The sequence below is a fragment of the Nonomuraea sp. NPDC049709 genome (assembly GCF_040674815.1).
GTDB lineage: Bacteria > Actinomycetota > Actinomycetes > Streptosporangiales > Streptosporangiaceae > Nonomuraea.
The window spans coordinates 1-57,671 of record NZ_JBFANM010000006.1 but is presented as its reverse complement, the minus strand read 5'-3'; the positions used below and the strand labels follow the sequence as shown (position 1 = coordinate 57,671).

Sequence of the window (57,671 nt, the reverse complement as noted above, 5' to 3'; positions counted from 1 at the left end):
AGAGGATCGCGTTGTCGTCGAGGGTGGACAGGCCGCCGATGCCCGTCCGCTCGATGTACGCCGCCTCCCCGGGATCCAGCGAGCGCGTTCCGACCAACGCCACCTGATCCGGGCGCACTGCGGGTGAGGGCGTCAGGCCGGGCGGGCCCTCGCCCAGGAGGGCGCGCAGGATCATGCCGTGGAAGGCCCCGGACGGTGACGTGGCCGGGGAGTTCAGGTCGCCGTGGGCGTCGAACCACACGAGGTTGAGGCGATCGCCGTGCCGGCGCAGCGCGGCCGCGACCGGTTCGAGCTCCACGCCGCAGTCGCCGCCGACGGTGACGACGAAGCCGTCCTCCGGCAGCGCCCGCCGGACCCGCTCGGCGGTCTCGGCGAGGGTGTCGCCGGTCTCCACCCGCACGTGCCGCGCTCCGGGAACCATCGCGGCCAGCCGGGCCGCGCCTTCGACCAGCCTGGGCGCCGTGGGCGACAGCGATCCCTGCCATTGCGGGATTTCGACGACAGTCCGCATCCTGTCCTCCTTCACGTGGGGTTTTCTGGTGGCCGGGCGACAGTGTGGCGTGGTGCAATTGGCAACGTCCACTTAGTATTCATGAGCTGATCTATAAGGTTTCCTTGATGTTGGATCCCACGAGGCTGCGCCTGCTGCGCGAGTTCGCCGAGCACGGCACGATGACGGCCGTGGCCGAGGTCTGCGGCCTGACCTCGTCCGCCGTCTCGCAGCAGCTCGCCACCCTGGAGCGCGAGGCCGGGGTCCGGCTGTTCGAGCGGGCCGGGCGCCGGGTCCGCCTGACGGCGGAGGGGCGGCGCCTCGTCGGGCACGCGCACAATGTCCTGAACGCCCTGGACGCCGCCGAGGAGGATCTCCGCTCGGCCTCGACCCCGCGCGGTCCCGTACGCGTGGCCTGCTTCGCCACCGCCGCGGTCCACCGCCTGCTGCCCGCGATGGCCACCGTCCGGGCCCGGCACCCCGACCTCCACGTGATCATGCACGAACTCGAGCCGCGCGAGGCGATCGAGGCGCTCCGCGAGGGCCGCTGCGACCTCGGGATCGCCTTCACCTACAGCCTCATCCCCGAGGACCCGCCCCCCGGGGTCACCCGGCTGCGCCTGGGCGTCGAGCCCCTCCTGATCGCCCTGCCCGCCGGCCACCCGGCCGCCGCCGGCGAGGTGGACCTGCGCTCGCTGCGCGGGGAGCCGTGGATAGCGGGCTCCTGGAGCACCGCCGACCACGAGATGCTCGACCGCGCCTGCGCGCTGGCGGGCTTCCACCCGAACGTCGTGCACACGGCCGACGACTACGCGCTCGTCCTGCGCATGGTCCGCGAGGGCCTGGGCGCCAGCCTGGTGCCCGAGCTGGTGGCCACGGTGGTCGGCGTACCCGACGGCGTCGTGCTCCGCCCGATCTCCACGATCGAGATCACCCGCACCACGCACGCGCTGCTCCGCACCGAGACCCCGGCCATCAACGCCGTGCTCGCCCTGCTCAGGAGCCCGGGGACCGGCATGAGCGGTCGGCGGCCCGACCTAGAGTCGGAAGGAGACGAGAGGAGAGGGCAAGGTGGACCTGCGTGAGCTCGGATCGTTCCTGAAGTCCCGCAGAGACCGGCTGCGCCCGGAGGCGGTCGGCCTGCCGCCCGGCACCCGGCGGCGGGTGCCCGGCCTGCGCCGCGACGAGGTGGCGCAGCTGGCCTGCGTGTCCGCCGACTACTACACCGAGCTGGAGCAGGGCCGCGGGCAGTCCCCCTCGGAGCCGGTCCTGCGCGGGCTGGCCGGCGCCCTGCGCCTGGATCCGGACGAGACCGTCCACCTGTTCCTCCTGGCGGGCCGGCCGGCGCCGTTCGGCGCGGAGCCGATCCAGATGCAGTCCGCGCTGCGCCAGCTCATGGACCGCCTGCAGGACACCCCCGCCATGGTGATCACCGACATGCACGAGGTGGTCATGCAGAACCACGCCGCGCAGGTCCTCGTCGGGCCGCAGGCGGGGCTGACCGGGGTCCGGGCCAGCTTCCTCCACCACTGGTTCACCGTCCCGGCCACCCGCGACCTCTACCCGGCCGAGGACCACGACTACCACTCCCGGCTGCTCGTCTCCGACCTGCGCGCCGCGGTCGCCCGCCGCGGCCCCGGCGACCGGGCCGGCGCCGACCTCGTCGACCACCTGCTGGCCACCAGCGCCGAGTTCGCCGAGCTGTGGCGGGCGCAGGAGGTCAAGGTGCGCCACGAGGAGTACAAGCGGATCGTCAACCCGGCGCTCGGCATCCTCAAGGTCACCTGCAACAGCATCGTCACGGCCGACGCCGCCCAGCGGCTGCTGTGGTTCGTCCCCGACGACCCCGCGGTCATGCCGGCGCTGCGCACCCTCGACCCCGCCGGCGTCTGGCGCGACACCCCGGGCCCGGCCTTCGGCCTCTTCGCAAGCTGGGGTTGATCACCCCAGGCTGCGCACTTTTCCCGCCGGGCGGTCGGGGGGCAGGCTGGAAGGAGGCGGTGCGGGGGCACTCTCCGAGCCTCCGTACGAGCTCAGCCAACGAGGAGACCGTCATGCGAGTCGCACTGGCCACCGGGGTGAACGCCCCGCTTTCCCTTACCGAGCGCGAGGTCCCGGAGCCGGGTCCGGGCGAGGTCCTGATCAAGATCACCGCCTGCGGCGTGTGCTTCACCGACCTGAACCTCGTGCGCGGGCACTACCCGTTCGCCCGCTTCCCGGTCGTACCCGGCCACGAGATCACCGGAACGGTCGCCGCGCTCGGCAGCGGTGTGTCCGGCCTGTCCGTGGGCGACCCGGTCGGGGCCCAGTTCCTGTACGACTCGTGCGGCCACTGCGACTACTGCGTGTCCGGCGACCAGATTCTCTGCCCGTCCAAGCGCATCACCGGCATCGTGGCCGACGGCGGGTACGCCGAGTACGGCCTGTTCAAGGGCGGCTACGTGACCCCGCTGCCGGCCGGGCTCGACCCGGTGGCCGCGGCGCCGCTGATGTGCGCGGGGCTGACCGCGTTCAACGGCCTGCGGCAGGCCGGCGCCACCCCGAGCTCCAGGGTGGCGGTCATCGGCAGCGGCGGCATCGGCGCGCTCGCCATCCGGTACGCGCTGGCCATGGGCGCGCGGGTCGCGGTGATCGGCAGGTCCGCCGACGGCGCGGCCGCCGCCAAGGAGCTCGGCGCCGAGCTGTACGTGGCCACCCGCGACACCGACCCGGCCGCGGCGCTCAAGGCGTGGGACGGCGGCGCGAACGTCATCCTGAACGCCGCCCCGTCCAACGCGGCCGCCGCCGCGACCCTCGGCGGGCTCGCCCCCGACGGGACGCTGGTGCTCTGCGGCTACGACAACACGCCGCTCACCCTGCAGGCCCAGCCGATGGTGCTCAACCGGCTGCGGGTCATGGCCTCGCCGTCCGGCTCGCCGCACGACCTGCGCGACACGCTGGCCTTCTCGGCGCAGCACGGCATCCTGCCCGCGGTCACCCCGATCACGCTCGACCAGGCTCCCGAGACGCTGGAGGCCATGGCCGCCGGCTCCGGTGGCGGCCGCCGCGTCATCGCCTTCCACTGACCCGGCCGGGTCGTCGCCTTCCACCGACCCGGCCGCGTCATCGCCTTCCACCGACCCGGCCGCGGCCCGCCGGCTCCGGCCGGCTTCCCGCCGCCTGTCATCCTGATCTCCGGGAGTACCTCATGAGCGAGACCATCCTCATCACCGGCGCGAGCTCCGGCTTCGGCGCCCTCTCCGCACGCGCCCTGGCCCGCGCCGGCCACACCGTGTACGCGGCCATGCGCGACACCGACGGCCGCAACGCCGCCCGCGTCGCCGAGGTCCGCGACTACGCCGAGGAGCACGACGTGGACCTGCGGGTCGTCGAGCTGGACGTGCTGTCGCAGGAGTCCGTCGACACGGCGGTCGCGGCCGTCCTGGCCGAGGCGGACGCCATCGACGTGGTCGTGCACAACGCCGGGCACATGGTGCTCGGGCCGGCCGAGGCGTTCACGCCGGAGGAGCTCGCCGCCGTCTACGACACGAACGTGCTCGGCAGCCAGCGGCTCAACCGGGCGGTCCTGCCGCACATGCGCCGCCGGGAGCGCGGCCTGCTGCTGTGGGTCGGCTCCAGCTCCACCAGGGGCGGCACACCGCCGTACCTCGCCCCGTATTTCGCCGCCAAGGCGGCGGCCGACGCGCTGGCCGTGTCGTACGCCGCCGAGCTGGCCCGCTTCGGCATCGAGACGACCATCGTCGTCCCCGGCGCCTTCACCTCGGGCACCAACCACTTCGCCAACGCCGGCCACCCGGCCGAGCAGAGCGTGCTCCCGGCCTACGACGAGCGGTACGGCGCGCTGATGGAGCAGGTCGCCAAGCGCCTGGCCGCCCTGCAGCCGCCCGATGCCGACGTGTCCCTGGTGGCCGACGCCATCGTCCAGGTCGTCGGCGCCCCGCACGGGCAGCGCCCCTTCCGGGTGCACGTCGATCCGGCCGACGACGGCTCGGCGGAGGTCAGCGAGGTCGCCGACCGCATCCGCACCCGTTTCCTGACCCGCATCGGGCTCGCCGACCTGCTCACCCCGCACTCCACCGCCTGACCACCTTCAGGCGGACGCGGCGAGCCTCCGGGACGGCACGCCCGCTCCGCTCAGTGAGCGGCTTCGTACTGCTCCACGACGGTGGCGGCGATGCGGCCGCGCTCGCTCACCGGCAGACCCTGAGCCTTGGCCCAGCGCCTGATCTCAGTGGACTTCTCACGGCTGACGGCCCGGGTGGAACCGGCGCCCGCACGCCTGCCGCGAGGTCCCCTGTCGGCACGGACCGCGCGAGCCTTGGTGATAAAGGGCGCGAGGGCCTTCTCCAACTTCTCCCTGTTCGAGCCCGACAGATCGATCTCGTAGCTCGTGCCGTCGAGCGCGAACCGTGTGGTCCCCTCGGCGTCACTGCCGTCGATGTCATCGATAAAGGACTCAACAATACGCTTCGCCATAAGGGTGCTCCAATTACGTAACGGTTGCAGGTACTGTAGCCTTCTTCAGCACATTATGCATCTCCAGGGGGTGCCGTTCCAGCTCAAAGGAACGGCTCGCGCCAACCTTGAACAACGCGGTCTTTCGCCCATGTGGCGCAGTTCTCGTGGTTCTCGGGCCCGGCATTCATCGACGGCGGCTCAGCCCCTGACCTGGCCGGTGGACATCCCGGCCGCCCAGGCGGGGCGGAGGCGTGTGTCCGGGCCCGTACGAGATACCGCCCCCCTTCCTACCAGTGATAAGCCGTCGACACACGGCGACCGCACCATGGAACCGGCACCCCCGGAGCGGCGTGGGGGGTCGCCGTATCTCCAGCCCCACGGCGCACCCCTGTGAACGTGCCCCAATCAGCCCTCACCCGCGACGATCCACCGGCTCACCTGGCACTCCCGGCATTGCCGCCGCACGGGCGCCCGTCCCTGGTGTCAATAGCTATGATTCGCCATGTTGAAGTTCAATTCAAAGTATGGCCCGTCGCATCCGGTCATTGGCCGAGAGCGTGCGACCGGTGCGATTAGAAGCAAGATCCTTTGGCGACATGGTGTGCGGCGTCCCCGACGCACACGAGGTTCTGAACCGTTCTGGCTTCCCCGGGCGCGTTACGCCGCAAAGCCCCGGCGGCATTGGGAACGAGGGCTCGGGCGGTCTGAAGGGTTGGGGTTCTGGAAACGCACACCGCCGGGATTTGAGCTGATCGGCGGTAAATTCCGCTCGCATGCTCCGGAGGACGTTCTCGTTATCTGTCGCGGATCCGGCAGACGGGGGCCAGGGCCACTCCCAGGGCGGCTCGGTGCAGCGGGTCGAGGCGGGTCCGCGTCTCGGCGGCGCGGCGGGCGACGGCGAGGGTCTCCTCCGCGCCGCGGCCAGCTTTGGACTTCGCCAGATAATCCATTACGGGACGAGTTGGTAGCCTGGGGGCATGACTGCTATGGCACCCTCGCGCACCGAGCCCGACCTGTCCTTCCTGCTCGACCGCACCAGCCATGTGCTGCGCTCCCAGATGGCGGCGGCCCTGGCCGAGATCGGGCTGACCGCGCGCATGCACTGCGTGCTGGTCCACGCGCTGGAGGAGGAGCGCACCCAGATCCAGCTCGCCGAGCTCGGCGACATGGACAAGACCACGATGGTGGTGACCATGGACGCCCTGGAGAGGGCCGGCCTGGCGGAGCGGCGCCCGTCCAGCACGGACCGGCGGGCCCGCATCGTGGCGGTGACCGAGAAGGGCGCCGAGGTCGCGCGGCAGAGCCAGGAGATCGTGGACGGCGTGCACGCGGCAGCGCTGGGCTCCCTGCCGGACGACGAGCGGGAAGTCCTGCTGCGTGCGATGAACCGGCTGGTCACCGGCCATCTGGCCACCCTGCCCGAGGCGCCGCAGACGGTCCGGCGGGCCCGGGAGCGTACAAAGTAGGTCCGATAGGGATCGTCTGCAACGGAACCATCTGCTACGGTCTCTCCTGTTGATCCCTTGAGACAGGAGTGGACCATGTCGTTCACATCACGTCGCACGGCGCTCGTCGTGCTGTCGACCTCCGCGTTGATGACCATCCTGGACGGCAGCATCGTCACCGTCGCGATGCCCGCCATCCAGCGTGACCTGGGCTTCTCTCCCGCCGGTCTGAGCTGGGTGGTCAACGCCTACCTGATCGCGTTCGGCGGGTTGCTGCTCCTGGCCGGCCGGCTCGGCGACCTTCTGGGGCGCAAGGCCATGTTCCTGGCCGGGAACGCGGTGTTCACCGCCGCCTCCCTGCTGGCCGGGGCGGCGGGCAGCCAGGAGGTGCTGATCGCCGCCCGGTTCCTGCAGGGCGTGGGCAGCGCGATGGCCTCGGCCGTCGTGCTCGGGATCCTGGTGACCCTCTTCACCGAACCACGCGAGCGCGCCAAGGCGATCGCGGTGTTCAGCTTCACCGGCGCCGCGGGGGCGTCGATCGGGCAGGTCGTCGGCGGTGTGCTGACCGATGTGCTCGACTGGCACTGGATCTTCTTCATCAACCTGCCGATCGGCCTGGCCACGATCGCGGTGGCCCTCCCGGCGCTGCCGGCCGACCGCGGGCTCGGGCTCCGCGCCGGGGCTGACGTGGTCGGTGCGCTGCTCGTCACGGCGGGCCTGATGCTGGGCATCTACACCGTGGTCAAGGTGGAGGAGCACGGGTGGCTGGCGGCGCACACCCTGGGGCTCGGCGCGGTGTCGGTGGCGCTGCTCGCCGCGTTCGTCGTCCGCCAGGCCACCGCGAAGAACCCGCTGATGCCCCTGCGCGTGCTGCGCTCCCGCAGCGTCGCCGGGGCGAACGCGGTCCAGGTCCTCGCGCTGTCGGCGATGTTCTCCTTCCAGATCATCGTCGCCCTCTACATGCAGAAGGTCCTCGGGTACGGCGCCCTGGACACCGGGCTGGCGATGCTCCCGGCGGCGGTGGCGATCGGCACGATCTCGCTCTTCGTCTCGGCCCGGCTGAGCGCCCGCTTCGGCGCCCGCGCCGTGCTGCTGGGCGGGCTGGTGCTGCTGTTCGCCGCGATGGCCTGGCTGACCCGGATCCCGGTGCAGGCGAGCTACGTGACCGACCTGCTCCCGGTGATGGTGCTGATCGCGGGCGGCGGCCTGGTGCTCCCTGCGCTGACCGCGCTCGGCATGTCCGGCGCCCGGGAGGACGACGCGGGGCTGGCCTCCGGCCTGTTCAACACCACCCAGCAGATCGGCATGGCCCTGGGCGTCGCCGTCCTGTCCACGCTGGCGGCCTCCCGTACCGAGACGCTGCGGACCGGCGGCGCGGCCGACGCGGCTGCGCTGACCGGCGGGTACCACCTCGCCTTCGGCACCTCCGCCGGGCTGCTCGTCGCGGCCTTCGCGGTCGCCCTGATCGTGCTGCGCCGGCCGAAGCCCGAGCCGGGCGGATCCCCGGCCCGGTCGCGGATCCAGCACCCGACCACCGTCTGAACAGGAGCTGATCGAGATGTCCGAATACGGACCTGGGCAAGGACCGGGCGCGCGCCCGCTCACCGAGGACGAACTGCTGGAGATCCTGGGCAAGCAGCCCTTCGGCGTCCTGGCCACGCTCAAGCGCGACGGCCGGCCGCACCTGGCCTCCATGGTCGTCAACTGGAACGCCGGGGAGCGGGTCATCCGGATCTCGTCGGCGGAGGGCCGCGTCAAGGTAGGCCATCTGCGCCGCGACCCGCGGGCGACCGTGCACCTGCAGGGCGACAGCGTCCTGTCCTACGCCGTGGCCGAGGGCGAGGCGGAGGTGTCGGCGGTGACGACGGTGCCCGGCGACGCGACCGGCCGCGAGCTGCTGGAGATGTCGGGGGGCTTCGCGGACCCGGCGGACGAGGCGGCGTTCCTCGAGGAGATGGTCAGGGGCCGGCGGCTGGTGATCCGGGTGAAGGTGTCGCGGATGTACGGGGTGGCCCTGGACCTCGCCCCGGAGGGCTGAGCGGTGCTCCCACGACGGTGACGTCGCCCCTCTCGTCGAGCAGCCCTCTGCCACCCAGGGGGCTGCTCAGCCGGGCCAGGTGCCGGGCCAGGCCGTCGAACGCCTCCGAAGCGGAGATCTGCGGCAGCCGGGCCACCCCATCGGGCAACGACACCGCCGTGGCCGCCGGCGCTGGTGCGTCCAGGGGCGTGCCGGGTCTCACGCGTGCGATGTGCCCGCCGGCCGGCTTCACGGCCACCGCCGGAAGCGTCTGTACCAGCCGGATCGGACGAGGCGCCCGGCCTTCCGCCGGCGAACCTGGGTTCACCGGCTGTGGCATCCCCGATTCGGCTTGACTGGCGATCTTAGATGCACCAGATTATTCGCGACTTTTCGGACCGTTCCTAGGAATCCTCATGAAGCGAACCATCGTCGGTGTCGCCGTGGTCGCGGGCGTGGTGCAGCTCACCGCCACCCCCGCGCAGGCGGCACTCGCAAGCGACCCGGTCAAGGCGCTCCAGTCGGAGTTAGCGCGCGGCAGGGCCGTCAACGTTCAGTCCACGGCGAAGGTGACGTACTCGCGTGACCAGGTCGCCGGCTCCGAGCTGGACGGCACCATCGGGTTCGGCCCCCGGGGCGCGGTCGCGTCCGACGTGGGCCAGACGCTGACGTACAGCGAGGCCCTGCTCCGCGGCATGATGCGCTCCCGCCCGAAGGAGACCGAGGACCTGCAGGAGGGGCCCATCCGGGTGATCTCCTCGGGCACGTCGAGCTACGTCTCCGGTCCGGTGGTCGACGACGCCCTGCCGCAGGGCACGAGCTGGGTGCGCTACGGCGGCGTGACCCTGCCGGCGAGCAATCTGCTGGTGGAGACGCTGGAGCCGGCCACCCTCAAGACACTCCTGGCCGGCCGCTCCTCCTGGCGCGACGGGGTGCTCAAGGGCTCCGTCAAGGCCTCCAAGCTCGCGGCCGCGTCCCCCGCGTTCGCCGCACGCTACGGCACGCGGTACAAGAAGGGCCACGACGGCACGATCTCCTACACCCTCTGGTTCGGCGCCAAGGGCCTGGTCGAGCGGGTGTCCGCCAAGGGCGCGCTGCCCGTGGACAAGGGCTCCGTCAGGATCGAGTCGACCACCCGGTTCTCGGACTGGGGCCGCGAGGTCACCGTCCTCCTGCCGCTGCGCGGCGACGTGATCGACCGGACGCAGGTCGCCGACGACGTGCCCGACCAGGTCCCCGGGATCTGGAACTAGCGGAACGGGCCCTGGCGTAGGGTCTGGGGTGCGGCGCCAGGGCGCCCGGCGGTCGGGAAGGAGTGACGGGGATGGGCCTGGAGGTCGAGAGCCGGCCGTCGGATTCTCCGTACGTCGAGCGGGTGTGGCGCAGCCGCAGCGAGCACGTCGACCAGATGACGTCGGTCGCCGCCGCCGGCTGGGACCTGGTCTTCTGGGAGCATCGCGGCCAGGTGAGCGTGGCCGTCCACGGGCCGGAGACGAAGGCCGCCACGGCGCCGGTCCCCGAGGACGCGACGTTCTTCGGGATCACCTTCTCGCTCGGCACCACGATGCCGCACCTCCCCGTCAGCCGGCTCGTGAACGACACGGCGGAGATCCCCGACGCGACGCGGAGATCGTTCTGGCTGAAGGGCTCGTCCTGGGACGTGCCCGGCTACGACGACGCCGAGGCGTTCGTCCGGCGGATGGCGCGGGAGGAGGTGCTGGTCCGCGACCCGATCGTGGCCGCGGTGCTGGGCGAGGCGCCGCCTGACGTGTCCGAGCGCACCGTGCAGCGGCGCTTCCTGGCGGCGACCGGCCTCACCCAGGGCGCCATCCGGCAGATCGACCGGGCCAGGCAGGCGGCGGTGCTGATCCAGGAGGGCGTGCCGGTCCACGACGTGATCCACCGGCTCGGCTACTTCGACCAGCCGCACCTGGCGCGGTCGCTGTCCCGTTTCGTCGGCCGGACCGCCACGCAGCTCAGCGACCGGGCGGCGCCGATGCCGCTGTCGCTGCTGTACAAGACCTGAGCGCCGGACCGCCGGGGCACGCGATCAGCGGGACGTCGCCCGCCTGATCGCCTGCCGCGCGTCCGAAAGGGATCCCCGCCTGCGCCGACAGGCGCGGCGAGCGAGCCCGTGAACCGTGCGGATCTCAGGTGCGCGGGCGGATGACGTCGGGGCGCAGGGCGTCCAGCAGCGGCCAGGTCAGAGCCGCCATCTCGGCCGGAGTGCGCGGGCAGCCGCGCTGGAGCCAGTCCGCCGCCACCCCGATGAGCGCCCCCGCCATGAACGCGGAGGGCACGTCGTGCGGGATGTCCAGCGGCGCCCCGGCGCGCTCCGGGAGCTCGCTGCCGACGACGGCATGGTGGACGCGGTCGTGGATGGCCACGGTGCTGCGGCGGCGGATGTGGTCGGCCACGCGGGCGCTGCCCTGCGGCCCGAGGAGGGCGCGGTAGAGGCCGGCGTGCTCGGCGAGGCTGGCGAAGAAGTCCTCCAGTGACCGGGTCGCCTCCGGCCCCGGGTCCGGGGAGTCGGGGCCGGGTCCGGGCAGGGACGCCATCAGGTTGTCGATCATCGCGGTGCAGGCCGCCTCGGCCAGCTCGTGGACATCGCGGTAGTGGTCGTAGAAGGTCGAGCGGCTCACGCCGGCGCGCTCGGCGACGTCCGCCACGCTGACCCGGGACAGGTCCTGCTCCTCGACGAGCTTGAGCAGCGCGCGGGCCAGGGACGCCTGGGTCCGGCGCACCCGCCGGTCGCCGGAGGGGAGATTGCTGCTTTTCGTGGTGCCCACGCCTTTCACCCTACCGTCACTCTACATGTGCAGGTTTTCCTACATCTGTAGGGTAATCTGATCCCACGCGACGACGAAAGGACCACGTCATATGCGGATATGCGCAGACAGGGCCGCCGCCGCCCCTCACCGGAGCGACGCCCCGTGACCTCGCCCGGGAGCATCGTGATCGCCGGGGCTTCGGCCGCCGGGCTGAGCACCGCGGAGGCGCTGCGCCGGCACGGCTACGAGGGCCGGCTGACGCTCCTGGACGCCGGGCCGCATCTGCCCTACGACCGGCCGCCGCTGTCGAAGCAGGTCCTGGCCGGCGCCTGGGAGCCGGCGCGGACCCGGCTCCGTACGCAGGCGCAGCTGGAGGCGCTGAACGCCGACCTCGTGCTGTGCGAGCCCGCCGCCTCCCTGGACGCGGCGGCCCGTGCCGTCACCACCGCCTCCGGCCGCGTCCTGCGGGCCGACGCCGTCGTCATCGCCACCGGCCTGGAGCCCAGGACGCTTCCCGGGCAGGACGGGCTGGCCGGGGTGCACGTGCTGCGGGGCCTGGACGACGCGCTCACGCTGCGCACCCACCTGACCGCCGCCGAGCGGCTCGTGGTCGTGGGCGAGGGCGTGCTGGGCGCGGAGATCGCCGCCACCGCCCGGACCATGGGCCTGGACGTCACGCTCGCCGGGATGGGCCACACCCTGCTGGGCGACCAGCTCGGCGAGGTGGTCGGCGCCCTGCTCGGCAACGTGCACGGCGAGCGCGGCGTGCGGCTGCGGCTCGGCGTCGCGGTCGACGGGCTGACCGGAGCAGGTGGACGGGTCACGGGGGCACGCCTGGCCACCGGCGAGCTCCTGCCCGCCGACGCCGTCGTGGTGGCCATCGGCTCCCGGCCGGCCACCGGCTGGCTGGCGGGCAGCGGGCTCACCCTGGGCGACGGGGTGGAGTGCGACTCGCGCTGCCGCGCCGCCGAGGGTGTCTACGCCGTCGGGGACGTCGCATCGTGGCAGCACGAGGGGCTGGGCAGGCGGCTGCGGCTGGAGAACCGGACCAACGCCACCGAGCAGGCCCAGGTCGTGGCGGCCAACCTGCTCGGCGCCGACCGTCCGTACACGCCGATCCCCTATTTCTGGACAGACCAGTACGACATCAAGATCCAGGCCCACGGCCTCCCGTCACCCGCGGCCGAGGTGGGCATCGCCGAGGGCGACCCGGCGCAGGGCCGCTTCGCCGCCCTCTACCGCGAGGGCGGCCGGGTCACCGGCGTGCTCGGCTGGAACATGCCCAAACAGGCCCGCCTCCTGCGGCAACAGGCCCTCGGCAACCAGCCGCTCACGCCCGCGTGACGCTGCGCCCAGGCGAGCAACCATCCACGAAGAGGAGATGCGCATGAGCGTCAACGAAGAGGTTCTGAGCTACCCGATCCCCAGCGACGCGGCGCTGGACCCGCCCCAGGAGTGGGCCGAATTGCGCGGCAAGTGCCCGGTGGCCCACGTGACGCTGCCCAGCGGCGACCGGGCGCGGCTGCTGACCCGCTACGACGACGTCAAGCAGGTGCTGGCCGACCCGCGCTTCACCCGCCAGCTCACCGCCCCCGACGCGGCCCGGCTGTCGGCCGACGGCGGCGGGGTGTTCAACAGCGACGTCGCGCAGATCATCCCCGACAGCGGGGAGGAGCACCTGCGCTGGCGGCGCCTGGTCGGCAAGTGGTTCACCGCCAAGCGCATGGCCGCCCTGCGGCCCACGATGGCGCAGATCGCCGACGACCTCATCGACGAGATGGTGGCGCGGGGAGCGCCGGGCGACCTCAAGGCGAGCCTGGGCTTCCCGCTGCCGGTGTACGTGATCTGCGACATGCTCGGCGTGCCGGCCGAGGACCGGGACCGGTTCTCGTACTGGTCGGACACGCTGCTCAACCTCACCCGTTACACCAAGGAGGAGATCGAGGCCGCCCAGGCCGCGTTCTTCCAGTACATGTCCGACCACGTCGCCGCCAAGCGGGAGCAGCCGGGCGAGGACCTGCTCAGCGAGCTGATCGCGGCCGGCGGCCCCGAGGACGGCGGGCTGACCGACCTGCAGATCCTGGTCACCGGCATGGCCCTGCTGGTCGCCGGGCACGAGACCACCGCGAACATGATCGGCAAGATGGTCTCCATGCTGCTGGCCGACCGCGGCCGCTGGGAGGCGCTGCTGGCCGACCCCAAGCTCATCCGCACGGCGGTGGAGGAGACGCTGCGCCTCGACGCCAACTCCGGCTTCGGCCTGCCGCGCTACCTGCCCGTGGAGGCCGAGATCGCCGACACCGTGCTGCCCAAGGGCACCACCGTGATCTGCAGCATGGCCGCCGCCAACCGCGACGACAGCGCCTTCGAGGCCGCCGACCGGATGGACCTGACCCGCAGCCCGAACGCGCACCTGGCCTTCGGCTCCGGCGCCCACTCCTGCCTCGGCCAGTCGCTGGCCCGCACCGAGCTGCAGGTCGTGCTCGAGGTGCTGCTGCGCCGGCTGCCCACGCTGGAGCTGGCCGTGCCGGTGGCGGAGCTGGAGCGGGTGGAGGGCCTGGCCGTCGGCGGCCTGCGCACCGTCCCGGTCAGCTGGTGACCCGGACCGACAGAGAGGAGCTCAGCATGAAAGTGACCGTGGACGAGGACAAGTGCTGCGGCGCGGGTCAGTGCGTGCTGCTCGCGCCGGAGGTGTTCGACCAGCGCGAGGACGACGGCATCGTCATCCTGCTGGAGGCGGAGCCGGGCGAGGACCAGCACGCCCTGGTCCGCGAGGCCGCGGCCGTCTGCCCGGCCGCCGCCATCGAGGTGAGCGAGTAGTCCCGACCGCGTAGGGCCGGTGCCGGATGTCCGGCACCGGCCCTTTCGCGTCCGGGGCCCCGACTGAAAGTTTCACTCCTGGAAATCTCGCCTGTTATGTCCTGACCGGCGACGACGCCGATTCCGCCGGAACGGATCACAGGCGCCTTGTTGACGATTGGAAAGCGCTTTCCTAGATTCACACGTGTTCACCATCTTGCCAGCCGTTCACATATGTGGACGGCACCGATACCTCTGAAGGAGGAGCACCACCATGCGCACATCACGACGTATCCTCACGCTGGCCACGGGCCTGGCCGCGGCGGCCGCCGGGCTGACCGTGACCGTACCGCCCGCCTCGGCCGACACCCCGCTGGTCGGCTGGGCCACCCAGGGCGGCGGCACCACCGGCGGCGGCAGCGCGCCCACCACCACGGTGAGCTCCTCCTCCGCCCTCTCAAGCGCCCTGTCGTCCGGCTCGGCGGCCGTGATCCGGGTCTCCGGCACGATCTCCTGCTCCGGCATGCTCAGGGTGGCCTCGAACAAGACCGTCATCGGCAACTCGGGCGCGACCATCTCCGGCTGCGGCTTCAACGTCTCCCAGGCGTCGAACGTGATCATCCGCAACCTCACGTTCCGCGGCTGGAACGACGACGGCATCAACGTCCAGTACTCGACCCGGGTGTGGATCGACCACAACTCCTTCAGCAACGGCTACGACGGCGCCCTGGACATCAAGCGCGCCAGCGACTACGTCACGGTCTCCTGGAACAAGTTCTCCAGCCACGACAAGACGATGCTGCTGGGCCATAGCGACGGCAACGGCTCCGAGGACCGCAACCATCTGCGGGTGACCTACCACCACAACTGGTTCGACGGCACCAACCAGCGCCACCCGCGCGTGCGCTTCGGCAACCCCGTGCACGTGTACAACAACTTCTACGGCAACGTGGGCAGCTACGGCGTCGCCTCCACCCAGGAGGCCGGCGTGCTGGTCGAGGGCAACTACTTCGAGAACACCGAGGACCCCTTCCACCGCGGTGAGGGCAGTTCCCCGGCCGGCAGCCTGGTGGCCCGCAACAACCACTTCGTCAACTCGGGCAGCGGTGACCAGGGCGGCAGCGTCCGCTCGATCCCGTACTCGTACTCGCTCGACAGCGCCTCCAGCGTCAAGTCCATCGTGACCGGCGGCGCCGGAGCGGGCCGCATCTCCATCTGACGCGGCACCGCAGAGGCCGTGAGCGCGGTCCGCCTCCCGCGCTCACGGCCCTCTCCCTGTTTGAGTCGCTTGACTTAAATGGATGACCTGACTTCAATGTCGTCCAGCCACCGCGCAGAGGGAGAACGAATCGTGACCGAGGCACCCGAGTACCCCTTCCGCAACCCCAGCGCGCTGGAACCGCCTCCGGAGTGGGCCGAGCTCCGGGAGGGCTGCCCGGTGGCGACGATCCGGCTGGCCAGCGGCGACGAGGCGCTGCTGCTCACCCGGTACGACGACGTGCGGCAGGTCCTGTCCGACCCGCGCTTCACCCGCCAGCTCGACGCCGAGGACGCCGCGCGGGTGACCGCCAACGAGTCCGGCGGCGTGTTCGGCAGCGGCGGCAGCAGCATGAGCGGCGACGAGCACCGGGCGTGGCGGCAGCTCGTGGGCAAGGCGTTCACCGCCAAGCGGGTCACCGCGATGCAGCCCAGGATCCAGGCCATGGCCGAGCACCTGGTCGAGGAGATGGTCGCCCAGGGAGCGCCGGCCGACCTGGTGAGCGCGGTCGGCTTCCCGCTGCCGGTGTGGGCGATCTGCGACCTGCTCGGGGTGCCCGACTCCGACCGCGACAGGTTCGCGTACTGGTCGGACACCATGCTCAGCATGACGAAGTTCGGCCAGGAGGAGATCGACGCCGCGCAGGCCGAGTTCGACGCGTACCTGGTCGCGCTGACCGAGGCCAAGCAGGCCGAGCCGGGCGACGACCTGGTCAGCGAGCTGCTGTCGATGGTGGCGGGGCTGGACGGGCGGCTGACCGAGCAGCTGGTGCTGGGCACGGCCAAGGGGCTGCTGGTGGCCGGGCACGAGACCACCGCGAACATGATCGGGAAGATGGTCTCCATGCTGCTGGCCGACCGCGGCCGCTGGGAGGCGCTGCTGGCCGACCCGAAACTCGTCCGCCCGGCGGTGGAGGAGGTCCTGCGCTTCGACGCCAACCCCGGCTTCGGCATGCCGCGCTACCTCAGCGAGGAGGTCGAGGTGGCGGGCGAGCCGCTGCCGAAGGGCACCACCGTGATCTGCAGCATGGCCGCGGCCAACCGGGACGAGCGGCAGTTCGAGCGGGCCGGCGAGATGCGGCTGGACCGCTCGCCGAACCCGCACGTGGCCTTCGGCGTGGGCCCGCATTCGTGCATCGGGCAGTCGCTGGCCCGTACCGAGCTGCAGACCGTGCTCAAGGTGCTGCTCGACCGGCTGCCCACGCTGGAGCTGGCCGTCCCGGTCGCCGAGCTCAGGCGCCGCGAGGGCCTGGTCGTCGGCGGCCTGGAGCGCGTGCCGGTGCGGTGGTGACGGTGGCCGGCCGGACCGAGCGGGCCCAGGAGACCCGCGAGGCCATCCTCGACGCCGCCGAGCGGCTGTTCGCCGAGCACGGGGTCGGCGAAGTGTCCAACCGGCAGATCGGCGAGGCGGCCGGGCAGGCGAACAACTTCGCCGTCGGCTACCACTTCGGCACCAAGGCCGACCTGGTACGCGCCATCGTGCGCCGCTACACCACCGAGACCGAGCAGCGGCGGCTGCGCATGCTGGCGGAGATGGGCGACGCGACCGACCTGCGCGCGTGGGTCTCCTGCCTCGTCCGCCCCGCCACCGACCACCTCGACGCGCTGGGCGTGCCGAGCTGGCGGGCCCGGTGCCTGGCCCAGGTCAACACCGTCCCGGCACTGCGCCAGATCGTCATCGACGAGTCCGTGGCGACGCCCTCGATGCGGCGCTCCCTGGAAGGCATGTTCCGGCTGCTGCCTGGCCTGCCGGAGGAGGTGCACGCCGAGCGGAGCGACATGAGCCGCCTGCTCGTCGTGCACATCCTGGCCGAGCGCGAGCGGGCCCTGCAGGAGGGCGGCCCCACGGCGCGTACGAGCTGGGAGGCCACCGCCCTCGGCCTCATCGATGCCCTGGCCGGCCTCTGGCTGGCTCCTGTCACCACGAGATCGGAGACCTGATGCGCGGCCGCCGGCGGCACGGCCATGGCGGTCGCGTTCGACCTGGCCGACGAGGGGTCGGTGCGGGCGCTGTTCGAGCGGGCGGTGGCTCCCCGCGCGGCTGAGTCCCAGCGCGCCTTCCCCAGGAGGCGGGCGGCGCGGCGGAGCATGGAAGGATGTCGTCCGGCACCTCCGGCACCCGCCTGCCCGTCCTCAGCCTGGCGCTGACCTCGGGCGCCGTCGACGGCTTCACCTTCCTCGCCCTGGGCCAGGTCTTCACCTCCAACATGACCGGCAATCTGGTCCTGCTCGGCCTGTCGGCGGGGCACGGCCGCCTGTCCGAGGCGGTGGGCTCGCTGGTGGCGCTGGTCGCCTTCATCTGCGGCCTGGTCGTCGCCTTCCGGTTCATCGGCCCGGCCACGGGCTGGGCCGCCCGTACCAAGCTGGCCGTGGGCGCGGAGCTGTGCCTGCTGGCCGTGCTGGCGGCCGGCTGGGTGGCGTCCTGGCCGCAGCTGCCGCTGGTCGCGATCGCCGCCGTGGCCATGGGCGGGCAGAGCGCGGTGACCCACCGGCTGCGTACGTTCGTCGGCTCGACCACGTTCATCACCGGCGCGCTGACCGTCGCCATCTCCCGTCACCTCGCCCCCGGCACCGGCCCGCCGCACCTGTTCGAGCTGGCGGCCGTGCTGCTCACCCTGGCGCTCGGCGCGGCCGCCGCCGCGTTGTGCGTGCACCTGCTGCCCGTGGCGGCTCCCCTGGTGGCGGTGCTGGGCGCGGCGGTCACCGTGGTCTCCAGCCTGTTCGTCAGAGGCCGATGAGCGTCCACATCCGGACGTCACCGTGCGGTGAGCAGGCACGGGCGGGGAAGGGGGAGCATGCTGCCCCCATGGATGCCGAACGGGAACGACTAGCGCAGTCGGCCGCTCCGGACGCGCCCTGGCGCCGGTGGGGGCCGTACCTGAGTGAGCGGCAGTGGGGGACGGTCCGCGAGGACTACAGCGTGACGGGCGAGGCGTGGGACTACTTCCCGCACGACCACGCCCGCTCGCGGGCCTACCGGTGGGGCGAGGACGGCCTCGGCGGCGTCAGCGACGACAAGCAGCGGCTCTGCCTGTCGCCGGCGCTGTGGAACGGCCGGGACCCGATCCTCAAGGAGCGTCCGTTCGGGCTCACGAACGGCGAGGGCAACCACGGCGAGGACGTGAAGGACTACTACTTCTACCTCGACAGCACCCCGACCCACTCGTACATGCGATACCTCTACAAATACCCACAGGCCGCCTTCCCCTACAACGACCTGGTCGCCACCAACGCCGCCAGGGGCGGGCACAACTACGAGTACGAGCTGCTCGACACGGGCGTCTTCGCGGGCGATCGCTATTTCGACGTCTTCGTCGAGTACGCCAAGGCCGCCCCCGACGACCTGCTCATGCTCGTCACCGTGGCCAACCGGGGCCCGGAGGCGGCCACGCTGCATGTCCTGCCGACCTTGTGGTTCCGCAACACCTGGTCGTGGGGCGGCGGCACGGCGAAGCCGGCGATGCGGGCCACCGGGCCCGGCGTGGTCCAGGCCGACCACCGGGAGCTGGGGACGTACCGGCTCCACTGCGCGGCGGACGTCCCGCTGCTGTTCACCGAGAACGAGACGAACAAGGAGCGCCTGTTCGGCGGCCGCAACGCCACCCCGTACGTCAAGGACGGCATCGGCCGTCACGTCGTGAACGGCGAGGGCGGCGCGGTGAACCCGGACCGGGCCGGGACCAAGGCCGCCGCGCACCACACGCTGACGGCGCCGGCCGGCGGGGAGGCGACCGTACGCGTCCGGCTCGCGGCAGGGGACGTGCCGGACCCGCTCGGGCCCGGCTTCGACGAGGTGATCGCGGCGCGGCGGGCCGAGGCGGAAGCCTTCTACGCCGCGCTCGCCCCGCGGGACACCGGCCAGGACGCGGCGCTGGTGCTCCGGCAGGCGCTGTCCGGCCTGCTGTGGAGCAAGCAGTACTACTGCTTCGACGTCGAGACCTGGCTGGCCGAGCACGGCGCCGACCCGTGGAACCGCACCGGGCAGCGCAACCACGCCTGGTACGACCTGAGTGCCGACGACATCCTGGTCATGCCGGACAAGTGGGAATATCCGTGGTTCGCCGCCTGGGATCAGGCCTTCCACGCGGTCGCGCTCGCCATGGTGGACGTCGACCTGGCCAAGCACCAGGTCGAGGTGCTGCTCGGCGACAGATACCTGCACGCGAGCGGCCAGGTGCCGGCGTACGAGTGGGCGTTCGGCGACGTCAACCCGCCCGTGCAGGCGTGGGCCGCGCGCTTCATCAACAGCATGGACCGCCGGCTCGACGGCCACAGCGACCCCGACTTCCTGGAGCGGGTGTTCCAGAAGCTGCTGCTGAACTTCACCTGGTGGGTCAACCGCAAGGACCCCGACGGCCGCAACGTGTTCCAGGGCGGCTTCCTCGGCCTGGACAACATCGGCGTGTTCGACCGCAGCGCCGCGCTGCCCACCGGCGGGTCGCTCGACCAGGCCGACGGCACCGCGTGGATGGCGTTCTACACGCAGACGATGTTGCAGATGGCCGCCGAGCTGTCCGACCGGGCGCCCGCGTACGAGGATCTCGCCGTGCGCTTCGCCCAGCACTTCCTGCGCATCTCCGCCTCGACCGACCGGATCGGCGAGGTGAAGGAGGAGATGTGGGACGAGGCGGACGGGTTCTTCTACGACGTGCTGCGGCTGCCGGACGGCGAGGCCACCCGGCTCAGGGTGCGCTCCCTGGTGGGGCTGCTGCCGCTGTGCGCCACCACCGTCTTCACGCCGCGGCCCGACGAGCGGGACGCCCGGCTGTACAACCGGATCAGGGAGTTCGCCCGCAGGCATCCGTCGGTGGCCGAGGGCATGTCGGCCGCCGACCGGCCGGGGGTGGGCGGGCAGCGGATGCTGTCCCTGCTGGACGAGCGGAAGCTGCGGCGGGTGCTGGCCCGGATGCTCGACGAGAAGGAGTTCCTGAGCCCGTACGGGATCCGGTCGCTGTCGCGCCACCACGCCGAGCATCCGTACTCGTTCCGGGTGGCGGGGCGCGAGTACCGCGTGGCGTACCTGCCGGCCGAGTCCGACAGCCGGATGTTCGGCGGCAACTCCAACTGGCGGGGGCCGGTGTGGTTCCCGGTCAACGCGCTGATCATCCGGGCGCTGCTGCACCTGTACGCCTTCTACGGCGACGACTTCACCGTCGAGTGCCCGACGGGCTCGGGCAACCGGATGACGCTGTACGAGGTCGGCCAGGAGATCTCCGACCGGCTCGTCCGGCTGTTCCTGCGCGGCCCCGACGGGCGGCGGCCGGTGTACGGAGGGCAGCGGATCTTCCAGGAGGACCCGCACTGGCGCGACCTCATCCAGTTCCACGAGTACTTCCACGGCGACGACGGCGCCGGGCTGGGCGCCGGGCACCAGACCGGGTGGACCGCGCTCGTGGCCGTCCTCATGATCATCTACGGCCGGCTCTCCCCCGCCGACTTCCGGCCCGAGGAGCACCTCGGCTGAGCATCCCCGGCCCCGGCGGACGATCCTCCGGGGCCGGGGACGACATTTACTGCCGCCTTTACACCGACGGATTCGCCTTTTTCGACATTGGCACCGCTTCGGCGTGTGGTTCCCGGCCTGGTCACCCTCGTCGGAAGGAGTCGGCCCCGGAGCGCACCGCGATCCAGATCGGGCCGCACCGAGCCGGGCGATCTGGCCGCCAACTTTCCTCCGTTACCAACCAGCCTGTTATCCAGGCGTCTCTCTGCGTCACATCCGCGCGTCTCCCTTTAGGATCGCGATATGCGTTGCATCCGTGTCCAATTTCGGACATGCTCAAATTGGCGGTCGTTACGTCCATAACTACGGCAGAAACTTCTCGGGGCCTTTCTCCGTTCAGCGGTTAGGAAAAACGGCAACTGTGAGGAAATGTGCGCGTCACTTCATCCTTCACGTCCCTTTTCGCGCTGACCGTGACCGCTGCTGTGGTGCTTTTCCCGACGGCCGCGCAGGCCGGCCTGCCCCGCCGGGCGCCGTCCGACGTCAAGCCGGTCCGCGTCGTCATCCTGGTCGACGAGTCGGGCAGCCTGAGCGGCCAGGACGTCGCCCGTGAGCGGGCCGCCGCGCAGCTCATCGCCCTCAGCGAGCTCTCGCCGCAGTCGCAGGTGTCCGTGGTGGGCTTCGGCAGCTCCAACGGTCCCGGCCAGTCGGCCGTGGACATCGTCTGCCCGCTGACGGGGGTGGAGACGGCACAGGACCGCGAGTCGCTGAGCCGGTGCGTGGAGCGGCTGCACCGCCGCGGCACCGAGGAGGGCAACGACACCGACCACGCCGCCGCCCTCGAGCAGGCGCTCGACATCATGAACAAGCCCGACGACCAGCAGCGCGCGAAGATCGTGTTCCTGCTGACCGACGGCGTCCTCGACGTCGGGAACAGCCCGCAGTACGGCGCCGACGCCCAGGCCCGCAACCGCAACGCCCAGGCGCAGATCGGCAGCGGCCTGAAGGACGCCGAGCGGGCGCGGGTGCAGATCTGGCCGCTCGGCTTCGGCTCCGCCGACAAGACCAGCCTCGACGCCTTCGCCACCGGCGGCTGGCGGCAGCCCTGCGGCGGCCAGGAGTCGGCCACCCCGCGGGCGCGGGTGGTCGCGAACTCCGCCGACGTCGAGCGCTCCCTGCTGGAGGCGTTCGCCTACGCCAGGTGCGCGGGCATCGAGGAGTCGGTGACCGATTCACTCGACGCGGGCGCCACTGTCGATCTTCATGTCAACATCCCGATCATCGCGACCGACGGCTCGATCGTGGTGGTCAAGCGCGACCGGCGCATCCAGGTCACCTACTTCGACCCGGCCGGCGCGCAGGTGCCCAAGCAGGGCGAGCAGAACGACTCGACCTTCCAGGCCGCCGGCGAGTCCGGCCCGGTGGAGTCGCTGCGCATCCGCAACCCGCTGCCTGGCAAGTGGCGCATCCAGCTCAAGTCGCCGCCGGGCGTCCAGCGCCAGGACGTCAGCGCGACCGTCGTCTGGCAGGGCGCGCTGCGCGCCTCGATCTCCCTGAGCAACCCCCGCCCGCGCCCCGGCGAGCAGGTGGCCGTGCGGCTGCGGCTCCAGACCAGGACGGGCACGATCACCGACCCGGCGGCGCTGGAGGGGCTGCGCTTCACCGCCAGGATGTCCGGCGAGGGCTTCCAGGAGCTCCCGATCGACCTGAGTGACACGGGCGACGGCGCGGACCGGGGCGAGGGCGACGGCGAGTTCTCCGGCCAGGTCGCCATCCCCGCCTCGGCCACCGGCGCGCTGTCCTTCCTGGGCAGGGTGACCGGGCCCGGCGTGGCCGGTGACGAGCGCCCCTACGCGACCCGCGTCGCCGGGCCCGCCGACCGGCTCCGCGCACAGGTGCAGCTGGACGCGGCCACGGTGGAGCCGGGCGCGGAGGTCTCCGGCGCCGTACGCGTGACCAACGACGCCGGGCCGGCCCAGCTGGGGCTGCGGCTCGTCGACGTCCCGGGCACGGTGAGCCTGTCGGCCCAGCAGCTCCAGGCGCCGGCGGGGGCCTCCGAGCACGCCTTCGCGCTCCGGATCGGCGCGGGCGCGCCCGAGGGCCGGATCGGCGGCGTGGTCCAGGTCGTGGACGCGACCGGGCAGGTGGTGGCCGAGGAGTTCGTGGACGTGGACGTGCGGCCGCCCACCCCGCTGTGGCAGCGGCTGCTCCAGGCCCTGCTGATCCTGCTCGCGATCGTGGCGGTGGCGCTGCCGTTCCTGCTGGTCAGGAGGCGGGCGCGGCGCCGGGCGGCCGACCCCAGCGAGCTGACGCTGCACCTGTTCGACCGGCCCGGCGAGCCGTACATCAGCCGGCTGCAGGCGCCGCTCGGCGAGGGCCCCGAGTTCACCTTCGAGGTCAGTGGCGGCCGCCTGGTCCGCACGTACGGCACCGGCTACACCGTACGCCGGGGCGCCGGCCAGGCCGTCCTGGTCCGCGACCCGTCCGGGCAGGAGCTGGACCCGCTGCTCCCCGGGCGGCCGATCGCCCTGCCGGGCGGCCTGTACCTCGGCGTGGACGACGGGCGGGCGCGCGGCGCGGCCGCCGAGCAACCCGCGTACGGCGGGCGGGAGCCGTACCAGAGCAGGACCCACAGACCGATGCCGGGCGACGACCTGTTGTGAGGAGCGCATGAGGATCTTCGATCCGATGATGTTCGTAGGGCTCGGCGGCACCGGTTGCCGCGTGGGCGTGGAGCTGGAGCGCTGGCTGCGTGACGAGCTGTGCGGTCCCGACGGCATGGACCTGATCAGGAACTTCAGCTGGCAGAACTACCAGCCGTACGAGCTGCCCTCCTGCCTGCAGTTCGTCTACGTGGACCTCAACGAGGCCGAGCTCAACCGCACGCGTCGCCGGGTGGTGCCGACGGAGAAGGAGTTCCCGGCGGCGAGCCGGACCGCCCACCTGATCCACGACGTGGTGCCGAAGTTCGACTCCTACCCGGAGGTGGCCCGCAGCCTGCGGGCCACGCTGGGTGACCACGTCAAGGACTGGCTGCCGCCACGCGAGCAGGAACCGCTGGTCGCGCCGCTCATGCGGGGCGCCGGGCAGCTGCCCACGGTGGCCAGGGCGGCGCTGTTCGAGCGGATGCGCCACGGCATCGGGCCGGTGGTGCAGGGCATCGACGACGCCATCGGCGCGATCAGCAACTCCGGCAGCGAGCTGGCCGCGCTGGGCGGCCGGTTGCGGCGCAGCTGCGACGTCTTCGTGGCCTTCTCGGTGGCGGGCGGCACCGGCAGCGGCATCTTCTACGACTACCTGCATCTGATCGGCGACGCCTTCGCCCGCAACGGCATCCGGGCGCGGATCTACCCGCTGGTCGTCATGCCGTCGGCGTTCGCCGAGGGCAAGGGCGGCGGCCGCCGCGCCCGGCTGAACGCCGGCTCCAGCCTGCTCGACCTGTTCCGGCTGGTCGACGACCAGAACGCGCCGGCCGCGGGCACGCAGGTCGACGAGCAGGGCATCGTCGGCGAGCTCGGCGTGCGCTACCCGGCCAGGGGCGAGGTCCGCCTGGCCACCGGCACCGTACAGACCGCGTTCCTGTTCACGATGCCGCCCGGCGTCGAGCGGGACGACCTGCACCGCTCGATCGCCTCGCTGATCGTCTCGCTGGCCGGCACCCAGCCGCGCACCTCGGGCGAGGCGGCCGGCGGCATGGAGGATCGCGGGGAGTCCTCGTTCGCCGACGACTTCATCAACCGGGCCGTGGAGCGCGAGGTTGCGGCGGCCTCCGGGATCGGCAACCGGGGCGTCTCGACGGCGTTCGTGTCGTCCATGACCGTGCCCGTGGAGGAGCTGGCCGACCTGGTCAGCTCGCGGCTGCTGGCCCGCGCGGTGACGCAGCTCGAAGCCGTGCCGCCGGGCGCCGCCGAGAGCAACGTCGACGAGATCCGGCGCATGTTCACCACCACCAACCTCGAACCGCTCAACACCCGCGAGCCGCTGCCGCTGCCCGAGGCCCGCACCGCGACCGGCGCGGCCGACATCCTGAAGTCGCTGGCCAATCGGATGCGCGCGATGGAGGACAACCTCGCCTCGCTGGAGCGGCAGCTCACCCGCAGCGTGCCGGCCATGGCGCAGGAGATGGACGTGCGGCGCGGCGCGCTCGAAGGGCTCGGCCAGGTGGACCCGTTCCGGCTGCGGCGGGTGGTGGTCGGCCTGCCGGGCGACGTGCACGAGGCCGACCGGCTGGGCTTCGCCGGGCTGCTCGACCACCGCAGGGCGCAGCCGCGCAAGCCGTACGACAACATGAACGAGGCTCCCCCGCAGCCCCGGCCGATGCGTGACCGGGTGTTCCGCAAGGTGCAGTGGGCCGACCCCGCCGTCCAGGCGTCGCTGGCCGACCAGGAGGCCTGGTACCTGTGGCGCAGCCAGTCGCTCTGGCACAGGGCGTGGGCCGACCAGATGCCCCGCTGGGAGCCGCGCCGCAAGCAGCTCATCCGCGAGGTGCGCGAGTTCACCCAGGTCTTCGCCGAGCACGCCGAGGCCGACCCCGAGCGGTTCGCGCGCCGGGCGGGCGAGCTCTACGAGACCCGCGTGGGCGTCTACCACCTGCTGCCGCCCACCGGGGCGGACGCCTTCTACGACGCGGTCGTGCGCCGCTTCGTCGACGTCTTCGTCGCCCGGCAGCTGCTCCGCCCGACCGACAGGGAGGCCGGCGTGGTCAACGCGCTGGTCGGCCCGGACGGCTGGCGGCACGCGTACGACCTGGCCTGGCGCACGGGCAAGCCGGCCGAGGCGCTCAACTGGGTGCGGGAGCGGCTCAAGCTGGAGGTGAAGAAGCTCTTCAAGGACCAGGACGAGGCCGCCGCGCTGGGCGAGCGGCCGCTGCTGCCCTCGCTGGCCGACATCCTGGCCCAGTCTGCCTCTGGGGGCGCCTCGGGCGGCGACGACCCGCACGTGCGGCAGTTCCAGCTCAAGCTGGCCGACCTGGTGCCGGGCGGCTTCACCCCCGACGGCACGGGCGACCTGAAGGTGCTGGTCTCCTACCCGGCGCCGGCCAAGGACCCCGACCTGGAGCGCTTCCTGAAGGACCGGATCGACCTGCCGGGCGTGCCCGACTTCCGCAACATCGACGCGGACTCGGTGACCGTCGTGCAGCTGCGCACCTCGATGAGCGTCACCCAGGTCCGCGAGCTGCGCGAGGTGCTGGCCAGCTGGGCCGACGCGCTGCACGGCGAGCGGCCGCAGGACCACCTGAAGTGGCGCCAGCGGCTCGGCTACGACTTCGGCTACCTGGCCACGACCGAGGAGCACCGGGTCCGCATCCTGCACCGGCTGCTCTGCCTGCTGTGGAACGGGCGGGTCAGCGTGGTGGAGGGCGAGCCGAGCTCGCCGTCGCGGATCCGGATCGACGTCGAGGGCGGCTCGATGACGCTACCGCTGACCGGGTACGGCAAGGCGTCCTCGTGGCCGAGCATGCTGCGCGCCTACGAGCAGTGGGTGATCGGCGGCGACGAGGAGTTCCGCAGCCTGGTCAGCGAGCAGCTGATGAACGCCACCCCGGCGGGCCTGGCGGGCACCCTCAGCGTGCCGGACCCGCTCTACCACCAGGTCACCTGCATGGCCGCCGACCAGCTCGGCCTGCTGGAGATCATGGCGCCCAAGCTGCCCTCCGGCGCGCGCAACCGGGCCGACCAGCTCGTCGCCTTCTGGGCGCACACCCTGCCCGCCGCGCTGGACCTGCCCTTCGAGCGGGTCGCCGAGGCGGTCGCCTACAACCTGCGCGACCTGGACGCGCTCGTCGGGGAGTGACCATGGTCGTGGTGCTCGACCTGCGCGAGGGTGAGCCGGCCCGGCTCGGCCCCCGGGTGCTGGTGGTGGCCGACACCGAGCGCCTGGCGAACGGGCAGCAGGCCCTGCAGCAGGTGTTCAGCTCGCGCCTGGTCAGGTCGGTGCTCGTGGTCGCGCTGGGGCCGGAGCTGCGCCTGCCCCCGGCGCTCGACGGGGAGAGCCGCAGGGTGCTGTGGGTGGGCGACCCCTGCGGCATCCTCTGGGACGCCGACACCGGCGAGGCCGCGCACGGGCCGGGGGTGAGCTCGGAGTCCATCCTGATCGACCTGCTCAGCCAGCCGGAGGTCTTCGACGAGGTGGTCAACAGCCTGGGCGACATCCCGTACGGCACCGCCTCGCCCGGCTGGCGCATCGTGGCCGGCCGGATCGACCCCGAGGTGCTCGCCCAGGCCTTCCAGGAGGTGGCCGAGCGCTTCGACGGGCCCGTCCAGCAGGACACCGCCACCTTCAGCTCGCCGCTGGCCACCGCGCTGCCGGTGCTCAGCGGCACCGTGGACCTGCCCGCCGACCTCCTCGACGCGCTGATCGAGGACGGCCCGCTGGACCGGCTGCACCGCCGGGCCGCCGAGCAGCTCGACCGGGCCGCCCGCGCCCTGGACGACCTGGGCTACTTCCACGCCGCCCCGGTCCGGAACACGATCGCCGACGAGGTGATCGCGGCGGGCAAGGCGCTGGCCGAGTTCCGCGACACCGTGGCGCGGCTGTTCTCCGAGATCGACCACGCCGACGAGGACACCGCCGAGACGCTGGCCGCGAACGGGGTCAAGTTCGCCACCCCCGCGCTCATGGGGCACGCCGAGATCGTCGGCGAGCTGCGCGCCGACGTCGAGGCGGCCCTGGCCGAGCGCAAGAGCCTGGCGCGGCTGGCCTCGCGGCTGCGCCTGCTGGCCGACCACAGCGCGCCCATCGGCAGCGCCGCCTTCGTCGGCGACCTCTGGCGGATCTGCCCCGACGAGCTGCTCAACGCGCTGCACGCGCCCGCCGAGTTCCCTCCCGGGCTGCTCGACCGCTTCGTCTTCTGGCGGCGCTCGCGGGCGTGGTGGCGCGAACAGCTCTCGCTCGGCCCGGCCAGGACCGCGCTCGACGAGCTGCGCGCGCGGCTGGAACGGGTCGCGGCCAGCGAGTGGACGCTCGGCGCGGCGCGCACGCACACCTCCGACGCCGCCCGCACGCTGGCGGCCGCGCTGGGCGAGGTCTGCGCGCAGGTGGCCGGCACGCTTCGGGACTGGAGCAGGGCCGAGGCCGGCCAGGCCGCCGCCGCCCCGGCGCTGGACGAGGAGGTCACCGTACGCCTGCGCGACCGCGGCGGCCAGCTGCGCGAGGTCATCACCGGCGACCTGCTCGACGCGGTGACGGGCTGGCTGGAGCCCGGCTGGGTCTCCCTCGAGCACGGCGGCTACCGGGACGTTCAGACGGGGCTGGAACGCCGGGTGGACGAGACGCTCCGGCAGTACCGCTACCACCTGGCCCACCGGGGCGTGCAGGAACAGCCCGACTTCGGCACCGGCGACACCGGCCGCCAGGAGCTCGTGGACGCGGTGTGGCGGCAGTCCCAGCAGGTCGTGCGGGCTCTGAGCGCCCAGGCGGGCGGGCAGATGTTGCAGCTGTGCGGCGACCGGGACCTGTCGGTGCTGCTGCGGCAGGCGTACGCGGTCCGGTTCGCGCCCAGGGCCGTACGGGGACAGGGCAACCCGCCCGGCGTGGTGTGGACCCGGTCGGGACAGTACGCCGGGACCCTGCGCCTGGTGCCGCTTCGCCCCGGAACGGTGGAGGAGAACTGGAGTGGGGATGGAACCTGAGCCGCTGACCTTCACCTCCCCCGAGGGCGACCCGGTGACCTGGGAGGTGGAGGCGGAGCCGTGGCACGACCCCTTCGAGCGCCGGCTGACCCTCGTCGTGCAGGGCACCAGGCTCGTGCAGCGGCGGGTCCCCCGCGCCGAGGGCCGCGACCGCGAATACCTCTACGACCTCCTGGAGAACGAGGCCCGCATGGGCGCCCGGCTGCTCACCCGGCTGAGCCGGGCCTACCCCGTCGAGCTGCCCCGGCTGATGGGCTACAGCCTCGACGAGGAGGAGCCGTTCGTGCTGCTGTCCGACCGGCGGGGCGAGCCGGTCACCCGCAGGTCCGGCGCGCTGCTGATCGCCGAGCAGCGGGCCCTGCAGGCGAGCCTCTTCCGCGCGGTGCGCATCCTGTCGGCCTGCGGGATCGTGCACCGGCGCATCGAGCCGGAGACCGTGCGCTGGGACGGCTCCCACGTGCAGCTCACCGACCTCAGCCGGGCCACGCTGATCGGCAGCCGGCGGCTGCGGCTGGGCGAGGCGCCCTACGCCTGCCCGGCGCAGCGCACGGGCACGGGCCTGGCCGCCACCGCCGACGACCTGTGGAGCGCGGGCATGGTGATCTACCGTACGGTCACCGGCCGCGACATCGCCGACCTGCCCGACCTCACCGCCGCCCCGGCGCTGCAGCCCATCCACGACGTGTTCTCCGGCGAGCCCCCGTCGGCGCGGGAGGTGCTGGCCCGGCTGCGCGTGCCGGACCCCATGCAGGCCGTCCCCGTCGAGCAGGACCTCGGGCTGGAGGAGGGGCGCGCCGCCTTCGACCGGGCGCGGGAGGCCAGGACCGAGGCGGTCCCCGCGGGATCCGCCACCGAGGAGCCCGCGACCCGGGTCCATCCGGTGCCCGAGCCGCCGGAGGAGGCGCCGCGCCCCTGGTGGACCCGCTGGCTCCCGCTGGCCGTGCTGCTCGTCCTGCTCGTCGTCCTCTGGTTGGTGACCCGGTGATCCTCTGCCCGATCTGCCTGCACGAGTTCGCCTGGAGCGAGGACGAGCTCTACGAACGCACCCCGGCCGGTCAGTACCGGCCGCTGTCCCTGGACGACGTGACCGGGGCCCGCCGCGAGGACCTCCTGCGTGCCGCCCACGTGCGCTGCCCGGCCCCGGTGGCCGACGCGAGCCAGGAGCACCACCTGCCCTACACCTACGTACGGCACGGGCGGCCGCTGGTGATCGGCCTGGTCGGCGGGCCGGAGACGGGCAAGACGCACCTGCTGGCCGCCATGATCGGGGCCATCGAGCAGGGCGGGCTGCGGCCGTACGGGCTGACCACGGACGCGGTGGACATCGAGCGGCACGCCGAGTACGTCGACACGTACGTGCATCCGCTGATGGTGGAGCGGGTCGCCCTGTCGCGCACCACCCACCGGGCCACCGCCGAACCGGCCGACGCGCTGCTGGTCAACGACGGGCGGCACACCACCGCGGTGGCCTTCTTCGACATCGCCGGCGAGCTGCTGCGCAGCAGCACGCACGAGGCGACCAGGTTCGTGCCGGCCGTCGGCGGGCTGCTCTTCGTGATCGACGCCGACACCCGGCCGGCCAGGATGGGCGACGAGTCCTTCCGCGCCGTGCTCGACCGGCTGCCCAAGACCGGCGGGCGGCTGGACATCCCCGCCGCCATCGCGGTCACCAAGAGCGACGCCGTGCGCTTCCAGGCGCCGGTCGACACGTGGCTGTACGGCGAGCCCGACCGGCTGGACCCGGAGGCGGTGCTGGAGGAGAGCCGCGACGTCTACGCCTTCCTGCACCGGCGGGGGGCGCAGGCGTGGCTGAGCCCGTACGACAAGTGCCGCAAGTGCACCCTGCACTTCGTCTCGGCGACGGGCGCCACCGCCGCCGAGGGGCGCTTCCGGCGGGGGGTCCGGCCCCGGCGGGTCCTGGCGCCCCTGATCTCGCTCTTCGCCATGACCGGCGTGCTGCGCGGCTATCCGGAGGTGGGGCTGTGATGGGACGTTACGCCAGCGTCGACTGGATCCAGTTCGAGTGGGACGAGCGGCGTACCGGTCTCGGGCCCGTGCGCTCCTCGCTGGAGGACACCCGGGGCTGGTACCACCAGCTCGGGCCCTGGCTCGACCCCGGGCCGGCGGCGGGGGTGAGCGTCTGCCGGCTCCTGGTGGACGGGCGGGTGGTGGTGCTCGCGCGGACCCGGACCGGGGGTTCGGACAGCAGGCGGACCATCCGCGTCCAGGCGTACCTGGGCGGCTCCGCCGACCGGTCCCCCGCGATGCCGAACGTGCGCCAGGCGCTCGCCCTGGCCCCCGGCTGGGCCGAGCAGCTGCCCGCCGACGACCAGCCGCTCGACCTGGCCCGGCTGCTCGATTCCTACACCCGGTCCAGCACGGCCCTCGACCGGCGGGCGCGGGCCGGGGCCGGGACGCTCGCGCCGATCGTCGCGGAGGCGCTGCGCCGGCCCGGGAAGGAGCTGTCCGTGGCGTCCCGCGGGGACGCCGTCGCGCAGCTCTGGGGGCTGGTGGACATCCTGGACCTGGTGCTGGGGCGGCATCCGGAGACGTTCTCCACGTATGAGAGCGACGACCTGACGCAGGGGGCGGAGGTCATCTTCCTGCAGCAGTGGCCGGGGCCGTCGTCGCGGGCCTCGCACCGGGCGCGGGTGGACCTGCGGGCGCCGTACCAGGAGGACGAGTACGGGGAGATCGCGGCGCGGGTGGTGGACGCGTACGCGCGGGACGAGCTGGTGGAGCTGGTCAGGCGGCTGAGGTTCACGGACAGTACGCCGCCGGAGGAGCGGATCCGGCTCCTCGCGAGCACCCCGCCCGAGCCCGTGGGCTGGGCCGCCGCGCCGTCGGAGGATTCCTGGGCCCCGCGCCCGCCGGCCCGCGCGTCCGGCCAGGCCGGGCAGCCGTCGGTGGCGGGCGAGGCCGGGCAGCCGTCGGTGGCGCGCGCAGCGGGCGAGGCCGGGCAGGCGCCCGCCCCGGCCCCGCGCGCCGCGTCCGCCTCGCCGTATCCGGCGGCCCAGGCGTCGCAACCCGGGCCACCGCAGCCGCAGGAACCGCGGGCTCAGGCCGCGCGGACCCTGGCGGCCCGGGCGCAGGCGCAGTCGGGGGCCGGGGCGGGGCAAGCCGAACGAGGGCGTGCGCCCGGCGGGCGGGAGCCGCAGGCGGGGCGCCGGGAGCCGCGCGCCGGGGATCGAGAGCCGCGGGCCGGGGCGGCGCAGTCCTTCCCGCAGGAGAGCGGGCAGGGGGAGCCGCTCGCCGGCACGCCGGCCGCGCACGCGCAGGCGGCCGCTCCGGGTGCGCGGGCCGGGGGCGGTCCGCAGGGCGAGGGGGCCGCGCGGACCTACGCGATGCGGGACGTCTTCGAGGAGTTCCGGGCCGACCTGGCCGCCGCGACCAGCGCCAAGGAGGTGCAGGAGATCCTCAAGGACGTGCGGGCCTGGGCGGCCACGCGCCAGCCGTCCGAGGTGCGCTCCCGGCTGCCGGCCCTGGTCCCCGAGCTGGAGCGGGTGCTGCCGGACAGCCAGATCAACCCGGTCCTGCGCGACCTGCTGGACCCGGACGCCGCCCCCGCCACCCGGGACCGGTCCGGCCGGCTCGACCGCCGTTGGCTCGTCCTCGTCGTGGCGCTGTCGCTCATCATCGTCCTCCAGGTCGTCACGCTCATCCTCCGATGAGCCCCAGGCGGCGCCCGGCGGCGGCGAAGGCGGTGACGATCCGGTCGAGCTGGGCGTCCGTGTGCAGGGCCGTGGCGCTGACCCGGATCAGCGCCCGCCCGGCGGGCACGCTCGGCGGCACCATGGCCGTGGCGAAGACGCCCTCGTCGAACAGCTCGCGCCACAGGCGGCAGCACAGCAGGATGTCCCCGACGTGCACCGGGATGATGGTGGTCTCCGACGTGCCGGTCTCGAACCCGAGCCCCGACAGGTCCGCGCGGAGCCGGGCGGCGGCCACCAGCGCCCGGTGGCGGCGCTCCGGCTCGGTCTCGATGATGTCCAGCGCGGCCAGCGCCGCGGCGGTGCTCGCGGGTGACAGCGCCGCGGAGAAGACCATCGACCGGGCGTGGTGGCGCAGGTAGACGATGATCTGCCCGGGCCCGGCCACGGCGCCGCCAGTGGTGCCGAAGCATTTGGAGAAGGCCAGGGTGTGCAGGTCGACCGCGTCCTCCAGGCCGAAGTGCTCGGCGGCGCCGCGCCCGCCCGCGCCGAGCAGGCCGATGTCGTGGGCGCCGTCCAGGGCTAGGCGGACGCCGTGCCGGCGGGCGAGCCCGGCGATCCCGGGCAGGTCGCCGAGCGTGCCGGTGCTGGAGAACATGCCCTCGGTGAGGATCAGCCCGGCTCCCGAGGGGTCGCCGGACTCCAGCAGCCGGGCCAGGTGGTCGAGGTCGTTGTGCCGGTAGCGGCGCAGGCGGGCGCGCGAGAGCCGGACGGCGTCGAGGAGCGAGGCGTGGATGAGGTGGTCGGCCAGTACGGTGTCACGCGGCCCCACGAGCGCCCCGAGGGCGAGATTGGCGAGGAAGCCGGTCGGGGTCACCATGGCGGCCTCCTGCCCGAGGAACGCCGCGAGCCTGCCCTCCAGCTCCTCGTGCAGCGAGAGCGAGCCGTTGACCAGGCGCGAGCCCGACGTGCCGGTGCCCAGCCGCCGGACCGCCCGGCAGGCCGCGTCCTTCAGCCGGGGGTCGGTGGACAGGCCGAGGTAGTCGTTCGAACCGGCCGCCACCAGCACGCGCCCGTCGACGAGCACCTCGCCGGTCGCCAGCCGTTCCCGTACCGCGCGGTAGTAGGGGTAGGCGCCCATCTCGGTCACGGGCTCGAAGTCGTCGTGCAGCCGGCACCTGGCGAACGGGTCGAGCATCGCGCGTCACTGCCCTTCCGAGGGGTGGGTAAGGCGGGACATGTCCGGTGGAAACATCCCGCACCGCATCCTCACCCAGGACCCCGGCCGCCCGTGGCGCAACCGCGGTTCCCGCTGACGGCGCATCGTGCGGCGGCGTACGGGCAGGGGCGCTCCCATGGAGGCCGAACCCATGTCAGAGTTGCTGACCGGAGATTTCTACGAGTTCGAGAACCTGCTCACCGCCAAGGAGCGGCAGACCCTGCTGCGCGTGCGCGAGTTCCTCAAGGAGAAGGTCGTCCCCATCGCCAACGAGTGCTGGGCCCGCGCCGAGTTCCCCGTGGACCTGGTGAAGGGGTACGCCGAGCTGGGCATTGCCGGCCTGGCCTACCCCGAGTGCCCCGGCCCCAAGCCCAGCGGCCTGCTCAGCGGCTTCCTCGCGCTGGAGATGGCCCACGCCGACCCGTCGATGGCCACGTTCTTCGGCGTGCACACCGGGCTGGCCATGGGCAGCATCGCCGCCTGCGGCTCGGCCGGGCAGCGGGAGCGCTGGCTGCCCGGGATGAGCAGGATGGAGAAGATCGGCGCGTTCGCGCTGACCGAGCCGACCGGCGGGTCCGACGTGGCGGGCGGCCTGCGGACCACGGCCAGGCGCGAGGGCGACACGTGGGTGCTCGACGGCGCCAAGCGCTGGATCGGCAACGGCACCTTCGCCGACCTCATCGTCGTCTGGGCCAGGGACGTCGAGGACGAGCACGTCAAGGGATTCGTGGTGGAGAAGGGCACCCCCGGCTGCACGGCCACGAAGATGGAGAACAAGATGGCGTTGCGTACCGTGCAGAACGCCGACATCGTCCTGTCCGGCTGCCGCGTCCCCGAGACCGACCGGCTGCAGGGGGCGAACTCCTTCCGCGACACCGCCAGGATCCTGCGCAGGACCCGCAGCGGCGTCGCCTGGCAGGCGGTCGGCATCATGATCGCCGCTTACGAGATCGCCCTGCGCTACGCCAAGGAGCGCGAGCAGTTCGGCCGCCCCATCGGCAAGTTCCAGCTCGTGCAGGACTTGCTGGTCAGGATGCTCGGCAACGCCACCGCCTGCCTCGGCATGGTGGTACGCCTGGCGCAGCTCCAGGACGAGGGGATCTTCAGGGACGAGAACTCGGCGCTGGCCAAGGCGTACTGCACGACGCAGATGCGCCAGGTGGTCGGCTGGGCGCGCGAGCTGCTCGCCGGCAACGGCATCATCCTCGACTACGACATCGCCAGGTTCGTCGCGGACGCCGAGGCGATCTACTCCTACGAGGGCACCAGGGAGATCAACACTCTCATCGTCGGCCGCGCGATCACCGGTCTGAGCGCATTCGTCTGAGTTCGTCACTGTACGTGACCCGCCAACGATCACGGTCACGATCGGTGTGCTGACAAAGAGTCAACCCGCCATTCCGGGTGTTTCTTCGCATCCGTACCTTGAAGTACATCTGCCCCATCGGCATAGTGGACGGACCACAGGCGTAACCAGTCGTGGCTGGGCATCCTCGGGGGCCGGTAGCAAGTTCACGACTGCCCACAGAAAAGCACCACCACGCGCGGAATTGGACTAGATGGATGAGCTCGCCCCCGCCGATCCGTACCAAGCTGCTCAGGATCCTCCTGCTTCCGCTGGTCTCCATGGTTGCCCTCTGGGGGTTCATCGCCTATTCCAGTGTGGAAGAGATCGTCACGGTCTCCCAGGCGCAGGACCGGTGGGAGGCCATCGGCGCACCCGTGTTACAGCTGATCGTGGAGTTACAGAAGGAGCGGCAGCTCTCGGCGGAGGCGCCGGGCAGCACCGCGACGTACAAGCCGCTGGCCGATCAGCGGCAGGTCACCGACGCGCAGGCCAAGCGCCTGCGCGAGATCATCGGATCCGTTGACGTCGAGGCGGCGGGCGGCGAGACGCCGGCCCAGGTGCGCACGATGGTGCAGGCGCTGGACGGGCTGCAGGCGCTGCGGGCCTCCGCCGACGGCGGCGTGCTGGCGCCGCCGCTGACGATCATTCAGGCGTACGACAACCTGATCGCCGTGGCCAACCGGCAGTTCGGCGACCGCGACGCGCTGAGCGACGTGTCGTCCTTCCGCGGGGTGCGCGGCATGGCCGCCTTCAGCGCCACGGCGGAATATCTCGGCCGCGAGCACGCCGTGCTCACCGCCACGATCGTGAACCGCCGCATGACCCCGGCCGACCGGGGCGCGTTCGTGGCCGCGATGGCCAGCCGCCGGCTCGTCTTCGCCAACGCCGAGCGCGACGCCGGGCCCGAGCTGCGCGCCGACTACGACCGGCTGGTGGCCAGCGAACCGTACAGGCGGCTGATCGCGGTCGAGGACGAGCTGTTCACCTGGGACACCGACGGGGCGCCGCCGGTGAACCCCGCCGAGTGGCGCCGCGACGCCGAGGCGATCATCGGCGGGATCAACCGGGACACGCAGACGGAGCTGGCCCGCGCCGCCGCGGAGGCCGAGGCGCTGAAGAGCGGGGCGTACTGGCGGATCGGGATGGTCCTGCTCCTGGGGCTGGCCGCGGTGGTCGTGTCGGTGGCGCTGTCGTACCGGTTCGGGCGCTCGCTGGTCGACGAGCTCAAGCGGCTGCAGGGCTCGGCGGTGGAGCTGGCCGAGGAGCGGCTGCCCCGGCTGGTCGAGCGGCTGCGGCGCGGCGACGACGTGGACCCGGCCACCGAGGCCCCCGGGCTCGACCGGGCCGACACGGCCGAGGTCGATCGCGTGGTGGACGCGTTCGCCGCGGTACGCCGCACGGCGGTCGAGGCCGCGGTCGGCCAGGCGGCCCTGCGCAAGGGCGTCGGGCAGGTCTTCCTCAACCTGGCCCGGCGCAACCAGGCGCTGCTGCACCGCCAGCTCGCGCTGCTCGACACCATGGAGCGCCGCGCGGACGAGCCCGAGGTCCTGGAGGACCTGTTCAAGCTCGACCACCTGACCACCCGCATGCGGCGGCACGCCGAGAACCTGATCATCCTGTCCGACTCCTCCCCCGCGCGCCGCTGGCGGGACCCGGTGCCGCTGTTCGACGTCGTACGCGCGGCGGTGCTGGAGGTCGAGGACTACACGCGCGTCACCGTCGCGCCCATGCCGGACGCCCCGCTGCTGGTCGGCGCCGCCGTCACCGACGTGATCCACCTGGTCGCCGAGCTGGTGGAGAACGCCACCGTCTTCTCCCCGCCCGACACGACCGTGAGCGTACGCGGGGTGACGGCGGCCAACGGCCTGGCCCTGGAGGTGGAGGACCGGGGGCTGGGGCTGTCGCAGACCACCCTCGACGAGCTCAACGCCCGGCTGGCCGACCTGCCGGAGTTCGACCTGGCCGACACCGACCGGCTCGGACTGTTCGTGGTGGCCAGGCTGGCGGCCCGGCACGGGATCAAGATCGTGCTGCGCCGCTCGCCGTACGACGGGACCACCGCGATCGTGCTCCTGCCCGCCACGCTGCTCGCCGGCGCCGAACCGCCGGCCCTGACGGCCGCCGCCCACTCCATGGGGCAGCCCGGCCAGGACGCCGCCACCCGCGTGGCCCGGCCCGTGCGGGCGCTCGGCATGGCGGCCCCGGACGTGCGCCCGCGCGGGGTGGCCATCGCTCCCGAGCCGGAGCGCGCGACCTGGTTCGAGGCCGGCCCGGCACGCAGGCCCGCTGACCCGGTACGCGCCCAGGACGCGATCCGCACCCAGGACCACGTACGCCCTCCGGGCCCCGCGCCCGAGCCCGTCCGTGAGCCCGATGCGGTGCGGAGACCCGGCCCGGCGTACGAGGCCGGACCCGCCGGCCCACCCGCCGGACCCACCGTGCCCGCCGGCCCGCCCGCCGGCTGGAGCGTCACGGTGCCCGCCCAGGAGGCGGACGACGACCTCGACGGGCTGCCGATGCGGATCCCGCAGGCCAGCCTGGCTCCCCAGCTCCGTACGGACGGGCGCGCGGAGCGTCGCTCGACCCCGGCCCGCTCGCCGGAGGAGCTCGCACAGCTCATGTCGTCCATGCAACGCGGCTGGCAGCAGGGTCGCCAGCGAGCGAGGCAGGAGCGAGACATGTGGAACGGAAAGGACGACCAACCCAATGCCTGACCCCAGAAGTGAACTGAGCTGGCTGCTCGACGACCTAATCCAGCGCGTCCCGGGCATCCGGCACGCCATCGTGCTGTCCGCGGACGGGCTGTCCATGGGCAACTCCCGGGAGCTGACCAGGGAGGACGCGGAGCACCTGTCCGCCATCTCCGCCGGCAGCCACAGCCTCGCCATGGGGGCGGGGCGGCACTTCGCCATGGGCGGTGTACGGCAGACGATCATCGAGATGGACGAGGGCTTCCTGTTCGTCACCGCGGCCGGTCAGGGCGCCCGGCTGGCCGTCATCGCCACGGCCGACGCCGAGCTGGGCATGGTCACGTACGAGATGGCCCTGATGGTCAAGCGGGTCGGCGAGCACCTCGCCGCGCATCCGAGGGGAGCGGCACCGGCACCCGCCTGGAACGGCGCGAGACCGTGACCGGAGAGGATCCCGGGCCGCTGATCCGGCTGTACGGGCTGACCGGGGGCCGGGCGCGGCCGCAGGGCGAGGCGTTCGACCTGGTGGCCATCGTCACGACGGCCGGCGACACCCACGAGCCCGTGGACCTGATCCCCGAGCATCGTGCCGTGCTCGCGCTGTGCCGCCGGCCCACGCCGGTGGCGGACGTCGCGGCGCACCTCAGGCTGCCGCTCAACATCACCCGGGTGATCCTGGGCGACCTGCGGCGCGAGGGCCTGGTCACCATCGAGCGCCCGCGTCCCGTGGCGCAGACGATCGACGAACGTATCTACAGGGAAGTGCTGCATGGACTACGCAGCCTCTGAGCCGGCGGCGACCGCGGTCGCCTCGGCCTTGGCCATCAAGATCCTGATCGCGGGCGGCTTCGGCGTCGGCAAGACGACCATGGTCGGCACGATCAGCGAGATCCGGCCGCTGCACACGGAGGAGCTGCTGAGCGATCGCGGCATCGGGGTGGACGACACCTCGGGCGTGGAGTCCAAGATCACTACCACTGTGGCGCTGGACTTCGGCCGGATCACCATCCGGGACGGGCTGTGGCTGTACCTGTTCGGCACGCCGGGGCAGGACCGGTTCTGGTTCATGTGGGACGAGCTGGCCCTGGGCGCGCTCGGCGCCGTCGTGCTCGCCGACACCCGCCGCCTGCAGGACTGCTTCCCGGCGGTGGACTACTTCGAGCAGCGCGGGATCCCGTTCGTGGTGGGGGTGAACTGCTTCGACGGCGCCCGCCGGTACGACCCGGCGAAGGTACGGCGGGCGCTCGGGCTGAACGAGGGCATCCCGATCGTGCTGTGCGACGTGCGTGAGCGGAGGTCGGTCAAGGAGGTGCTGACCACGCTCGTCACGTACGCGGTGGAGGGCCTCCAGCCCTACGGGACGGGCGCGTGACTCCCCCTCGCCAGGGCGGTGTGAGGCGCCTGCCGGACGCTACGGGGTGAGCGCGGTCTCGCGCAGCACCTGCGCGAGGCGGGCGACGGGTTCCTGCAGCGGGCCCGGCAGCCGGGCCAGGAGCAGGCGGCGCCGTTCCTGGGGTCCGCCGCGTACCGGGAGGACGCGCACGCCGGGCGGCACGGCGGGAGCGAGCGAGGCCGGGACGGTGGTCAGACCGCAGCCGGCGGCCACGAGGCTGAGCTTGGCCAGCCAGTCGCGGGCGGAATGGGCGATCCGGGGGCGCTCGTCCAGGCCGGGCCAGGCGCCCATCCCCGTGCTGTCGCCCGCGCCGCCCCCCGCCGCGCTGCCGGGGCCGGCGATCCAGCTCTGCCCGTGCAGGTCGGCGACGTCGATGTAGTCGCCGCGGGCGAGGGGATGGCCGGCCGGGACGGCTACGTGCAGGCTGCGCTCCGTCAGGGTCTGGAGTTCCAGCGCCGGCGTCTCGGTGTCGGGCGGCCGGAAGGGCGGGACGGAGGCCAGAACGGCGAGATCGACCGTACCGGCGCGCAGGGCGCGGACCAGGGCCGGCGTCCGGCCCTCCCTGGAGTCGACGGTGATGGCCGGGTGCGTGACGCGCAGGGCGGCCAGCGCGCGGGGCACCAGGGCGGCGCCCGCGCTGGGGAACCAGCTGAGGCGTACCGTGCTGGGCTCGTCGGGGAGCCCGGCGAGCTCGCGCGCACCCGCGTCGACCTGGTCCACGACGGCGGAGGCGCGGCGCAGCACGATCCGTCCCGCCGAGGTGAGCCGCACGCCGTCGTGGCGCCGCTCCAGGAGCGGGGCGCCCGCCGCGCGTTCGAGCGAGGCGATCTGGCGGGAGACGGCGGACTGCGTGTAGCCGAGGGCGGTGGCCGCCGCGGTGAGCGTCCCGCGCTCGGCCACCTCCCGGAAGACCCGCAGCGCGGTGAGCGAGGCGTCGGTGAAGGCCATGACGATTACGCATACCACGGTTGAGAAACTTTCGCTGGCCGCATCCCCTCCGGCCTCCCTAACCTGGGTGCGACCCCGGCTCTCGAAACCCGCGTCCGCGGACAGAACCGCGTGCCCGGGTCGCGAATCGCACCCCGGACCGGACGCTGCCGCACTCCGCGCGGCACTTCCCATCACAAGGAGCCCGAATGACAATCCCACCCCGAGTCGCCCTGGTGACCGGCGCGACGCAGGGCCTCGGCCTGGCCCTCGTCGAGGGTCTGGCCCGGCGCCTGAACCCGGCCGACACCGTCTACCTCACCGGCCGTGACGCCGGCCGCGTCGCGCGGGCCGCCGACGCGATGCCCCGAACCGGCGCCCGGGTACGGGGCGAGCTCTTCGACGTCGCCGACCCCGACGCCGCCGCCCGGTTCGCCGGCCTGCTCCATGACCGGCACGGCGGCGTGGACGTCGTCTTCGGCAACGCCGTCATGCGCATCGGCCCCGACGACGACCCGCGCACGCTGGTGGACGCCTACACCGAGGTCAACAACTTCGGCACCACCCGGCTGCTGCGGGCCTTCGCGCCGCTGGCGCGCGATGGCGGGCGGCTCGTCGTGGTCGCCAGCTCGCTGGGCACGCTGCACCATCTGGCGCCCGTACTGCATGACCGCTTCGACGGCCTGACGTCGCTGGAGGAGGTGGACAAGCAGGTGGCGGCCTGGCGCGACGCCGTCAAGGACGGCAGCGCCCGCGCCGGGGCGTGGCCCGGCTTCGTCAACATCCCCTCCAAGATCGCCCAGGTCGCCGCCGTACGCGCACTCGCCGGGCAGCGCCGGGCCGAGGACGCCCGCCGCGGCATCCTGCTCGTCGCCGTCTGCCCCGGCATGATCAACACACCGACCTCGGCCCTGTGGTGGAACGTCGCCGACGCCCCCAGCCCCGCCCAGGCCGCCGAACCCCTCCTCGACCTGGTCCAGAACCCCGTCGACCCGGCCCACTACGGCGAGCTGGTCCGGTTCGGCCGGGTCCTCCCCTGGAGCCCCTTCGCCTGACCGCACAACAGGCCCTCCAGTACGTCCCGCGCGTCCGGCCGGGGTGCCCGTCGCCTGGGGAGCCCGTTTCGCAGGAGACGCCCGGGGTAGGGGCTTGCTCTCGGGTCAGCAGCACATTCCCCCTCGTATCCCCCGCGCCCAGACGTCAGGGGTCGTGAGGAGGGGCCGTGAGCCAGGTCCACGGAATGTGCGAGCCCCGGTTCGGCGCCGTACGCGAGGCATTCGAGGACAACTTCGCCCAGGGCCGGGAGCTCGGCGCCTGCGTGGCCGTCTACCACCGCGGGCAGGCGGTCGTGAACCTGTGGGGCGGGCTGACCGGCGCCCAGGACGACGCCCCCGAATGGCGGCCCGACACGATCACCCTCCTGGCCTCCGCCACCAAGGGCCTCATCGCCGCCACCGCCATGCTGCTGGTCGACCGGGGCATCCTCGACCTCGACGCGCCCGTGGCCGACTACTGGCCGCAGTTCGCGGCCCGGGGCAAGGCGCGGATCCCGCTGAGATGGGTGCTCGGGCACCGCTCAGGCGTGGTCACCATCGACCCGCCCCTGACCCTGACCGACCTCCGGCAGGGCACCGCCGTCACCGACGCCCTGGCCACCGCCCGCCCCGCCTGGCATCCCGGTCGCGCGCACGGGTACCACTGCCTGACCATGGGCTGGCTGGTCGGCGAGATCATCCAGCGCGTCACCGGCCAGTCCACCGGCCGGTTCTTCGCCACCGAGATCGCCGCCCCGCTCGGCCTCGACCTGCACGTCGGCCCGCCGCCCGGCCGGCACCGCCGCCTGGCCGCCCTCCTTCCGCCCACCCCGCAGCAACTCCTCCAGGGACGCGCCAACCCGCAACTCCGCGAGCTCAACCAGGCCATCTGCGACCCGGCCTCCCTCTTCCACCGCTCCACCTTCGGCAGCCTCGCCCTGACCGGCAACCTGCTCACCGGCCTCCCCTCGGCCGAGATCCCCTCCTGCGGCGGGACCGGCAACGCCGCCGCGCTCGCCCGCCTGTACGCCGCCCTCATCGGCGAGGTCGACGGTATCCGGCTGCTACGCCCGCAGGCCACCGACCGGGCCCGTACCGTGGAGGCCGCCGGCATGGACCTCGTCCTGCGCTGCCACACCTCCTACGGCCGCGGCTTCATGCTGCCCGGCGGCCCCATGTGGCCCGCCACCACCTCCCCCACCGCCTTCGGCCACCCCGGCGTCACCGGCGTGTTCGCCTACGCCGACCCGGACAACGAGCTCGCCTTCGCCTACGTCCCCAACCGCATGACGGAGCTCATCGAGGGCGGCGACGACCGCGCCCGCCAGCTCATCGAGGCCACCCACCGCTGCCTCTCCTGACCGCCACGCGCCGCTGTTCCCTCGGACGGCTGCGCGCTTCGAGGCGCGCCCGCTCTTTCCCCGGCGATCAGCGGCAAACCGGACGTGGGCACCGGTACGTGAACCACGGCCGAGGACCGAAGGCCGGAGCAGGCGGTCAGAGGTAGGGGCCGGTGTCCGTGCCCGGGCTGGGGTGCGGGGCCGGGCGGGCCTGCTGGAGGGTCAGCCCGATCCTGATCCCCTGGAAGACCCCTTCCAGCCAGCCCACGAGCTGGCTCTGCGCGATCCGGATCTCCGCCTGGGTGAGGGTCTCCGAGGGCGCGGGCAGCAGCCGGTTCAGCTCGTCCCGCAGCTCCGGCGCCACCGAGGCGGCGATCTCCGCGACCACCCGCGCGTGAATGCGCTGGAGCTGATCACGGGCGTGCTCGTCCAGGGAGAGCCCGCGAGCCTCGTCGAGCAGCGAACGCGCCATGGTGCTCACGCGCAACAGCCTCGCGGGCTCCTTGACGCGCCCGATCTCGGTTTCCACCGACGGCTCCCGCGCATCGACCGGGACGGCGTCACGAGGCCTTTCCGGCTGGTGAGGACCGGGTGAAGAGGTCATGTCGGCGTCCCTCGAGTAGCTGATCGCGGTCACCAAGGACCCTGCCCACCTATTCGCCGCTCACGCCCCAGGGTCCTCATCCCGCGCAGGACCACCACGTACGCGGTCACGGGTGGAGGGGCAGCTCGTCCAGGACGGTGTCGGCCAGCCGGCGCGCGGGCCGCCGGTAGGCGCGAGCCAGGGTGTGGAAGACCTGCTCGGCCCGGATGGCCGGCCAGTCCAGCGGCAGGTGCTCGGCGGGCAGGTGCGGGTCCTGGCGGACGAGCTGCAGCCAGTCGGTGTGCAGCAGGAGCTGCCGGGCCAGGTCGTCGGGCAGCGCGGGCTGCGGGCCGGGGGTGTCCCAGCGGTCGAGGAAGGCGTGGTAGCGGGCGGCGATCTGCTCGGTGTCGAAGGCCCTGCGTACGAGGTCGGCCGACTCGGTCGGCCTCGTCGCGCGGACGGCCAGGACGGTGACGTGGTCACGCAGGCCCAGCTCGGTGACGATGGCGCTCACGTCCTTGGTGCCCGGCGCGATCCACATGCCGCTGTGCAGGAGGCCGAATCCGGCCCAGACGAGCTGCGAGCGCAGGTCGTGGCGGGTGCTGCGGCGGCTGTCGGGCAGGGAGAAGCCGACCAGCGTCCAGGAGCCGTCCCAGTCGCGGTTGACCGCGCCGGTCTCCCAGACCCGCCGGCGGCCGTCCTCCAGGATGTCCGCGGCATGCGGGGTGAGCCCGAAGTACGTCTTGCGCCCCTGGCGGTGGCGGGCCAGCAGCCCCCGCTTGACCATGCGGGTGAGCGTCGAGCGCACCGCCTCCTCCGTCAGGCCCAGCCGGGCGAACACGTCGATGACGCTGCCGGAGTAGACGGCGACGCGGCGGCCCAGCACGTAGACGCCGAGGAAGCTGAACATCAACGACTGCGGCCGCGGGGACGCGGGCTGCGGCGGGTCGTCTCCCTCGCGGAAGGTCACGGATCGAGGGTAGACGGGCGCCGGTTATTGGGCAAAGCTGTGACGGAGGTTGCAGGAATGCCCCACATTTCCGATGAGGTGACGTTCGTGGATCTGTCAGGGAAGGCCGCGGCGGCGGAGTTCGAGGTAGCGGTACGGATGCGGGAACCGGTCGCATGAACGTCGACGAGCTGGTCGCGATCGACGTCCACACCCACGCCGAGGTCTCCGCGGACGGGCACGTGTCGCTGAGCCCGGAGCTGTTCGGCGCCTCGGCCGACTACTTCGGCTCGCACGAGCGGCCCACGATCGAGCAGATGGCCGCCTACTACCGGCAGCGGACGATGGCCGCGGTGGTGTTCACCGTGGACGCCGAGCACGCCACCGGCCACCGCCGGATCGCCAACGAGGAGATCGCCGACAGCTGCGCCGCGCACGCCGACGTGTTGATCCCGTTCGCCAGCATCGACCCGTGGAAGGGCCGCGCCGGCGCGCGCGAGGCCCGCCGCCTGGTCGAACAGCACGGGGTCCGCGGCTTCAAGTTCCACCCCGGCATCCAGGGCTTCGACCCCAACGACCCGATGGCCTACCCGCTGTACGACGTGATCGAGGAACTCGGCGCGATCGCCCTGTTCCACACCGGCCAGACCGGCATCGGCGCCGGTGTGCCCGGCGGCGCCGGCATCCGGCTCAAGCACTCCAACCCGATGCTCATCGACGACGTGGCCGTGGACTTCCCGCACCTGAAGATCATCCTCGCCCACCCGTCGTTCCCCTGGCAGGACGAGGCCCTGGCCATCGCCACCCACAAACCCACCGTGCACATCGACCTGTCCGGCTGGTCACCGAAATACTTCCCGCCACAACTCATCCGCTACGCCAACAGCCTGCTGCAGGACAAGGTGCTGTTCGGCTCCGACTACCCCGTGATCAGCCCGGACCGGTGGCTGGCCGACTTCGCCGATCTCGACATCAAACCCGAGGTCCGCCCCAAGATCCTCAAGCACAACGCCGCCCGCCTGCTCGGCCTCACCGCCAAGGAGACCCAGCGATGACCACCACCGCCACCGGCCTGGCCGAGATCAAGGCACTGACCGGCCGCGACCTCGGCCGCACCGCCTGGCTGCAGATCACCCAGGAGCGGGTCGACACCTTCGCCGAGGCCACCGGCGACCACCAGTGGATCCACACCAACCCCGAACGCGCCAGGAACGGACCCTTCGGCGGCACCATCGCACACGGCTACCTCACCCTCGCCCTGATCATCCCGCTCTTCGGCGAACTGCTCGACATCCAGGGCGTCACCATGAGCATCAACTACGGCCTGGACAAGGTCCGCTTCCCCAGCCCGGTCAGGGTCGGCGCCAAGATCCGGCTGGCCGGTCAGGTCGTCTCCGTCGAGGACGTCCCGGGCAACGGCGTGCAGATGGCCATGGACTTCACCGTCGAGATCGACGGCTCCGCCAAGCCCGCCTGCGCCGCCCGCGCCATCTACCGCCACTACGCCTGACCACCGCCTCCAGCGCCCGCGCCGCCTCACGGGCCCCGGCACCGGAGCAGCCCCCGACGGCACGCTCGCCAGCACCCGAAGGGAGACGGCCGACAATCCGGAGCGGTCGCGAGCACCCGAAGGGACGCGGCCGACGTCCCGGGGCGGTCGCGAGCACCCAAAGGAGGTCGGTCGGGGTTCGCGGGGCCGGGCGCGGCGTCCGGTTCGTGGGCCGTCCTACCATGTGATCGTGACTCCGACTCCTCGACGCGCGCCCCGCACCGCCGCTCGCGGCGGAGCCGCACCCAGCATCCGGGACGTCGCCGCCGCTGCCGGGGTCTCGTACCAGACCGTCTCGCGCGTGCTGAACGAGTCGCCGCGCGTGCGGCCGGAGACGCGTACGGCGGTGCTGGCGGCGATCGAGCGGCTCGGATTCCGGCCCAGCCGGGCGGCGCGTGCCCTGAGCCTGGGGCGGGCGCGCGGCATCACGGTCGTGACGTCCAACACCATGCTGTACGGGTACGCCGCCACGCTGCAGGGCCTGGAGGAGGCCGCCCGGGCCGAGGGCATGGCGATGGGCATCAGGGTCGTGGAGTCGGCCGAGCCCGCCGAGGTCAAGCAGACCGTGGACTACGTGAGCGACGCCAGCGCGGGGGGCGTGGTGGTGATCGCGTTCGATCCCTTGGGGGTCGCGGTGCTGGAGGCGCTGCCCGAGCACGTGCCCGCCGTCGCCGCCACCGAGCCGGCCGCACCCGACCGGGGGCGGGTCGCGATCGCCCTGGACGAGCGCCGCGCGGCGGCCGACGCCACGCGGCACCTGCTCGCGCTGGGCCACCGCACCGTGCACCACGTGGCCATCCCCTCCGAGGGCGCCCCAGCCGCGACAGGCAAGACGGTGGCAGGCGACGAGTCGCCGAGCGACGTCCCCGGCCACCCGGTGGGCGGCGGCGAGCTGCCACGCGACGCCACCCGCAACCCCCAGGGCGGTGACGAGTTCCCACGCGACGCCGCCGAGCACCCCTTGAGCGGTGGCGAGCTCGCACGCGCCGACAACGCCTTGGGCGGTGGCGGGCGGGCGGGCAGTCCTTCTGACGTCTCGCCGCTCGGTGCCGGAGGGCCGCTCGACGCCTCTGGAGAGCTGCTGGCCGGTGGCGCTTCCGGCGGTCAGCCGGTGGCTGGGGGGCGGCTGGCGGGGTGGCGGGATGCGCTGCGGGAGGCGGGGGCGGAGATTCCCGAGGTGCTGGCGTGCGGGTGGGACGTCCGGTCCGCGTACGCGGCCGGGCAGCGGCTGGCCGCCGCCCCCGACGTCACCGCCATCCTGTGCGGCAACGACGACATCGCGCAGGGTGTGCGCAGGGCGCTGTACGACGCGGGCAAGGACGTGCCCGGTGACGTGAGCATCGTCGGGTTCGACGACATCCCGGGCTCGGCGTACTGGACGCCCGCTCTGACCACCGTACGCATGGACTTCGCCGGCCTGGGCCGGGCCTGCTTCCGCGCGGCCGTGGCGGAGCTCACCGGGCAGCCACAGCCTGAGCTCGCCCTCACGCCGCCCACCCTGGTGCTGCGCGAGTCCACCGCTCCCCCGCCCCGCGCCTGAGGAACGCCCGGGGCCCCCGCGCCGTGAGGGCGCCGGGCGAAATGCCTTCGTAACGATCCCGCAAAGAGGGCTTTTGCGAGCGACGTGTGACCGCTCACACTGTGGCCATGGATGTGACCGGTCACATCAACCTCGTCCGAAAGAGAGACGCTTGATGCCTGCTGACATCGTCGAGACCTTGCGCTGGGGCCATGCCGGCCTGACCGCCGTCCTGGAGATCCACCCGGATCGCCCGGTGGCGCTGCGCGAGTTGTCGGCGGGTCCCGACCGTACGCCGGCGCGCCCGTCGCAGCCGCTGGTGGAGGTGCTGGTGCCGGGCGAGGGGCGGGCCAGGGCGTCGCAGCGGTTGTCGGAGACGGCGGTGGGCTGCCGGTTGCGCTACGCCGGAGCCGAGCAGTCGAGCGCCGGCGGATGGCACGAGCTGCGCGTACGGCTGCGTGACGAGGCGGCCGGGCTGGACGCGGAGATGATCCTGCGCTCGCCCGACGGGGTGGCGGCCGTGCAGGCGCGCGTCCGGGTGACGAACACCGGCGACAAGCCGGTGCTGCTGCTGGCTGTCACCTCGTTCGCCGCCGGCTTCGTCGGCCGGCCGGTGAACGACCTGGACGTCCTGTACGCCGGCAGCGAGTGGCTGGGCGAGAGCCGCTGGACCAGGCGCCCGCTGCGCGAGCACGTCGCCGACCTCGGCCTGGCCGGGCACGGCCAGCACGGCAAGGGCGTGTTCGCCCTGACCAGCTCCGGCACCTGGTCGAGCGGGCGGCACGTGCCGATGGGCGGATTGGGCGACCGGCGTACCGGCCGGACCTGGCTGTGGCAGATCGAGCACAACGGGCCGTGGCGCTGGGAGACGGGCGAGCGGCTGGACGGCGCGTACGTCGCCCTGTCCGGCCCCACCGACCTCGACCACCAGTGGAGCGAGCTGCTCGCGCCCGGCGAGTCGTTCACCACCGTGCCCGTCGCGATCGCCGTTTCCGAGGGCGCCGAGGGCAACGAGGGCGCCGAAGGAACCGGATTCGAGCGGGCGGTGGCGGCCCTGACCGCGTACCGGCGGGCGCTGCTGCGCCCCCACCCCGACCGGCCCGCGCTGCCGGTCGTGTTCAACGACTACATGAACACGCTGATGGGCGACCCGACCACGGACAAGCTGCTGCCCCTCATCGACGCCGCCGCCAACGCCGGGGCGCAGGTGTTCTGCGTGGACGCCGGCTGGTACGACGACGGCGGCGACTGGTGGGACAGCGTGGGCGAGTGGCAGCCCTCCCAGACCCGCTTCCCGCGCGGCCTGGAGGAGGTGCTGGCCCGTATCACGGGCCACGGCATGACGCCCGGCCTGTGGCTGGAGCCCGAGGTGATCGGGGTACGCAGCCCGATGGCCGACAAGCTGCCCGCGGAGGCGTTCCTGCAGCGCGGCGGCGTACGGATCGCCGAGCACGGCCGCTACCACCTGGACCTGCGCCACCCCGCCGCCCTCGCGCACCTTGACCAGGTGGTGGACCGCATGGTGGAGGAGCTGGGCATCGGCTACTTCAAGCTCGACTACAACATCGATCCCGGCCCCGGCACCGACCTGGACGCCGCCAGCGCCGGCGCCGGGCTGCTCGCGCACAACCGGGCCCACCTGGCCTGGCTGGAGGGCGTCCTGGACCGGCACCCGCGCCTGGTGCTGGAGAACTGCGGCTCGGGCGCGATGCGCATGGACTACGCGATGCTGGCTCGCCTGCAGCTCCAGTCCACCAGCGACCAGCAGGACTTCCTGCGCTACCCGCCGATCGCGGTCGCCGCACCCCTGTCAGTGCTGCCCGAGCAGGCCGCCAACTGGGCCTACCCGCAACCCGAGATGGCCGCCGAGGAGATCGCCTTCACGATGTGCACCGGCATCCTGGGCCGCCTCTACCTGTCGGGCAACCTCCACCGCATGGACGACGCCCAGCGCACCCTGGTCAGGGACGGCGTACGGCTCCATCAGCGCCTGCGCCAGGACCTGCTGCGGGCCACGCCGTGCTGGCCGCTCGGCCTGCCCGGCTGGGAGGACCCGTGGCTGGCCCTCGGCCTGCGCACCGAACAGGTCACCCATCTGGGGATCTGGCGCAGACCGGGGGCCGCGGACACCGCCGTGCTCGAACTCCCCCACCTGGCGGGACGGGACGTGAGCGTGGAGATCGTCTACCCGGCGGCGGCCGGCGGCTGGAGCCACGAGTGGAACCCGCGTACCGGAAAGCTCGCCGTCACCGCAACCGTCCCCGCGCCCACCGCCCGCATCCTGCACCTCCGTCCCCTGTAGCCCCCCAGCCGACCTGGATCGAGGAACCGAACCGTGAAGCTCCTACAGCGTGTCGCCGCCGCGATGGCCCTCGCCCTGGCAGTCGCGGCCTGCAGCGATCCCTCCGCCGGGCAGCCGGCCGAATCCACGGGGTCCACCACCGGTGCCGCCCCCGCCGCCTGGCCCTCCCCCGCCGCCCGCCTGGACGGGGTCACGCTCACCATCTGGGCCGCGCAGAACAGCAACACCATGCCCAAGGCCGTCACCGACGCCTTCACCCAGGCGACCGGCGCCGCGGTCGAGGTCGTCACCATCCCGGACCCGTACGAGCAGGGCGTGCAGACCAAGGTGGCCACCGGCGACAAGCCCGACCTGGCCTTCTGGCAGCCGACCGCGTCGATGCTGACCGCGCTCAACGCCCGCGCCAACCTCCAGCCGCTCGACGGCGCTCCCTGGGTCGCGTCCCTGTCGCCGGAACTGCGCGACATCACGGGCCTGCTGGACAGGACCCGCTACGCCGCGCTCATCACCAGCCCGGCGGTCGAGGGCGTCTACTACAACAAGGAGGTCTTCGCGGCCAACGGCGTCAAGGAGCCGCCGAAGACGTTCGACGAGATGGTGGAGGTCGCGCGGACGCTCAAGGGCAAGGGTGTGACCCCGTTCTTCGAGATGGCCGCCGACAAGTGGGCCACCCAGTGGTGGGTGCAGGTCCAGCTCGCCGACGCCGCCCGCGACGGGTTGTGGGAGCGGGTCAACACCGGCAAGGAGACGTTCGAGGACAAGACCATCCTGGACGCGATCAAGAAGTACAAGGCGCTGATCGACGAGGGGCTGTTCAACTCCGACATCAAGACCGCAAAGTTCGAGGACCAGGGGGCGGCGCTGCTGTCCGGCAAGGCCGCCATGGTCGTGCAGGTGAACTCGTTCTTCGGCCAGCTCCAGGCCAAGGCGGACACCGCGGAGCTGGACGAGAAGATCGGCTTCTTCCCCATCTCGCCGTCCGGCAACGTCGGCACCTTCATCCCGGACCAGTCGAACGCGCTGGTCGCGTTCCGCACCGGTGACGCCCGGCGGGAGGCGGCGGCGCGGCAGCTCCTGGCGTACTGGATGGGGCCCGGCTACGCCGGGTTCGTCGCCGACCGCAAGACCGTCTCGCTGCGCGCCGACGTGCCCACCCCGCAGGGGGTGCCGAAGGCGCTGCTGGACGTGCACGCCTCGCTCGGGCAGGCGGTCGGGTCCATGCAGGCGCTGGCCGTGGCCAACCCCGACCTGTACCTGAACCTGTCCGACATGATCACCGGCAGCCTGACCCCCGAGCAGGTGGCCGCCGCCACGCAGAAGCAGTTCGCCCAGCTCGCGAAGGCGGCCGGAGCCACCGGCTTCTGATCCACCACGCTTCAGATCGACCACGCTTCTGATCCCAGATGCTTCTGATCCCAGACGCTTCTGATCCACGGCAAGGAGCCGCTCGTGCCGACCGGTACACCAATCAGGCCCGCGGCGGCCCGCGCGAGCACCCACCCGATGTGGTTCCTGGCGCCGGCGTTCGCGATCCTGTTCGTCTTCTTCTTCCTGCCGACCCTGTTCAACTTCGTCTACGCCTTCACCGACTGGTCCAGCTTCAAGAGCGAGATCCGCCCGGCCGGGTTCGACAACTTCGCCTACCTGCTGTCGGACGGCACCCTGTTCGGCGCGCTGCGCATCACGCTGATCTACGCCGTCCTGGTGGCGCTGTTCCAGAACCTGTTCGGCTTCGGCCTGGCGGTGCTGCTGGAGAAGGACACCTGGCTCAACCGCGCGGCCCGCCTGGTCTTCCTCATCCCGGTGCTGATGTCCGCCCTGGCCGTCGGGTACGTCTTCCAGGCCCTGCTCAAGCCGGACGGCAGCCTCAACGACCTGCTCTCGGCGCTGACCGGGCAGCAGGTGCGGATCGCCTGGCTGGGCAGCACCACCTGGACGCTGGTCCTGGCCGCGGTGATCCACGCCTGGAAGTGGATGGGTCTGTCGATGCTCATCTACCTGGCCGGGCTCAAGACCGTCCCGGAGGACGTCACCGAGGCCGCCCGCATCGACGGCGCCTCGGCCCGGCAGGCGTTCTGGTCGGTACGCTTCCCGCTGCTGGCCCCCGCCGTCACGTTCAACGTGGCCACCGCGCTGCTCGGGTCCATGAACGGTTTCGACATCGTCCAGGCGCTCACCGGCGGCGGCCCCGCCCGCAGCACCGAGATCCTGAACATCTTCATCTACCGCACCTTCGGCCAGGGGCTGTTCGCCCAGGCCACGGCCATGAGCCTGGTGCTGTTCCTCATGGTCGCCCTGCTGGCCTTCCCGGTCATCCGCGTCCTGCGCAAGAGGGAGGAGATCCTGTGAGCGTCCCCGTCTTCGGCGCCGCCCGGAGCGGGCGCGTGCGGCCCGCGGCGGCGCGGGGACTGGCCGCGCGGCTGCGGCCCTTCGCCGTCGTGGCGCTGGTCGTGCCCGTGATGGGCGTGCCGCTGTGGCTGATCGTCGTCACGGCCGGCAAGTCGCAGGGCGAGGCCCTGTCGCCGGATCTGTCCCTCCCGTCGCGCTGGCAGCTGTGGGACAACCTCGCGCAGGTCTGGCAGCAGGGCGAGATCCCGGCCGCGTTCCTGGGCAGCGTGCTGATCGTGGCGCCGTCGGTCGCGCTGGTGCTCGCGCTCGGCTCGATGGCGGCGTGGGTCCTCGCCCGGCGGGGCGGGCGGCTCACCGCCGTGCTGTACGCGCTGGCCATCAGCGGCATCGTGCTGCCGCCCGCCGTCGTCACCATCGTGCTCCTGCTGCGCCAGCTCGGCCTGGCCGGCAGCCCGGCCGGGATGATCGGCGTCTATGTCGGCATCTACCTGTCCACCGTCATCTTCTTCGTCACCGGCTTCGTCCGCACCGTGCCGGTGTCGCTGGAGGAGGCGGCCCGCATGGACGGCGCCGGGCCCGTGCGGGTGTTCGTCTCGGTCATCCTGCCGCTGCTGAGGCCGGTGCTGGCCACCGCCACCATCCTCATCTGCCTGTACGTCTGGAACGACGTGTTCTACGCCTTCTTCGTCGTCGGCGGCCGCGTCGACACGCTGCCGCTGAACCTGTTCCAGGTCGCCAACGCCGGCCTCTACCTCAACAACTGGCACCTGATCTTCGCCTACATCATCCTGATGAGCCTCCCCCTGCTGGTCGTGTTCGCCGTCGCGCAACGGAAGATCATCGCCGGGATCACCGGCGGCGCCGTCAAGTGAGGGCGATCAGGTCGGCGTAGTCGTCGTTCCAGAGGTCCTCGACGCCGTCGGGCAGCAGCAGCACCCGGTCGGGCCGCAGGGCCTCGACGGTCTCGCGATCGTGCGTGACCATCACCACCGCCCCCTCGTACGCCGCCACGGCCGCCAGCACCTCCGCCTTCGACGCCGGGTCGAGGTTGTTGGTCGGCTCGTCGAGCAGCAGCACGTTGGCCCGGGAGCTGACCAGCCCGGCCAGCGCCAGCCGGGTCTTCTCGCCGCCCGACAGCACGCCGACGGGCTTGTCCACGTCGTCGCCGCCGAACAGGAACGAGCCGAGCACCGTCCTGGCCTCGCCGTCGGTCAGCTGCGGGGCGGCGGCGGCCAGGTGCCCGCCCACCGTGTGCGCCGGGTCCAGGGTGTCGTGTTCCTGGGCGAAGTAGCCGAGCCGCAGCCCGTGGCCGTGCACGACCCGTCCGGAATCCGGCCGCTCGCGCCCGGCCAGCAGCTTGAGCAGCGTGGTCTTGCCGGCGCCGTTGAGCCCGAGCACCACGAGCCGGCTGCCCCGGTCGACGGCCAGGTCCACCCCGGACAGCACCGGCAGGCTCCCGTAGGACTTGGCCAGGCTGATCGCGCCGAGCGGCGTCCTGCCGCTGGGCGCCGGCTCGGGCAGCCGGATGCGCGCGACCTTCTCGGCGCGGCGGACCGGCCGGGCGCTGGCCAGCATGCGGTCGGCGCGGCGGGCCATGTCCCTGGCCCGGACCGCGGTGGCGGACCTGGAGCGCATGCGGTCGGCCTGGGCGTGCAGGGTGGCGGCCTTGCGCTCGGCGGCGGCCCGCAGCCGTGCCCGGCGCCGGTCGTCGGCCTCGCGGTCGGCGAGGTAGGCGTGCCAGCCGGTGTTGTGCACCTCCAGCGCGCCCTGCTCCACGTGCCAGACCCGGTTGATCACGTCGGCCAGCAGCCCGGTGTCGTGGCTGATGAGCACCAGCCCGCCGGAGTAGCCGACCAGGAACGTGCGCAGCCAGGCCACGGAGTCGCCGTCCAGGTGGTTGGTGGGCTCGTCGAGCAGCATGACGCCCGGCTCGGCGAAGAGCACGCGGGCCAGCTCGACGCGGCGCCGCTGCCCGCCGGACAGGGTGCCCAGGGGCTGGTCGAGGACCCGGTCGGGCAGGCCGAGCCCGGCGGCGACGCGGGCGGCCCCGGCCTCGGCCGGGTAGCCGCCGCGGGCCTGGAACTCGGCCTCGGCCCTGGCGTAGCGGGCCATCGAGCGTTCGTCGCCCGACTCGGCGAGCGCGGCCTCGGCGTCGCGCAGCGCGCGCATGGCCTGGTCCAGGCCGCGGGCGGACAGGACCCGGTCGAGGACGGCGATGCCGGGATCGGCGGCGGCCGGGTCCTGCGGCAGGTAGCCGACGGGCCCGGTGCGGACGATGTCGCCGGCCGCGGGCTGGAGCCGCCCGGCGAGGATCTTCATGAGGGTGGTCTTGCCCGCGCCGTTGCGGCCGACCAGGCCGATGCGGTCGCCGGGAGCGACGTGCGCGGTGACGCCGGAGATCAGGAGGCCGGCGCCGGCACGCACGTCGAGGCCACGGAAGGTAAGCATGGGATTGCGCTCCGGAGAAGCTAGAGGACACACGGGTGGCGTGGAAGCGGGTGTCCTTGCTAGGAAATTCTGCGGGGCGAAGCCATGCGATCAGTCTACGGGCGGGCGCAACCGGTTATCCGGGAGCGGCGGCGGCCCGTGCCGGGCCCCGCGGCGCGGGGCCCGGCAGGAGGTCGTCCTCGGGGGGAGCCGCCCAGCCCGGTGGACTCGCCGTCCGGCTGCTCCTTGGATCCGCGGTGCTTCCTGACTCGAGGCGGGCTGCTCGCGGGCCGCCCCGGCGTCAGGCGGGGAAGTCGCTCGGGTTGACCGAGCTGGTCTTCGCGTTGCCGCCCCTGACCGGGTTGAGGGTGAGGGTCCAGATGGTGGTCGACCTGGAGGTGGTGACGAACTTCAGCCGGTCGTTGAACCGCTGGTAGGCGGCGGCCCTGGTGAACCGGCCCTTCGACGTGCTGAAGCGGTAACCGGTGGTGAAGTAGATCCGGTACGTACCGTCCCTGACGTCCTTGATGCTCGCCGTGGACTTCGCGCGGACGTAGATGCTGATGGCCTTGGTCCTGCCCCTGACCAGAGCCACGACGCCGTCCTTGGAGGTGCCGTTCTTGATCTTCAGGGTGCCCAGGCCGCCGCTGATCCGGTCGTAGAGGATCCGGCCGTTGCCCGGGCGCGCGGCGGCGGACTCCGCCGTGAACGTCACCGAGGTGACGGCCCGCTCGCCGGTCGCGGCGGCGGCCGGGGAGGCGGCCAGCAGCCCGCCGGCCAGCGCGACGGCCGCGACGGCACTGGTGCCTGCGAGAGGTCTCTTCACAAAAACATCTCCTTCGGGAGGCATAGTCACGGTAAAGATAGAAGAGCCGGGCTTGATTGGATACCTGGTATTTGGCAAGGGCATCCGGAGCCAGGTCATTCGTCCTGGGGCATGCGGCTCGTGTCCGTGCGGCGTGGTGGGCCGGGTCTCACGGGCTGGCCGGGTGGGTGCGCGGTGCGGGGCCGCGGCATCGCCCGACCGCCGCCTCCGCCAGCTCGGGCAGGTCCGTACGGTCCTCGCCGGCCCAGGCGGCATACCCGTCCGGGCGGACCAGGACGGCAGCCGGCAGGCCGGGCACGGCCGGGCCCGCGTACCGGGCGACCTTGACCGCTTGCCCGACCGCCGCCGCGACGGCCCCCTGCCCCGTCGCGTCCACCAGCAGGTGGCGGCCGTCGCGCAGCAGCTCGTACAGCCGGCCGGCCGTGCACGGGAGGTCGGGCACGCGCCGCCCGGTCCACGGGTGGGCGTGCCGGGTCGTGGCCGGGTAGCCGATGCCCAGCCCGGTCAGCCGGCCGGCCAGCAGCCGGCGGGAGCGCCCGAACCGCAGGAGCAGCCGGATCGTCAGGGCACGCAGCGCGCGGCGGATCGCCGAGCGGCCGAGTACGAGGCGGTTGAAGGCGTCGGTCAGCGCGAGCACCTGCGTGCCCACCCGGTGCCGCTCGCGCTCGTAGGTGTCCAGCAGCCCGTCCGGCGCCTGCCCGCGCACGGCGGCGGCCAGCTTCCAGCCGAGGTTCATGGCGTCCTGGATGCCGGTGTTCATGCCCTGCCCGCCCAGCGGCGAGTGCACGTGGGCGGAGTCCCCGGCGAGGAACACCCGGCCGGCGCGGTACCGCCTGGCCTGCCTGCGCTCGCTCAGGAAGCGCGAGCTCCACCGCTGCTCGCGCATGCCGAAGTCGGTGCCCGCGATGCGCAGGAAGGCGTCCCGCATCTCCGCCATCGGCAGCGGCACGTCCAGGGGGACCTGCTCGCGCAGCCGGTCCCAGGCGATGGCGCGGAACCACCCGTCGCCGAACGGCACCATGAGGACGACGCCCTCGGGGCCGTTAGCGGCGAACAGGGCGTCCTCGGGCGGCTCGGCGAGGCGTACGTCGGCGAGCAGGATGTGCGTCTCGTACTGCTTGCCGGCGAAGTCGATCCCGAGCAGGCCGCGGACCCTGCTGTGCGCGCCGTCGCAGCCGACGACGTAGCCGGCCGACTCCGTACGCCCGCCGGCCAGCTCCAGGACCACCTGCCGGGCGTCCTGCCGGAGCCCGACGACCTCCGCGCCGCGGACGATCTCCACGCCCAGCTCGCGGGCGCGATCCTCCAGCAGGTGTTCCGTGCCGCTCTGCGGGACGATCAGGACCATGGGGTACCTGGTCTCCAGCGTGCTCAGGTCGAGGGCGGCGCCGGGGGCGGGCTGGAGCCGGCGCACGGGGACGCCGCGGGGCAGCAGGTCGTCCGCCAGGCCCCGGGCGTCGAGGAGTTCGAGGGTGCGGGCGTGCACGGCGAACGCCCGGGTGATGTTGGGCTGCTCGGCGCGCCGTTCCAGGATCTTGCAGCGCACGCCGGCCAGGGCGAGCTCGCACGCCAGCATGAGACCGGTCGGTCCGGCGCCTACGACGATCACGTCTGTCGGGTTCATCGGGGATCTTCCCTCCGGGTTCGTTGCCACCACCCTCCGCCCGGACCTGCCCCGTCGAATCGGTGAAGTACACAGTCCCGGCGGTCAACGACCTCCGCCCAGACGGCCGGGATCCTCCACGGAGAGCCGCACCAGCTCGGCCCGCGACGAGATGCCCACCTTCACGAACACCTTGTGCAGGTGGTAGTCGACGGTGCGCGGGCTGAGGAACAGGTGCGCCGCGATCTCCCTGTTCGTCCCGCCCTCCGCGACCAGTCGCGCGATCTGCAGCTCCTGCGGCGTCAGGTCGGCGATCGTGCTGGGGTCGCGCTTGCGCGCGGTCTCGCCGGTCGCCTGGAGCTCCACCCGGGCGAACTCCGCCCAGGGCGCCGCGTTCAGCCGCTGGAACGTCTCGCCCGCCGCACGCAGGTGACGCCGCGCCTCGGCCCGCCGCCGGCGCCTGCGCAGCACCTCGCCGAACAGCAGCGCCGTCCTGGCGGTGTCGAAGGGCCGGCCGGCGGCCGCGTGCAGCGACAGCGCCTCGGTGAAGCGGGCCTCGGCGAGCTCCGGCGCGTCGGCGCCCTCGACCAGGGCCCGGCAGCGGGCCACCAGCGCGTGCGCCCACGGTGCCCGGGTCGGCCCGGCCCAGCCCCGGAGCAGGTCCAGGGCCGCCATGGCCCGGTCGGGGCGGTCGGTGCGTACGGCGGCCTCGACGAGATCGGCGGCGGCGAAGATCTTCACGGCCGGGTGCCCCTCCCCCGGCCCGGCATCCGCCATCGCGTTCAGCCGGTCGAACGCCTCCCCCTTCCGCCCCTCCCCCAGGTCGAGCAGGGCCAGCGCCCACGCCGCGATACTGGCGGGCGGTCCGAGCCGCTGCCCGATGGCGTGCGCCAGCGCGGCCCCCGCCTCCGTACGGCACTCCGCGGCCCGGCCCTGCGCGGCGGCGATCCAGGCGAGCACCGCGCGGTGGTGGGCGGCCGTGTTGTCCTGCCCGGTGTCGAGCGAGAGCCGCAGCCCCTCGGTGGCGGTGGCCCGGGCGGCGGCGAACCGGCCGGTCCACATCTGCAGCGCCGCGAACGGCGCGAGCAGCAGGGGCAGCACGCTGACCGCGCCGGCCGCGCGGGCGCGGACGGCGGCCCTGGTGAACAGGTCGAGCGCCGTGGCGTCCACCCCGGCGAACATCGCCGCGGCCGCGGCCATGCCCAGGCTCAGCGGGTCGGCCTGGTCCTGCGCGGGCTCGCTGCCCTCGCGCAGCGACGGGTTGGCCCGCTCGGCGTCCCCCTCCAGGAGCGCGGCCAGGCCGCCCACCAGCCTGGCGCCGTCGGTGACGGCGCCCTCGCCGCGCGGCAGGCCCGCCAGCCGCCGGTCGGCCTCGGCCAGCTTCGGCAGGTCGGCGACGGTCCAGGCCAGCCGGCCCGCCTCGGTCAGCATGCGCGCGGCCTGGCCCGGGTGCAGCGCGGCGACCGGCTCGGACGCGGCGACGAGCATCGCGTACGCGGTGTCGGGCCGGCCGCAGAGACCCTCGATCGCCCCCCGTACGTGCTCGCCCCGGGCACGCAGCAGCGGATCGGCGTCGATGTCGGAGACCTGCGAGGACAGGATGCGGTGCAGGTCCTCGCGCGAGGGGGAGACCAGCTCGCAGCCGATGTCCG

General features: G+C 72.9%; 49 protein-coding genes (1 of these 49 running past the window's edge). 37 read left to right on the top strand and 12 right to left on the bottom strand.

Annotated features, from left to right (window positions below):
• Positions 1-511, bottom strand: partial view of a GNAT family N-acetyltransferase gene (locus AB0J69_RS07620; RefSeq protein ID WP_364113979.1) — the 5' portion only. The gene continues 926 nt to the left of window position 1, outside the view; only the first 511 of its 1,437 coding nucleotides appear in the window; its start codon is at positions 509-511; the stop codon falls past the left edge of the window.
• 107 nt (positions 512-618) lie between these two features.
• On the opposite strand from AB0J69_RS07620, the gene AB0J69_RS07615 reads away from it, so the two are divergent.
• From AB0J69_RS07615 to AB0J69_RS07600, 4 genes are all read left to right on the top strand, one after another.
• A complete protein-coding gene (locus AB0J69_RS07615; RefSeq protein ID WP_364113977.1) occupies positions 619-1,575 on the top strand; it encodes a LysR family transcriptional regulator in 957 nt (318 codons plus the stop codon).
• Entirely contained in the window at positions 1,562-2,431 is an 870-nt protein-coding gene (locus AB0J69_RS07610; RefSeq protein WP_364113975.1) for a helix-turn-helix transcriptional regulator, read from the top strand. The genes AB0J69_RS07615 and AB0J69_RS07610 overlap by 14 nt, the downstream gene beginning before the upstream one ends.
• A gap of 113 nt (positions 2,432-2,544) precedes the next feature.
• Positions 2,545-3,555 carry an alcohol dehydrogenase catalytic domain-containing protein gene (locus tag AB0J69_RS07605; RefSeq protein ID WP_364113973.1) on the top strand — a complete coding sequence of 337 codons (1,011 nt, stop codon included), beginning with the start codon at positions 2,545-2,547 and terminating at the stop codon, positions 3,553-3,555.
• A 122-nt stretch (positions 3,556-3,677) separates the two neighbouring features.
• The gene (locus tag AB0J69_RS07600) at positions 3,678-4,574 is read left to right on the top strand and encodes an SDR family NAD(P)-dependent oxidoreductase (RefSeq protein WP_364113971.1); all 897 of its coding nucleotides are present in this window, start codon (positions 3,678-3,680) and stop codon (positions 4,572-4,574) included.
• Between the two features lie 50 nt (positions 4,575-4,624).
• Here the strand turns inward: AB0J69_RS07600 and AB0J69_RS07595 are convergent, their stop codons facing one another.
• Together AB0J69_RS07595 and AB0J69_RS07590 are read right to left on the bottom strand one after the other, a co-directional pair.
• Entirely contained in the window at positions 4,625-4,966 is a 342-nt protein-coding gene (locus AB0J69_RS07595; protein WP_364113969.1) for an Lsr2 family protein, read from the bottom strand.
• Positions 4,967-5,742: 776 nt separating this feature from the next.
• Positions 5,743-5,898, bottom strand: a complete 156-nt coding sequence (locus tag AB0J69_RS07590) for a hypothetical protein (RefSeq protein WP_364113967.1) — start codon at positions 5,896-5,898, stop codon at positions 5,743-5,745.
• A 27-nt stretch (positions 5,899-5,925) separates the two neighbouring features.
• Here AB0J69_RS07590 and AB0J69_RS07585 point away from each other — a divergent pair, with 27 nt between their 5' ends.
• The 5 genes from AB0J69_RS07585 (at position 5,926) to AB0J69_RS07565 (ending at position 10,436) form a co-directional block, all read left to right on the top strand.
• Positions 5,926-6,414: a MarR family winged helix-turn-helix transcriptional regulator gene (locus AB0J69_RS07585; protein ID WP_364113965.1), complete on the top strand. Its 489-nt coding sequence runs from the start codon at positions 5,926-5,928 to the stop codon at positions 6,412-6,414.
• A gap of 75 nt (positions 6,415-6,489) precedes the next feature.
• On the top strand, positions 6,490-7,935 hold the full coding sequence (locus AB0J69_RS07580; RefSeq protein WP_364113963.1) for a DHA2 family efflux MFS transporter permease subunit: 1,446 nt from the start codon (positions 6,490-6,492) through the stop codon (positions 7,933-7,935).
• Between the two features lie 16 nt (positions 7,936-7,951).
• Complete coding sequence (locus AB0J69_RS07575; protein WP_364113961.1) at positions 7,952-8,431, top strand: TIGR03618 family F420-dependent PPOX class oxidoreductase; 480 nt, start codon at positions 7,952-7,954, stop codon at positions 8,429-8,431.
• 395 nt (positions 8,432-8,826) lie between these two features.
• Positions 8,827-9,663, top strand: coding sequence for a hypothetical protein (locus AB0J69_RS07570; protein WP_364113959.1), 837 nt, complete (start codon positions 8,827-8,829; stop codon positions 9,661-9,663).
• Positions 9,664-9,734: 71 nt separating this feature from the next.
• Complete coding sequence (locus AB0J69_RS07565; protein WP_364113957.1) at positions 9,735-10,436, top strand: helix-turn-helix domain-containing protein; 702 nt, start codon at positions 9,735-9,737, stop codon at positions 10,434-10,436.
• A 124-nt stretch (positions 10,437-10,560) separates the two neighbouring features.
• Here the strand turns inward: AB0J69_RS07565 and AB0J69_RS07560 are convergent, their stop codons facing one another.
• The gene (locus AB0J69_RS07560; protein WP_364113955.1) at positions 10,561-11,199 is read right to left on the bottom strand and encodes a TetR/AcrR family transcriptional regulator; all 639 of its coding nucleotides are present in this window, start codon (positions 11,197-11,199) and stop codon (positions 10,561-10,563) included.
• Between the two features lie 144 nt (positions 11,200-11,343).
• Here AB0J69_RS07560 and AB0J69_RS07555 point away from each other — a divergent pair, with 144 nt between their 5' ends.
• The 14 genes from AB0J69_RS07555 to AB0J69_RS07490 all read left to right on the top strand — a co-directional run bounded on the left by AB0J69_RS07555 (position 11,344) and on the right by AB0J69_RS07490 (position 31,982).
• Positions 11,344-12,525 (top strand): FAD-dependent oxidoreductase, encoded by a 1,182-nt coding sequence (locus AB0J69_RS07555; protein ID WP_364113953.1) that lies wholly within the window; start codon positions 11,344-11,346, stop codon positions 12,523-12,525.
• Positions 12,526-12,568: 43 nt separating this feature from the next.
• A complete protein-coding gene (locus AB0J69_RS07550; protein WP_364113951.1) occupies positions 12,569-13,780 on the top strand; it encodes a cytochrome P450 in 1,212 nt (403 codons plus the stop codon).
• 26 nt (positions 13,781-13,806) lie between these two features.
• Positions 13,807-14,001, top strand: coding sequence for a ferredoxin (locus tag AB0J69_RS07545; protein WP_364113949.1), 195 nt, complete (start codon positions 13,807-13,809; stop codon positions 13,999-14,001).
• A gap of 253 nt (positions 14,002-14,254) precedes the next feature.
• Positions 14,255-15,199, top strand: coding sequence for a right-handed parallel beta-helix repeat-containing protein (locus AB0J69_RS07540; RefSeq protein ID WP_364113947.1), 945 nt, complete (start codon positions 14,255-14,257; stop codon positions 15,197-15,199).
• A gap of 132 nt (positions 15,200-15,331) precedes the next feature.
• Positions 15,332-16,528, top strand: coding sequence for a cytochrome P450 (locus AB0J69_RS07535; RefSeq protein WP_364113945.1), 1,197 nt, complete (start codon positions 15,332-15,334; stop codon positions 16,526-16,528).
• Entirely contained in the window at positions 16,522-17,178 is a 657-nt protein-coding gene (locus tag AB0J69_RS07530; RefSeq protein ID WP_364113943.1) for a TetR family transcriptional regulator, read from the top strand. Before AB0J69_RS07535 ends, AB0J69_RS07530 begins: the two co-directional genes overlap by 7 nt.
• A 155-nt stretch (positions 17,179-17,333) precedes the next feature.
• Positions 17,334-17,975 carry a YoaK family protein gene (locus AB0J69_RS07525; RefSeq protein WP_364113941.1) on the top strand — a complete coding sequence of 214 codons (642 nt, stop codon included), beginning with the start codon at positions 17,334-17,336 and terminating at the stop codon, positions 17,973-17,975.
• A gap of 68 nt (positions 17,976-18,043) precedes the next feature.
• A complete protein-coding gene (locus tag AB0J69_RS07520; RefSeq protein ID WP_364113939.1) occupies positions 18,044-20,701 on the top strand; it encodes a hypothetical protein in 2,658 nt (885 codons plus the stop codon).
• A gap of 410 nt (positions 20,702-21,111) precedes the next feature.
• Positions 21,112-23,343, top strand: a complete 2,232-nt coding sequence (locus AB0J69_RS07515; protein WP_364113937.1) for a vWA domain-containing protein — start codon at positions 21,112-21,114, stop codon at positions 23,341-23,343.
• Positions 23,344-23,350: 7 nt separating this feature from the next.
• The gene (locus AB0J69_RS07510) at positions 23,351-26,473 is read left to right on the top strand and encodes a tubulin-like doman-containing protein (RefSeq protein ID WP_364113935.1); all 3,123 of its coding nucleotides are present in this window, start codon (positions 23,351-23,353) and stop codon (positions 26,471-26,473) included.
• Positions 26,474-26,475: 2 nt separating this feature from the next.
• Positions 26,476-28,311: a hypothetical protein gene (locus AB0J69_RS07505; RefSeq protein WP_364113933.1), complete on the top strand. Its 1,836-nt coding sequence runs from the start codon at positions 26,476-26,478 to the stop codon at positions 28,309-28,311.
• A complete protein-coding gene (locus AB0J69_RS07500) occupies positions 28,301-29,296 on the top strand; it encodes a hypothetical protein (RefSeq protein ID WP_364113931.1) in 996 nt (331 codons plus the stop codon). Before AB0J69_RS07505 ends, AB0J69_RS07500 begins: the two co-directional genes overlap by 11 nt.
• A complete protein-coding gene (locus AB0J69_RS07495; protein WP_364113929.1) occupies positions 29,293-30,297 on the top strand; it encodes a hypothetical protein in 1,005 nt (334 codons plus the stop codon). The genes AB0J69_RS07500 and AB0J69_RS07495 overlap by 4 nt, the downstream gene beginning before the upstream one ends.
• Positions 30,297-31,982: a hypothetical protein gene (locus tag AB0J69_RS07490; RefSeq protein ID WP_364113927.1), complete on the top strand. Its 1,686-nt coding sequence runs from the start codon at positions 30,297-30,299 to the stop codon at positions 31,980-31,982. Before AB0J69_RS07495 ends, AB0J69_RS07490 begins: the two co-directional genes overlap by 1 nt.
• On the opposite strand, the gene AB0J69_RS07485 is transcribed toward AB0J69_RS07490, so the two are convergent.
• On the bottom strand, positions 31,969-33,159 hold the full coding sequence (locus AB0J69_RS07485; RefSeq protein WP_364113925.1) for an aminotransferase class I/II-fold pyridoxal phosphate-dependent enzyme: 1,191 nt from the start codon (positions 33,157-33,159) through the stop codon (positions 31,969-31,971). The two genes, AB0J69_RS07490 and AB0J69_RS07485, sit on opposite strands and share 14 nt — an antisense overlap.
• Positions 33,160-33,331: 172 nt before the next feature.
• Between AB0J69_RS07485 and AB0J69_RS07480 the strand changes: the two genes are divergently transcribed.
• The 5 genes from AB0J69_RS07480 (at position 33,332) to AB0J69_RS07460 (ending at position 38,590) form a co-directional block, all read left to right on the top strand.
• The gene (locus AB0J69_RS07480) at positions 33,332-34,507 is read left to right on the top strand and encodes an acyl-CoA dehydrogenase family protein (RefSeq protein WP_364113923.1); all 1,176 of its coding nucleotides are present in this window, start codon (positions 33,332-33,334) and stop codon (positions 34,505-34,507) included.
• Positions 34,508-34,743: 236 nt separating this feature from the next.
• Complete coding sequence (locus tag AB0J69_RS07475) at positions 34,744-37,242, top strand: nitrate- and nitrite sensing domain-containing protein (RefSeq protein ID WP_364113921.1); 2,499 nt, start codon at positions 34,744-34,746, stop codon at positions 37,240-37,242.
• On the top strand, positions 37,235-37,660 hold the full coding sequence (locus AB0J69_RS07470) for a roadblock/LC7 domain-containing protein (RefSeq protein WP_364113919.1): 426 nt from the start codon (positions 37,235-37,237) through the stop codon (positions 37,658-37,660). Before AB0J69_RS07475 ends, AB0J69_RS07470 begins: the two co-directional genes overlap by 8 nt.
• Positions 37,657-38,007, top strand: coding sequence for a DUF742 domain-containing protein (locus tag AB0J69_RS07465; protein ID WP_364113917.1), 351 nt, complete (start codon positions 37,657-37,659; stop codon positions 38,005-38,007). The genes AB0J69_RS07470 and AB0J69_RS07465 overlap by 4 nt, the downstream gene beginning before the upstream one ends.
• Positions 37,988-38,590 carry an ATP/GTP-binding protein gene (locus tag AB0J69_RS07460; protein WP_364113915.1) on the top strand — a complete coding sequence of 201 codons (603 nt, stop codon included), beginning with the start codon at positions 37,988-37,990 and terminating at the stop codon, positions 38,588-38,590. Before AB0J69_RS07465 ends, AB0J69_RS07460 begins: the two co-directional genes overlap by 20 nt.
• A 39-nt stretch (positions 38,591-38,629) precedes the next feature.
• Here the strand turns inward: AB0J69_RS07460 and AB0J69_RS07455 are convergent, their stop codons facing one another.
• Positions 38,630-39,559 carry a LysR family transcriptional regulator gene (locus tag AB0J69_RS07455; protein WP_364113913.1) on the bottom strand — a complete coding sequence of 310 codons (930 nt, stop codon included), beginning with the start codon at positions 39,557-39,559 and terminating at the stop codon, positions 38,630-38,632.
• Positions 39,560-39,747: 188 nt separating this feature from the next.
• On the opposite strand from AB0J69_RS07455, the gene AB0J69_RS07450 reads away from it, so the two are divergent.
• Complete coding sequence (locus tag AB0J69_RS07450) at positions 39,748-40,593, top strand: SDR family NAD(P)-dependent oxidoreductase (RefSeq protein WP_364113911.1); 846 nt, start codon at positions 39,748-39,750, stop codon at positions 40,591-40,593.
• Between the two features lie 167 nt (positions 40,594-40,760).
• Positions 40,761-41,933, top strand: a complete 1,173-nt coding sequence (locus AB0J69_RS07445) for a serine hydrolase domain-containing protein (RefSeq protein ID WP_364113909.1) — start codon at positions 40,761-40,763, stop codon at positions 41,931-41,933.
• A gap of 136 nt (positions 41,934-42,069) precedes the next feature.
• On the opposite strand, the gene AB0J69_RS07440 is transcribed toward AB0J69_RS07445, so the two are convergent.
• Positions 42,070-42,441 carry a proteasome activator gene (locus AB0J69_RS07440; protein ID WP_364113907.1) on the bottom strand — a complete coding sequence of 124 codons (372 nt, stop codon included), beginning with the start codon at positions 42,439-42,441 and terminating at the stop codon, positions 42,070-42,072.
• Between the two features lie 181 nt (positions 42,442-42,622).
• Entirely contained in the window at positions 42,623-43,465 is an 843-nt protein-coding gene (locus AB0J69_RS07435) for a PaaX family transcriptional regulator C-terminal domain-containing protein (protein WP_364113905.1), read from the bottom strand.
• Positions 43,466-43,620: 155 nt separating this feature from the next.
• Between AB0J69_RS07435 and AB0J69_RS07430 the strand changes: the two genes are divergently transcribed.
• The 7 genes from AB0J69_RS07430 (at position 43,621) to AB0J69_RS07400 (ending at position 52,035) form a co-directional block, all read left to right on the top strand.
• Positions 43,621-44,499: an amidohydrolase family protein gene (locus AB0J69_RS07430; RefSeq protein WP_364113903.1), complete on the top strand. Its 879-nt coding sequence runs from the start codon at positions 43,621-43,623 to the stop codon at positions 44,497-44,499.
• Complete coding sequence (locus AB0J69_RS07425) at positions 44,496-44,954, top strand: MaoC family dehydratase (RefSeq protein ID WP_364113901.1); 459 nt, start codon at positions 44,496-44,498, stop codon at positions 44,952-44,954. The genes AB0J69_RS07430 and AB0J69_RS07425 overlap by 4 nt, the downstream gene beginning before the upstream one ends.
• A gap of 229 nt (positions 44,955-45,183) precedes the next feature.
• Complete coding sequence (locus AB0J69_RS07420; protein WP_364113899.1) at positions 45,184-46,533, top strand: LacI family DNA-binding transcriptional regulator; 1,350 nt, start codon at positions 45,184-45,186, stop codon at positions 46,531-46,533.
• Positions 46,534-46,687: 154 nt separating this feature from the next.
• A complete protein-coding gene (locus AB0J69_RS07415) occupies positions 46,688-48,814 on the top strand; it encodes an alpha-galactosidase (protein ID WP_364113897.1) in 2,127 nt (708 codons plus the stop codon).
• 33 nt (positions 48,815-48,847) lie between these two features.
• A complete protein-coding gene (locus tag AB0J69_RS07410) occupies positions 48,848-50,179 on the top strand; it encodes an extracellular solute-binding protein (protein WP_364113895.1) in 1,332 nt (443 codons plus the stop codon).
• An 84-nt stretch (positions 50,180-50,263) separates the two neighbouring features.
• The gene (locus AB0J69_RS07405; protein WP_364113893.1) at positions 50,264-51,163 is read left to right on the top strand and encodes a sugar ABC transporter permease; all 900 of its coding nucleotides are present in this window, start codon (positions 50,264-50,266) and stop codon (positions 51,161-51,163) included.
• Positions 51,160-52,035 carry a carbohydrate ABC transporter permease gene (locus AB0J69_RS07400; RefSeq protein WP_364113891.1) on the top strand — a complete coding sequence of 292 codons (876 nt, stop codon included), beginning with the start codon at positions 51,160-51,162 and terminating at the stop codon, positions 52,033-52,035. The genes AB0J69_RS07405 and AB0J69_RS07400 overlap by 4 nt, the downstream gene beginning before the upstream one ends.
• Here the strand turns inward: AB0J69_RS07400 and AB0J69_RS07395 are convergent.
• The 4 genes from AB0J69_RS07395 to AB0J69_RS07380 all read right to left on the bottom strand — a co-directional run.
• Positions 52,028-53,611 (bottom strand): ABC-F family ATP-binding cassette domain-containing protein, encoded by a 1,584-nt coding sequence (locus AB0J69_RS07395; RefSeq protein ID WP_364113889.1) that lies wholly within the window; start codon positions 53,609-53,611, stop codon positions 52,028-52,030. The two genes, AB0J69_RS07400 and AB0J69_RS07395, sit on opposite strands and share 8 nt — an antisense overlap.
• A 280-nt stretch (positions 53,612-53,891) precedes the next feature.
• Complete coding sequence (locus AB0J69_RS07390) at positions 53,892-54,416, bottom strand: hypothetical protein (RefSeq protein ID WP_364113887.1); 525 nt, start codon at positions 54,414-54,416, stop codon at positions 53,892-53,894.
• A 148-nt stretch (positions 54,417-54,564) separates the two neighbouring features.
• Positions 54,565-56,040, bottom strand: a complete 1,476-nt coding sequence (locus AB0J69_RS07385) for an FAD-dependent monooxygenase (RefSeq protein ID WP_364113885.1) — start codon at positions 56,038-56,040, stop codon at positions 54,565-54,567.
• Between the two features lie 84 nt (positions 56,041-56,124).
• On the bottom strand, positions 56,125-57,671 hold a 1,547-nt coding region (locus tag AB0J69_RS07380; protein ID WP_364113883.1), incomplete at its 5' end, for a LuxR C-terminal-related transcriptional regulator.

Coding starts and splice junctions, on each gene's coding strand:
- AB0J69_RS07540 (WP_364113947.1), top strand. CDS start 14,255: ATGCGCACATCACGACGTATCCTCACGCTGGCCACGGGCCTGGCCGCG.
- AB0J69_RS07485 (WP_364113925.1), bottom strand. CDS start 33,159: ATGCTCGACCCGTTCGCCAGGTGCCGGCTGCACGACGACTTCGAGCCC.
- AB0J69_RS07450 (WP_364113911.1), top strand. CDS start 39,748: ATGACAATCCCACCCCGAGTCGCCCTGGTGACCGGCGCGACGCAGGGC.
- AB0J69_RS07430 (WP_364113903.1), top strand. CDS start 43,621: ATGAACGTCGACGAGCTGGTCGCGATCGACGTCCACACCCACGCCGAG.
- AB0J69_RS07480 (WP_364113923.1), top strand. CDS start 33,332: ATGTCAGAGTTGCTGACCGGAGATTTCTACGAGTTCGAGAACCTGCTC.
- AB0J69_RS07470 (WP_364113919.1), top strand. CDS start 37,235: ATGCCTGACCCCAGAAGTGAACTGAGCTGGCTGCTCGACGACCTAATC.
- AB0J69_RS07505 (WP_364113933.1), top strand. CDS start 26,476: ATGGTCGTGGTGCTCGACCTGCGCGAGGGTGAGCCGGCCCGGCTCGGC.
- AB0J69_RS07575 (WP_364113961.1), top strand. CDS start 7,952: ATGTCCGAATACGGACCTGGGCAAGGACCGGGCGCGCGCCCGCTCACC.
- AB0J69_RS07490 (WP_364113927.1), top strand. CDS start 30,297: ATGGGACGTTACGCCAGCGTCGACTGGATCCAGTTCGAGTGGGACGAG.
- AB0J69_RS07585 (WP_364113965.1), top strand. CDS start 5,926: ATGACTGCTATGGCACCCTCGCGCACCGAGCCCGACCTGTCCTTCCTG.
- AB0J69_RS07525 (WP_364113941.1), top strand. CDS start 17,334: ATGTCGTCCGGCACCTCCGGCACCCGCCTGCCCGTCCTCAGCCTGGCG.
- AB0J69_RS07520 (WP_364113939.1), top strand. CDS start 18,044: ATGGATGCCGAACGGGAACGACTAGCGCAGTCGGCCGCTCCGGACGCG.
- AB0J69_RS07580 (WP_364113963.1), top strand. CDS start 6,490: ATGTCGTTCACATCACGTCGCACGGCGCTCGTCGTGCTGTCGACCTCC.
- AB0J69_RS07500 (WP_364113931.1), top strand. CDS start 28,301: ATGGAACCTGAGCCGCTGACCTTCACCTCCCCCGAGGGCGACCCGGTG.
- AB0J69_RS07395 (WP_364113889.1), bottom strand. CDS start 53,611: ATGCTTACCTTCCGTGGCCTCGACGTGCGTGCCGGCGCCGGCCTCCTG.
- AB0J69_RS07590 (WP_364113967.1), bottom strand. CDS start 5,898: ATGGATTATCTGGCGAAGTCCAAAGCTGGCCGCGGCGCGGAGGAGACC.
- AB0J69_RS07615 (WP_364113977.1), top strand. CDS start 619: ATGTTGGATCCCACGAGGCTGCGCCTGCTGCGCGAGTTCGCCGAGCAC.
- AB0J69_RS07605 (WP_364113973.1), top strand. CDS start 2,545: ATGCGAGTCGCACTGGCCACCGGGGTGAACGCCCCGCTTTCCCTTACC.
- AB0J69_RS07425 (WP_364113901.1), top strand. CDS start 44,496: ATGACCACCACCGCCACCGGCCTGGCCGAGATCAAGGCACTGACCGGC.
- AB0J69_RS07545 (WP_364113949.1), top strand. CDS start 13,807: ATGAAAGTGACCGTGGACGAGGACAAGTGCTGCGGCGCGGGTCAGTGC.
- AB0J69_RS07475 (WP_364113921.1), top strand. CDS start 34,744: ATGAGCTCGCCCCCGCCGATCCGTACCAAGCTGCTCAGGATCCTCCTG.
- AB0J69_RS07385 (WP_364113885.1), bottom strand. CDS start 56,040: ATGAACCCGACAGACGTGATCGTCGTAGGCGCCGGACCGACCGGTCTC.
- AB0J69_RS07455 (WP_364113913.1), bottom strand. CDS start 39,559: ATGGCCTTCACCGACGCCTCGCTCACCGCGCTGCGGGTCTTCCGGGAG.
- AB0J69_RS07595 (WP_364113969.1), bottom strand. CDS start 4,966: ATGGCGAAGCGTATTGTTGAGTCCTTTATCGATGACATCGACGGCAGT.
- AB0J69_RS07565 (WP_364113957.1), top strand. CDS start 9,735: ATGGGCCTGGAGGTCGAGAGCCGGCCGTCGGATTCTCCGTACGTCGAG.
- AB0J69_RS07570 (WP_364113959.1), top strand. CDS start 8,827: ATGAAGCGAACCATCGTCGGTGTCGCCGTGGTCGCGGGCGTGGTGCAG.
- AB0J69_RS07460 (WP_364113915.1), top strand. CDS start 37,988: ATGGACTACGCAGCCTCTGAGCCGGCGGCGACCGCGGTCGCCTCGGCC.
- AB0J69_RS07600 (WP_364113971.1), top strand. CDS start 3,678: ATGAGCGAGACCATCCTCATCACCGGCGCGAGCTCCGGCTTCGGCGCC.
- AB0J69_RS07550 (WP_364113951.1), top strand. CDS start 12,569: ATGAGCGTCAACGAAGAGGTTCTGAGCTACCCGATCCCCAGCGACGCG.
- AB0J69_RS07415 (WP_364113897.1), top strand. CDS start 46,688: ATGCCTGCTGACATCGTCGAGACCTTGCGCTGGGGCCATGCCGGCCTG.
- AB0J69_RS07510 (WP_364113935.1), top strand. CDS start 23,351: ATGAGGATCTTCGATCCGATGATGTTCGTAGGGCTCGGCGGCACCGGT.